Source organism: Dankookia sp. GCM10030260, assembly GCF_042666655.1.
In the GTDB taxonomy this organism is placed as follows: Bacteria; Pseudomonadota; Alphaproteobacteria; order Acetobacterales; family Acetobacteraceae; genus Paracraurococcus.
On the sequence record NZ_JBHTDE010000011.1, the window covers coordinates 1 to 54,373 of the forward strand.

General features: G+C 69.9%; 57 protein-coding genes and 2 pseudogenes (1 of these 59 cut by a window edge). 29 read left to right on the forward strand and 30 right to left on the reverse strand.

Annotated elements, in window-relative coordinates; genetic code table 11:
- The coding region (locus ACFQS7_RS24285; protein WP_380069733.1) for a hypothetical protein at positions 1–379 on the reverse strand (379 nt) is incomplete at its 3' end.
- Between the two features lie 68 nt (positions 380–447).
- On the opposite strand from ACFQS7_RS24285, the gene ACFQS7_RS24290 reads away from it, so the two are divergent.
- Both ACFQS7_RS24290 and ACFQS7_RS24295 read left to right on the forward strand, forming a co-directional pair.
- Positions 448–702 (forward strand): hypothetical protein, encoded by a 255-nt coding sequence (locus ACFQS7_RS24290; protein WP_380069734.1) that lies wholly within the window; start codon positions 448–450, stop codon positions 700–702.
- Positions 703–818: 116 nt separating this feature from the next.
- On the forward strand, positions 819–1,016 hold the full coding sequence (locus ACFQS7_RS24295; RefSeq protein ID WP_380069735.1) for a hypothetical protein: 198 nt from the start codon (positions 819–821) through the stop codon (positions 1,014–1,016).
- 596 nt (positions 1,017–1,612) lie between these two features.
- Here ACFQS7_RS24295 and ACFQS7_RS24300 read toward each other — a convergent pair.
- A complete protein-coding gene (locus ACFQS7_RS24300; RefSeq protein WP_380069736.1) occupies positions 1,613–2,035 on the reverse strand; it encodes a M10 family metallopeptidase C-terminal domain-containing protein in 423 nt (140 codons plus the stop codon).
- Between the two features lie 713 nt (positions 2,036–2,748).
- Here ACFQS7_RS24300 and ACFQS7_RS24305 point away from each other — a divergent pair.
- The 8 genes and pseudogenes from ACFQS7_RS24305 to ACFQS7_RS24340 all read left to right on the forward strand — a co-directional run bounded on the left by ACFQS7_RS24305 (position 2,749) and on the right by ACFQS7_RS24340 (position 10,431).
- The gene (locus ACFQS7_RS24305; RefSeq protein ID WP_380069737.1) at positions 2,749–4,329 is read left to right on the forward strand and encodes a family 16 glycosylhydrolase; all 1,581 of its coding nucleotides are present in this window, start codon (positions 2,749–2,751) and stop codon (positions 4,327–4,329) included.
- Positions 4,330–4,505: 176 nt separating this feature from the next.
- Positions 4,506–4,904, forward strand: a complete 399-nt coding sequence (locus tag ACFQS7_RS24310) for a hypothetical protein (RefSeq protein ID WP_380069738.1) — start codon at positions 4,506–4,508, stop codon at positions 4,902–4,904.
- A 65-nt stretch (positions 4,905–4,969) separates the two neighbouring features.
- Positions 4,970–5,455, forward strand: a pseudogene (locus ACFQS7_RS24315) (integrase core domain-containing protein); the annotation flags it as partial.
- A gap of 250 nt (positions 5,456–5,705) precedes the next feature.
- The gene (locus tag ACFQS7_RS24320; protein WP_380069739.1) at positions 5,706–6,713 is read left to right on the forward strand and encodes a calcium-binding protein; all 1,008 of its coding nucleotides are present in this window, start codon (positions 5,706–5,708) and stop codon (positions 6,711–6,713) included.
- Between the two features lie 385 nt (positions 6,714–7,098).
- A complete protein-coding gene (locus ACFQS7_RS24325; RefSeq protein WP_380069740.1) occupies positions 7,099–8,694 on the forward strand; it encodes a PAS domain S-box protein in 1,596 nt (531 codons plus the stop codon).
- Between the two features lie 176 nt (positions 8,695–8,870).
- Positions 8,871–9,053: a CsbD family protein gene (locus tag ACFQS7_RS24330; protein ID WP_380069741.1), complete on the forward strand. Its 183-nt coding sequence runs from the start codon at positions 8,871–8,873 to the stop codon at positions 9,051–9,053.
- Between the two features lie 201 nt (positions 9,054–9,254).
- Positions 9,255–10,079 (forward strand): hypothetical protein, encoded by an 825-nt coding sequence (locus ACFQS7_RS24335; RefSeq protein ID WP_380069742.1) that lies wholly within the window; start codon positions 9,255–9,257, stop codon positions 10,077–10,079.
- 49 nt (positions 10,080–10,128) lie between these two features.
- Entirely contained in the window at positions 10,129–10,431 is a 303-nt protein-coding gene (locus ACFQS7_RS24340; RefSeq protein ID WP_380069743.1) for a CsbD family protein, read from the forward strand.
- A gap of 28 nt (positions 10,432–10,459) precedes the next feature.
- Here the strand turns inward: ACFQS7_RS24340 and ACFQS7_RS24345 are convergent, their stop codons facing one another.
- The 4 genes from ACFQS7_RS24345 to ACFQS7_RS24360 all read right to left on the reverse strand — a co-directional run bounded on the left by ACFQS7_RS24345 (position 10,460) and on the right by ACFQS7_RS24360 (position 12,583).
- Positions 10,460–10,654 carry a hypothetical protein gene (locus tag ACFQS7_RS24345; protein WP_380069744.1) on the reverse strand — a complete coding sequence of 65 codons (195 nt, stop codon included), beginning with the start codon at positions 10,652–10,654 and terminating at the stop codon, positions 10,460–10,462.
- A gap of 196 nt (positions 10,655–10,850) precedes the next feature.
- The gene (locus ACFQS7_RS24350; RefSeq protein ID WP_380069745.1) at positions 10,851–11,555 is read right to left on the reverse strand and encodes a tripartite tricarboxylate transporter substrate-binding protein; all 705 of its coding nucleotides are present in this window, start codon (positions 11,553–11,555) and stop codon (positions 10,851–10,853) included.
- 6 nt (positions 11,556–11,561) lie between these two features.
- Positions 11,562–11,747 (reverse strand): hypothetical protein, encoded by a 186-nt coding sequence (locus tag ACFQS7_RS24355; protein ID WP_380069746.1) that lies wholly within the window; start codon positions 11,745–11,747, stop codon positions 11,562–11,564.
- Between the two features lie 83 nt (positions 11,748–11,830).
- Positions 11,831–12,583 (reverse strand): TetR/AcrR family transcriptional regulator, encoded by a 753-nt coding sequence (locus tag ACFQS7_RS24360; protein WP_380069747.1) that lies wholly within the window; start codon positions 12,581–12,583, stop codon positions 11,831–11,833.
- 415 nt (positions 12,584–12,998) lie between these two features.
- Here ACFQS7_RS24360 and ACFQS7_RS24365 point away from each other — a divergent pair, with 415 nt between their 5' ends.
- From ACFQS7_RS24365 to ACFQS7_RS24380, 4 genes are all read left to right on the forward strand, one after another.
- Complete coding sequence (locus ACFQS7_RS24365) at positions 12,999–14,009, forward strand: tyrosine-type recombinase/integrase (protein ID WP_380069748.1); 1,011 nt, start codon at positions 12,999–13,001, stop codon at positions 14,007–14,009.
- Positions 14,006–14,650, forward strand: coding sequence for a hypothetical protein (locus tag ACFQS7_RS24370; protein WP_380069749.1), 645 nt, complete (start codon positions 14,006–14,008; stop codon positions 14,648–14,650). The genes ACFQS7_RS24365 and ACFQS7_RS24370 overlap by 4 nt, the downstream gene beginning before the upstream one ends.
- Positions 14,640–15,458: a segregation and condensation protein A gene (locus tag ACFQS7_RS24375; RefSeq protein ID WP_380069750.1), complete on the forward strand. Its 819-nt coding sequence runs from the start codon at positions 14,640–14,642 to the stop codon at positions 15,456–15,458. The genes ACFQS7_RS24370 and ACFQS7_RS24375 overlap by 11 nt, the downstream gene beginning before the upstream one ends.
- Positions 15,459–15,546: 88 nt before the next feature.
- Positions 15,547–15,870, forward strand: coding sequence for a hypothetical protein (locus ACFQS7_RS24380; protein WP_380069751.1), 324 nt, complete (start codon positions 15,547–15,549; stop codon positions 15,868–15,870).
- Positions 15,871–16,895: 1,025 nt separating this feature from the next.
- Here the strand turns inward: ACFQS7_RS24380 and ACFQS7_RS24385 are convergent.
- Positions 16,896–17,228, reverse strand: a complete 333-nt coding sequence (locus tag ACFQS7_RS24385; RefSeq protein WP_380069752.1) for a hypothetical protein — start codon at positions 17,226–17,228, stop codon at positions 16,896–16,898.
- Between the two features lie 360 nt (positions 17,229–17,588).
- On the opposite strand from ACFQS7_RS24385, the gene ACFQS7_RS24390 reads away from it, so the two are divergent.
- Positions 17,589–17,714 carry a hypothetical protein gene (locus tag ACFQS7_RS24390; RefSeq protein ID WP_380069753.1) on the forward strand — a complete coding sequence of 42 codons (126 nt, stop codon included), beginning with the start codon at positions 17,589–17,591 and terminating at the stop codon, positions 17,712–17,714.
- A gap of 111 nt (positions 17,715–17,825) precedes the next feature.
- On the forward strand, positions 17,826–18,299 hold the full coding sequence (locus tag ACFQS7_RS24395; RefSeq protein WP_380069754.1) for a hypothetical protein: 474 nt from the start codon (positions 17,826–17,828) through the stop codon (positions 18,297–18,299).
- A gap of 37 nt (positions 18,300–18,336) precedes the next feature.
- Here the strand turns inward: ACFQS7_RS24395 and ACFQS7_RS24400 are convergent, their stop codons facing one another.
- Complete coding sequence (locus tag ACFQS7_RS24400) at positions 18,337–18,792, reverse strand: VOC family protein (RefSeq protein ID WP_380069755.1); 456 nt, start codon at positions 18,790–18,792, stop codon at positions 18,337–18,339.
- A gap of 504 nt (positions 18,793–19,296) precedes the next feature.
- Between ACFQS7_RS24400 and ACFQS7_RS24405 the strand changes: the two genes are divergently transcribed.
- From ACFQS7_RS24405 to ACFQS7_RS24415, 3 genes are all read left to right on the forward strand, one after another.
- A complete protein-coding gene (locus ACFQS7_RS24405; RefSeq protein WP_380069756.1) occupies positions 19,297–20,037 on the forward strand; it encodes a response regulator transcription factor in 741 nt (246 codons plus the stop codon).
- A gap of 29 nt (positions 20,038–20,066) precedes the next feature.
- The gene (locus tag ACFQS7_RS24410; RefSeq protein ID WP_380069757.1) at positions 20,067–20,480 is read left to right on the forward strand and encodes a hypothetical protein; all 414 of its coding nucleotides are present in this window, start codon (positions 20,067–20,069) and stop codon (positions 20,478–20,480) included.
- A gap of 92 nt (positions 20,481–20,572) precedes the next feature.
- Positions 20,573–21,160 carry a hypothetical protein gene (locus tag ACFQS7_RS24415; RefSeq protein WP_380069758.1) on the forward strand — a complete coding sequence of 196 codons (588 nt, stop codon included), beginning with the start codon at positions 20,573–20,575 and terminating at the stop codon, positions 21,158–21,160.
- 373 nt (positions 21,161–21,533) lie between these two features.
- On the opposite strand, the gene mnhG is transcribed toward ACFQS7_RS24415, so the two are convergent.
- The 7 genes from mnhG to ACFQS7_RS24450 are packed head-to-tail and all read right to left on the reverse strand — an operon-like array spanning position 21,534 to position 28,070.
- The gene (mnhG, locus tag ACFQS7_RS24420) at positions 21,534–21,908 is read right to left on the reverse strand and encodes a monovalent cation/H(+) antiporter subunit G (RefSeq protein WP_380069759.1); all 375 of its coding nucleotides are present in this window, start codon (positions 21,906–21,908) and stop codon (positions 21,534–21,536) included.
- Positions 21,905–22,186, reverse strand: a complete 282-nt coding sequence (locus ACFQS7_RS24425; RefSeq protein ID WP_380069760.1) for a K+/H+ antiporter subunit F — start codon at positions 22,184–22,186, stop codon at positions 21,905–21,907. Before ACFQS7_RS24425 ends, mnhG begins: the two co-directional genes overlap by 4 nt.
- Positions 22,183–22,674: a Na+/H+ antiporter subunit E gene (locus ACFQS7_RS24430; protein WP_380069761.1), complete on the reverse strand. Its 492-nt coding sequence runs from the start codon at positions 22,672–22,674 to the stop codon at positions 22,183–22,185. The genes ACFQS7_RS24425 and ACFQS7_RS24430 overlap by 4 nt, the downstream gene beginning before the upstream one ends.
- Complete coding sequence (locus tag ACFQS7_RS24435; protein ID WP_380069762.1) at positions 22,671–24,275, reverse strand: monovalent cation/H+ antiporter subunit D; 1,605 nt, start codon at positions 24,273–24,275, stop codon at positions 22,671–22,673. The genes ACFQS7_RS24430 and ACFQS7_RS24435 overlap by 4 nt, the downstream gene beginning before the upstream one ends.
- Positions 24,272–24,616 carry a Na+/H+ antiporter subunit C gene (locus ACFQS7_RS24440; protein WP_380069763.1) on the reverse strand — a complete coding sequence of 115 codons (345 nt, stop codon included), beginning with the start codon at positions 24,614–24,616 and terminating at the stop codon, positions 24,272–24,274. The genes ACFQS7_RS24435 and ACFQS7_RS24440 overlap by 4 nt, the downstream gene beginning before the upstream one ends.
- Positions 24,616–27,552 (reverse strand): monovalent cation/H+ antiporter subunit A, encoded by a 2,937-nt coding sequence (locus ACFQS7_RS24445; RefSeq protein ID WP_380069764.1) that lies wholly within the window; start codon positions 27,550–27,552, stop codon positions 24,616–24,618. Before ACFQS7_RS24445 ends, ACFQS7_RS24440 begins: the two co-directional genes overlap by 1 nt.
- Before the next feature lie 56 nt (positions 27,553–27,608).
- A complete protein-coding gene (locus tag ACFQS7_RS24450; protein WP_380069765.1) occupies positions 27,609–28,070 on the reverse strand; it encodes a PTS sugar transporter subunit IIA in 462 nt (153 codons plus the stop codon).
- Between the two features lie 567 nt (positions 28,071–28,637).
- Here ACFQS7_RS24450 and ACFQS7_RS24455 point away from each other — a divergent pair.
- A pseudogene (locus ACFQS7_RS24455) lies at positions 28,638–29,348 on the forward strand (IS6 family transposase).
- Positions 29,349–29,987: 639 nt separating this feature from the next.
- Here ACFQS7_RS24455 and ACFQS7_RS24460 read toward each other — a convergent pair.
- On the reverse strand, positions 29,988–30,275 hold the full coding sequence (locus ACFQS7_RS24460; RefSeq protein ID WP_380069766.1) for a PepSY domain-containing protein: 288 nt from the start codon (positions 30,273–30,275) through the stop codon (positions 29,988–29,990).
- A 127-nt stretch (positions 30,276–30,402) separates the two neighbouring features.
- Here ACFQS7_RS24460 and ACFQS7_RS24465 point away from each other — a divergent pair, with 127 nt between their 5' ends.
- The 4 genes from ACFQS7_RS24465 to ACFQS7_RS24480 all read left to right on the forward strand — a co-directional run bounded on the left by ACFQS7_RS24465 (position 30,403) and on the right by ACFQS7_RS24480 (position 34,127).
- On the forward strand, positions 30,403–30,714 hold the full coding sequence (locus ACFQS7_RS24465; protein WP_380069767.1) for a PepSY domain-containing protein: 312 nt from the start codon (positions 30,403–30,405) through the stop codon (positions 30,712–30,714).
- The gene (locus tag ACFQS7_RS24470; protein ID WP_380069768.1) at positions 30,714–31,385 is read left to right on the forward strand and encodes a response regulator transcription factor; all 672 of its coding nucleotides are present in this window, start codon (positions 30,714–30,716) and stop codon (positions 31,383–31,385) included. The genes ACFQS7_RS24465 and ACFQS7_RS24470 overlap by 1 nt, the downstream gene beginning before the upstream one ends.
- Positions 31,382–32,851 (forward strand): sensor histidine kinase, encoded by a 1,470-nt coding sequence (locus ACFQS7_RS24475; RefSeq protein ID WP_380069769.1) that lies wholly within the window; start codon positions 31,382–31,384, stop codon positions 32,849–32,851. Before ACFQS7_RS24470 ends, ACFQS7_RS24475 begins: the two co-directional genes overlap by 4 nt.
- Positions 32,852–32,958: 107 nt before the next feature.
- Positions 32,959–34,127, forward strand: a protein-coding gene (locus ACFQS7_RS24480; protein ID WP_380069770.1) for an IS3 family transposase whose coding sequence is annotated in 2 segments (ribosomal slippage) — positions 32,959–33,765 and positions 33,768–34,127 — 1,167 coding nt in all. Because the reading frame shifts where the segments join, the coding sequence is not laid out codon by codon here.
- Between the two features lie 284 nt (positions 34,128–34,411).
- Here ACFQS7_RS24480 and ACFQS7_RS24485 read toward each other — a convergent pair.
- The gene (locus ACFQS7_RS24485) at positions 34,412–35,995 is read right to left on the reverse strand and encodes an ABC transporter substrate-binding protein (RefSeq protein ID WP_380069771.1); all 1,584 of its coding nucleotides are present in this window, start codon (positions 35,993–35,995) and stop codon (positions 34,412–34,414) included.
- Between the two features lie 374 nt (positions 35,996–36,369).
- Here ACFQS7_RS24485 and ACFQS7_RS24490 point away from each other — a divergent pair, with 374 nt between their 5' ends.
- Positions 36,370–36,597, forward strand: coding sequence for a hypothetical protein (locus ACFQS7_RS24490; RefSeq protein ID WP_380069772.1), 228 nt, complete (start codon positions 36,370–36,372; stop codon positions 36,595–36,597).
- A gap of 776 nt (positions 36,598–37,373) precedes the next feature.
- On the opposite strand, the gene ACFQS7_RS24495 is transcribed toward ACFQS7_RS24490, so the two are convergent.
- The 10 genes from ACFQS7_RS24495 to ACFQS7_RS24540 form a co-directional block, all read right to left on the reverse strand.
- The gene (locus tag ACFQS7_RS24495; protein ID WP_380069773.1) at positions 37,374–38,357 is read right to left on the reverse strand and encodes a YihY/virulence factor BrkB family protein; all 984 of its coding nucleotides are present in this window, start codon (positions 38,355–38,357) and stop codon (positions 37,374–37,376) included.
- Between the two features lie 168 nt (positions 38,358–38,525).
- On the reverse strand, positions 38,526–40,259 hold the full coding sequence (locus ACFQS7_RS24500; protein WP_380069774.1) for an ABC transporter ATP-binding protein/permease: 1,734 nt from the start codon (positions 40,257–40,259) through the stop codon (positions 38,526–38,528).
- Positions 40,260–40,302: 43 nt separating this feature from the next.
- Positions 40,303–40,752, reverse strand: coding sequence for a DUF1499 domain-containing protein (locus ACFQS7_RS24505; protein WP_380069775.1), 450 nt, complete (start codon positions 40,750–40,752; stop codon positions 40,303–40,305).
- The gene (locus ACFQS7_RS24510; RefSeq protein WP_380069776.1) at positions 40,749–41,021 is read right to left on the reverse strand and encodes a DUF3253 domain-containing protein; all 273 of its coding nucleotides are present in this window, start codon (positions 41,019–41,021) and stop codon (positions 40,749–40,751) included. Before ACFQS7_RS24510 ends, ACFQS7_RS24505 begins: the two co-directional genes overlap by 4 nt.
- A gap of 58 nt (positions 41,022–41,079) precedes the next feature.
- Positions 41,080–42,057 (reverse strand): NAD(P)/FAD-dependent oxidoreductase, encoded by a 978-nt coding sequence (locus tag ACFQS7_RS24515; RefSeq protein ID WP_380069777.1) that lies wholly within the window; start codon positions 42,055–42,057, stop codon positions 41,080–41,082.
- A gap of 31 nt (positions 42,058–42,088) precedes the next feature.
- Positions 42,089–42,949 carry an EAL domain-containing protein gene (locus ACFQS7_RS24520; protein WP_380069778.1) on the reverse strand — a complete coding sequence of 287 codons (861 nt, stop codon included), beginning with the start codon at positions 42,947–42,949 and terminating at the stop codon, positions 42,089–42,091.
- Between the two features lie 183 nt (positions 42,950–43,132).
- Positions 43,133–43,873, reverse strand: a complete 741-nt coding sequence (locus ACFQS7_RS24525) for a DUF1194 domain-containing protein (protein WP_380069779.1) — start codon at positions 43,871–43,873, stop codon at positions 43,133–43,135.
- 220 nt (positions 43,874–44,093) lie between these two features.
- Complete coding sequence (locus tag ACFQS7_RS24530; RefSeq protein ID WP_380069780.1) at positions 44,094–44,672, reverse strand: DUF924 family protein; 579 nt, start codon at positions 44,670–44,672, stop codon at positions 44,094–44,096.
- Positions 44,669–47,584 carry an FAD-binding and (Fe-S)-binding domain-containing protein gene (locus tag ACFQS7_RS24535; protein ID WP_380069781.1) on the reverse strand — a complete coding sequence of 972 codons (2,916 nt, stop codon included), beginning with the start codon at positions 47,582–47,584 and terminating at the stop codon, positions 44,669–44,671. The genes ACFQS7_RS24530 and ACFQS7_RS24535 overlap by 4 nt, the downstream gene beginning before the upstream one ends.
- Positions 47,581–48,570, reverse strand: a complete 990-nt coding sequence (locus ACFQS7_RS24540; RefSeq protein WP_380069782.1) for a quinone oxidoreductase family protein — start codon at positions 48,568–48,570, stop codon at positions 47,581–47,583. Before ACFQS7_RS24540 ends, ACFQS7_RS24535 begins: the two co-directional genes overlap by 4 nt.
- 187 nt (positions 48,571–48,757) lie before the next feature.
- On the opposite strand from ACFQS7_RS24540, the gene ACFQS7_RS24545 reads away from it, so the two are divergent.
- Together ACFQS7_RS24545 and ACFQS7_RS24550 are read left to right on the forward strand one after the other, a co-directional pair.
- Positions 48,758–49,942 (forward strand): pyridoxal-phosphate-dependent aminotransferase family protein, encoded by a 1,185-nt coding sequence (locus ACFQS7_RS24545; protein ID WP_380069783.1) that lies wholly within the window; start codon positions 48,758–48,760, stop codon positions 49,940–49,942.
- A 133-nt stretch (positions 49,943–50,075) separates the two neighbouring features.
- A complete protein-coding gene (locus ACFQS7_RS24550) occupies positions 50,076–50,597 on the forward strand; it encodes a thermonuclease family protein (RefSeq protein WP_380069784.1) in 522 nt (173 codons plus the stop codon).
- Here ACFQS7_RS24550 and ACFQS7_RS24555 read toward each other — a convergent pair.
- Entirely contained in the window at positions 50,594–51,688 is a 1,095-nt protein-coding gene (locus ACFQS7_RS24555; protein ID WP_380069785.1) for a depolymerase, read from the reverse strand. The two genes, ACFQS7_RS24550 and ACFQS7_RS24555, sit on opposite strands and share 4 nt — an antisense overlap.
- A gap of 61 nt (positions 51,689–51,749) precedes the next feature.
- Entirely contained in the window at positions 51,750–52,157 is a 408-nt protein-coding gene (locus ACFQS7_RS24560; RefSeq protein WP_380069786.1) for a hypothetical protein, read from the reverse strand.
- 191 nt (positions 52,158–52,348) lie between these two features.
- On the opposite strand from ACFQS7_RS24560, the gene ACFQS7_RS24565 reads away from it, so the two are divergent.
- Both ACFQS7_RS24565 and ACFQS7_RS24570 read left to right on the forward strand, forming a co-directional pair.
- Positions 52,349–53,083: a glutathione S-transferase family protein gene (locus ACFQS7_RS24565; RefSeq protein WP_380069787.1), complete on the forward strand. Its 735-nt coding sequence runs from the start codon at positions 52,349–52,351 to the stop codon at positions 53,081–53,083.
- A 56-nt stretch (positions 53,084–53,139) separates the two neighbouring features.
- A complete protein-coding gene (locus ACFQS7_RS24570) occupies positions 53,140–53,778 on the forward strand; it encodes a VOC family protein (RefSeq protein ID WP_380069788.1) in 639 nt (212 codons plus the stop codon).
- 132 nt (positions 53,779–53,910) lie between these two features.
- Here ACFQS7_RS24570 and ACFQS7_RS24575 read toward each other — a convergent pair whose 3' ends face one another.
- Positions 53,911–54,373, reverse strand: the 3' portion of a protein-coding gene (locus ACFQS7_RS24575) for a class I SAM-dependent methyltransferase (protein ID WP_380069789.1). Its footprint extends 137 nt past the window's final position; only the last 463 of its 600 coding nucleotides appear in the window; the start codon falls outside the window, past its right edge; the stop codon is at positions 53,911–53,913.

Below are 54,373 nucleotides of genomic sequence, written 5' to 3' on the forward strand. Positions count from 1 at the left end.
AACTCATCTCATCGCCATGCACGCCGCTCACGAGAACGACGCGCTTGCCCGGCCGCACCCCGCGAGCGACCGTCACGGACACATGCCAGTGCTGCCCGGTGGGCGTCGCCACGCCGCGGAAATACAGATGGTACCTTCGGCCAGGCTGCAGGTCATCCACGTCCAGCGCAGTGACGACCCGTTTCCCGTTGATCACATCGCCGGTGTAGGTGGTTCGCGCGGGGAAAGCCGCCGGTGGCGTTGCGCCGCCCTGCGCGCTGGTGGGGCTGGCGCCCAAGACCAGGGCCGCGGAAGTGCTGACCGCCGTGGCCGATGCGATCATGAAATCGCGCCGGGCGACGCCGTCCATGTCAAAATCCTTGCTGACGTCTTCGGGCATGTTCGCGTTCCTTTGCGGCGGATCAGACATACTGGTTGTCGCCGTAGGGCGGCGGAAGGGCAGGGGGCATGCGTGACCCCACCCGGCAAACCGATCGGCTGATGGCCATCCGCCTCCACTATTCCATCAACACCCACCTGGAGGACCAGGGCATCACCGCGCCAACAGCGATCGGAGCGGCGACCGGCTTGCCTGCGGCCGAAGCTGTAAGCCTGCTGACCCGCCGGCAATGGCGCGCCGGCGACGTGACCGCCCTGCAGACCATGGCCGGAGGAGGGGGCGGGGTTCGAGGCGTGGGCCGGGGTGCCCGAGTTGGCAGGTGAAGGTCATGAACCTGCCTCCTGACCAGCCACCGCTGTCGGCACCCGCGAAACCGAAGCTCACACCCGAAGGGCGACGCATTAGACAGGCCGACCGGCTTGTCACGATCTGTCTACACATGCTGATAGGCCGGGAGCTGGAGGAGTGCGGCATCACCACGCCCGCTGCGATCGGCGCCGTCGTCAGCATGCTAGCGGCTGAGGCGGCCAGCCTGTTCACCCGGCATCAAGGGCGTGAGGGCGACGTGGCACAGCACCAAGCCGCCGCGGTGCGGCTGGGGTTGCTCGTATCAGGCATGGCCGGGAAGGCCGAGTAGGGCCGCGTTCCGGGGCAAACCGCTCGCTTTTATTTCGGTGTGAATGCCAGTCTTCGATTCAGGAATGTCGTCACACCAAAGCAGGTTGATATGGGAGACAGCAGACTGGGTGATGCAGCAATCCCCACCTTACAGGCGCACGTGGCGGCTGACCGTCGGACGCTGCTGCTTCACCGCAGGCATTGTCGAAAGACGCACACCTACGCCGCCGAGGGCGTGGTGTTGGATGGGACGGGCAAGCCCGTGCATCGACCGGCAGCCTGCACCCGCGAGGACAGCCCCTACCAACAGACCGGTGTCATGGTGCGGGTGATCGGCTGATCAGCCGTTGCCGCCGGGCTGGCCAAGCTGCTCAGCAGTCATTGGCGGCGCGGAGGCGATGGCGCAGGGCTGCAGGCGTTGGCACAGTTAAACATGGCGAGACTTGCGATGACCCTTGTCCAAGGTGAGCCAAGCGGCGATTGCCTGCCCTGGCCGATGCCCCGAAAACCGGTGCGCCGCGGTGCAACGGCGCCGAGAAGGCCGCCGGATACGTCGGGCGTTAAGGAAGTCTCGCTGCCAGGACCCTCGTGCTCGGTTTCCCGAGGGTCACTCGGTTAGCTGAAGATGAAGTCACTCAGCCCGAGGGTAGCGACGCCGGCGACGAAGATTTCGCCGTGGTTCGAGGCTTGGCCGCTGATCCCGCCGTACCGGACGCTGACGCCGCCATCAACTGCGGCGAAGCTGACTTCCCTAATGGAGATGAAGCGAAGTTCCAGGTGATCGACACCTCGGACGAAATCCGTGACTTCGTCGTATCCGTCAGCCCTGTAGAACACAAAGGTATCCGCGCCATCTCCGCCAGAAAGCGTATCGTTTCCAAGCCCGCCGCGCAGACGATCGTTACCCGCATCGCCGAACAGAAAATCGTTGCCGCTGCCTCCATTCAGCGTGTCATTGCCGGCGTTTCCATGCATGACATCACTGGAGCTTGTGCCCAGCAGGCCGTTGTTCGATGCGGTTCCAGAAATAACAGCCATTATAAAAACTCATAAGTTGTTTGCTCTGTCCTTATTACGCGCAATCTGTGAGTTCAGATAACACAGATACGAGATTTTATCCTTGCAACTAATGCTTTTTCGCATCTGCGGGAACTTCCTGCTCAAGCCCGAGATTCGAATCGAGGCAGTGCAAGCGATCCGAGCCTCCGCGGTGCAGTGTCCTGTTCACGACCAAGGCCAGTGATGGAGCGGAGTACCTTGCTGCTTCGCTGAGCCCTGCGGCCTCCAACCGCCAAGCGTGGAACTGCGGCTGGCTCCCCAATACCCGGATCGGCTGCTGCGGCCAGGCATGAATCCACAAGGGAAGCATATCCGGCCTCTGCTCGGCCTGCAGCCATGCGACGCCGCGTGAGCAGAATGGACGGTCCGAGCTGGCCGAGGCGCCAGCGGCGCGTGCAGCGACGATCTGCAAGAAGTGGTTTGGCCTTCAAACGCACAATAAAAATGTGAATGCTGAATCACATATCAGTGATTGCACGCATAGGTTGAGTTCGGCATACAGGGCGCAGTAACGCAGATCACTTTCTCGTGCTTCACAAAAAAGTGGGAAGCGGGCTAGTTCCTGGTGCGGCCTCAGGCCAGTCGTGTCTTGATACTCAACCTATGGTTGTTTATTGGGGTGATGTCACCCTCAAGGCGCGATTTCCAGCGATCATGGCTCGCACGTCCCATGCCACAGAGGACGCTTGACCATGGCCGCCGCCCTTGACCTGACCCAGTTCAGCACCGTCTGGAACGAAAGCTTCGACAACGGCGGGACGGGGATGCTCACCCGCGCCTGGGGGCCGGGGATCGACACCAGCGTGGCCGGGCAGATCACCATCAGCAGCACGCCCGACAACCAGGACAGCGGCATCATGGTACCGCCGATCGGGACCTCCGCGGGATACGGCTACGGCCTGTTCAGCTTCACCCTCTCCTTGGGCCAAGGCGATGCGCCGGGCCCCTACGCCCTGCTCTGGCCCGGCACCGACATCTGGCCGGGGCCGGAACTCGACCTGCTCGAGATCCAACCGGGCGGCCAGGCCTATTCGACCATCCACTGGAAGGGCGCCGACGGATCCAACCAGTTCAAGTCCTACAACCTCGACAACGTCGACGTTACGCAGACCCACACCTACTCGCTCGACTGGCAGGCCGGTCGGCTCAGCATGTATGTCGACGGCGTCCAGAAGTGGACGACAACGGAACACGTCCCGGCCGACGCCGCACATGGCGGCGAGAACGAGGCGCCGGGCATCGGCATGCAGACCTGGTGGTCGACGAATGCCCAGCACGGCAGCGGCTACGACAACACCATCACCCTGTACGACCTGAACTACCGCACCGCCAATGCCAGCTACAATGGCGGCACGAGCAATAATGGTGACGGCAGCAACGGCAGCGGCATTACCACGCCCGGCGACACCGCGCCGGCGGCGAAGTTCGGCTTCGTCGGCAGCTATGCGAAGACGGCCTGGGAAGGCCACATTCCCTTCGGTGGCGCCGACTACCACACCTTCGGCGCCACCGGCGCCTGGAACAACACCCCGGCGGTGCTGATGGCGCCCAAGGCCTGGAATGCCGCCTTCGCCAGCAAGCTGGCCTTCGACAACTTCGTGCAGGCCAATATCGACCTGCATGCCGCCGGCACCCAGGCGCTCGACGTCATGCTGGTCAGCGCCAAGCGCGGCGCGGTGACGCTGGCCGACGGCAATGACCACCTGACCTGGGTGGCGCACAGCAACGGCACCGGTGCTGCCGCCAACACCATGACCATCAAGACCGGCGCCGGGGACGACGTGGTCACGGTGACCGCGGCCGGGCTCTCCTCGCTGGCCGACTACGACCGCGTCGACAATGGCAGCCTCTACAACGGTGCCTATGACGGCCGCTACTCGATCGCCGACGTCACCTTCGGCTCGGGCAGGGACAGCGTCACGGTCGAGGGCATGGCGAAGCTGGTGCTGCATGCCGGCAGCGGCGCGGCGACCGCGGTCGGCGGCGGCGGCAACGACCTGTTCGACGCCGGCACCGGCACCGGCAACTTCACCGGCGGCGCGGGCAAGGACATCTTCGCCTTCAACGCGCGTGACGGCCATGCGGTGATCCAGGACTTCACCGCCGGTGCCGACAAGCTGAAGTTCACCGGCCTGACCAGCGCCGACATCCACACCAAGGCGGCAACCGAGGGCGGCGTCTCCGGCCTGCTGGTCACCTATGACTCCGCCGGCGACAGCGTCTTCCTGGCGCATGTCACCAAGCTGGCCGCGGCGGACATGATGTTCGCCTGATGCCGAGTTCCTGCCGGGCCTGCGCGCCCGGCAGCCCATGAGGGGCGTCCCCGCGAGGGGACGCCTTCGTTCGGTCAGTGCCGACCGGTTGGATTCAGCGAAAGCCCCAGCTGTCGGTGCTCAGCCGGAGCCTCTTCGCAAACATCGAATCATCTTCTCGGGATCGGACTCCGACCATGGCTGATATCCTACTTTTCCCTACCGGACGAGCCTTGGGTGCGGCGCATCATCCTGATGTGCCTCAATTCCAGGCCGTGACACACGCAGCCGTTCCTGACACCGAGGCGGACGACGCGGGAGACACTGGCGACCTCGAGGCAGTGGCCAGTCTGGCCGCCGCCCCGTCACAGTCACTCGCCAGCCTTGCAACCAAGCTAGAGATTTTGGTCGCCCGCCTTGCACCGGACGACGATCCTGATGCTGGCCTGTGTATGGCGGAGGCGAGCCTACTGCGGTCCGTGCTGCGCGATCTGCGCATCTTTGTCGCGGACGCCGTCTGTGCTGCCCAGGGTGCCGATCTATGGGCACCGGTCTCGACCGGCGCCAATCCTATGCAGCGAACCGGCGTAGGCTGATGCGCCAGGGCCGGGTCGGATGCCCAAGGTCTCATCGAGGTCAGATCTCGTACATCTGGTTCGCGGTGTGGTCGATGGACTTCGTCTCGGACGCACTCTTTGACGGGCGGCCGATCCGGATCCTGGCGGTGATCGACGTCCACACGCGAGAGGCGCTCTCGATAGCGCCGAGAGTGAGTTTCCGGGCCTTCGACGTGGTCCAGGAACTCGACGGGCTGGCTCGCCAGCGCGGGCGGCCGAAGAGGCTGAAGGTGGACAACGGCCCGGAGTTCGCGGGCCGCCTGCTGGATCAGTGGGCCTACCTGAACGGCGTGGAGATCGACTTCTCCCGCCCGGGCAAACCCACGGACAATGCCCACATCGAGGCGTTCAACAGCCGCCTGCGGGCGGAGTGCCTGAATGCCTCCTGGTTCCTGTCGCTGGCCGATGCGCGGGAGCGGCTCAAGGTTTGGAGGAGAGAGTACAACGAAGAACGGCCACATGGGTCACTGCGGAACTTGACCCCGCGGGCGTTCGCCGAGCAGGCTCAACAAGCCCGACGAGTTGCGTAGCCCCCGGACCAGAGCAGGGGGCGGGACCATCGCGGTGGTCCACTAAAAATCGCTCCGGACCACTCGATGGGGGCTGGTCACGCAGCAACCGGCGCGTACAAGCGCTGACATCCGCATCCCGGACCAGGCATTGCAGGGTCAGGAACGTCCCATGAATCCGCGCGGCCACAGTCGTCCCCCTTGCCGCGCCTTGACCCAGATCTAAGGAAAGTACGACGATTTATGCAGGGGAACAGGGAGAAGCGCTGCCATGACGACGAGTACAAGTCTGGGCAGCGATACGCTCTCGGGCACAAGTGCCCGCGACACTCTATATGCGGATGTGCTCGGCCCAGGCGGTGTGCTGAGTGCGGGTGTCGGCGGACACGACCGGCTTAACGGTCTCGCCGGCGATGATTTCCTTTTCGGCGAGACGAACCGCCTGGACGGTACTGCCATTGGCGGAAACGACACTTTGTCAGGAGGTGTGGGTAACGATCAGCTTTATGGTGACGCGTCGTCCATGAGCGACAGCGCCCGTGGCGGTGACGACCTGCTCGGCGGTGGAGCGGGAAATGACGGTTTGTACGGCGATGGCGTGCGGGTCTCGCTTACCGCGCAGCCCGGGAGCGATTGGCTGAACGGTGGGACGGGCAACGACACCCTGAACGGCGACTCATCCTTTGATTTGGGCGGCGCGATCCATGGCGGGAACGACGTCTTGTACGGCGGAGCCGGGACGGACATCGTCATCGGCGACGCTGGTGCCATCGTGGGGACTGCCCGTGGCGGTAATGACATCGTCCTAGGCGGCGCCGGGGACGACCGCGTCACGGGCGATGCTTTTTTCATGGCGGACGGAGCGGGCGGCGGCAACGATTACATCGACGGCGGCGCAGGGAACGACCAGCTCAACGGTGATGCCGACAATGCCTCGTCGAATGGTGGGCGCGATGTGTTTGGCTTTGTTCAGCGGTTCGGCAACGACCGTGCCCTCGATTTTCGTTCCGGCGAGGACCAACTCAGGTTCTTCGTCGCCGGAGTGAACGACACGGGCGACTTGGCCGTGGCGCAAACCAGCGAGGGCACGGTCATCACCGTGGCCAGAGGAAGCACGACTTTCGGTACGGTGACGCTGGTCGGCCACTTCGGGCCACTCGGGGTCGGGGATTTCGCGTTCGGGTTCGGCGGCGGTGGTGAAATCGGCTTCGATTTAACCGGGGAAGCGGCGCGGCGCGGCTTAGCAGATGCCTCGGCGGAGGACTTTATGTTCGTCTGACAGCCCGGTAGTGAAACCTGCGGTTCGGGCCGATTTTGCCCGCAAACTATGCTGGTGCCGACCGCAGATAGGCGACGCCTGCACCTTGAAGATGTGTTTCCACCCTTAGCGGCGCCGCACTATCTCTGGCGCGCGGTGGACTAGCATGAAGTGGTGTTCGATATCTGCCTTTTCCGCCTGTTACGCGAGGCTGCCGCAGGCGACCATTCACGCCCGGTAACTGGCAAGAACGCGTGTGAGGGCAGAATGAGGCAGCGGCCGCTTACCTCTGATAAGACCCGCTTCGGCATCTGCTCGATCTGCCACAACCTCTCTGAAATGCACCCTAGGTGCTGGCGAAGCCTTGCCGGACGGGAGTGCCGCTCCGTTCAGGAAACGTTCGGCAGTGTCCGGCGCTGTTCACGGTTCAACCGTGCGGGCCGGGCCGGCGGGGTGCAAAGGGGTTCCGCGCATGAACGACGGCGAAGAAACGCTGTTTCCTGCCCAGCACCAGGCGGATCATCGCCAGCTCCAGCAACTCGTCACGGCCCTGACCGAGGGCGTCATCCTCGTCAACCCTGATGAATCCATTGCCTGGGCCAATCCGCGCAGCCTCGAGATGCACGGGGTGCGCAACGCCGACCAGCTCGGCCGAACGGTCTCGGAGTACCGTGAGCGCTTCGAACTGCGCTATCGCAACCAACATCGGCTGCCTGCCGGAACCTATCCTATGGAGCGCGTCCTTGCCGGCGAGGCCTTCGACGAAGTGGTGGTGCAGGTCGCCCTGGCGGGCGAGGCCGAGCCGCGGTGGACCCACCGCATCCGCAGCCTCGCCTTGACAGACCAGGACGGGAGGCCGGACTGCCTCGCTGTGATCCTGAGCGACGAGACCGAGCGTTACGATGCCGAGGAGCGGTTCGAGCGGACCTTCAACGCCAATCCCGCGCCGGCGGTGATTCTGCGCCTCGCCGACCTGCGCTATGTCAAGGTGAACCAGGGCTTCCTGGAACTCACCGGACATGCCCGCGAGGCCGTCGTCGGCCGTTCGCTCTACGAGCTCGACGTGCTCGAGGGGGCGGACCGACGGGAGCTCGCGGTGGAGCGCCTCGGCGAGGGCCGCACCGTCCCGCAGATGGAGGCGTCGCTTCGCCTGGCCGATGGCAGCGCCAAGTTGGTCATCGTCGCGGGGCAGCCGATCGAGGTCGGCGACGCCGCCTGCATGCTCTTCACCTTTGCCGATCTTGAGCCGCGGCGGCGGGCGGAGGGCCTGCTGCGGCAGAGCGAGGAGCGCTTCGCCAAGGCCTTCCGCCTGGCCCCCGTGCCGATGGCCGTCGCCGAGGCGGGCGCCCCGGGGCTGCGGTTCGTGCTGGTGAACGACGCCTTCCGGCAGGTGCTCGGCCATGGCGAGGCGGACATCGTCGGACGCAACCCGGCCGAGCACCGCTTGTGGGAGGATCAGGCGGCCCGGCGCGAATTCGACCGGCGTCTGGCCGAGGCGGGCAGCGTCCACAACCATCCGGCACGCCTCTGCCCGAAGGAGGGCGGCGCGCTGGATTGCCTCGTCTCGGCCGAGACGGTGGACATCAACGACCGGCTGCATGTCCTCCTCGCCATCCGCGACGTCACCGAACAGCGGCGGACCGAGGCGGATATCGTCGTGGCGCTCGAGGCGGTGATGCGGGACACGTCCTGGTTCAGCCGCACCGTGCTGGAAGCCTTGGCTCGCCTGCGCCGGCCCGGCCGCACCGACGGCAGGCCGGACACGATCCTCGCCGACATCGCCGGGCGCCGCCGCGAGGTGCTCGGCCTGGTCTGCGAAGGGCTGGACAATCCCGCCATTGCCAAGCGCCTTGGTCTCTCGCTCGCCACCGTGCGTAACCACGTCAACGCACTCTATGCGCATACCGACGTGCATAGCCGCGCCGCCCTCGTCGTCTGGGCACGCGAGCGCGGCTTCACGGGCATGTCACTCGCCGAGGGCGGGCGACAACGGGCGCTTTGATGCAGCTGATCCATCCGGACTGATGCATCCGGCTCTGTGGATCGCGCAGCGTCCCACCAAGTTCTCCCCGTGTCGGAGGGAACCACGCGAGTTCGAGTGGGTTTTGCACCGGCCCCGGACCAAGCCTGCTGTTCCGCAACGGAATGGTCGGTCCGGCAACAGAGAGGAGAGTGCATATGGACAAGGATCGCATCGCCGGAGCCGCAAAGCAGATCAAGGGTGCCGTCAAGGAGACGCTCGGCAAGGTCACGGGCGACACCTCGACCCAGGCCGAGGGCGCGGCCGAGAAGGCAGCGGGCAAGGTTCAGAGCAGCGTGGGCGGGGCCAAGGACGCGGTCCGCGACGCCACCGGACGTTAAGCCGAACGGCATCGGGCGCGGCCCCGGCCGCGCCCGACCTGCTTCCGGCCCAGCCGCCTCGACCTGTGCGGCGGCCCCTACCGATAGGACTCTCATTCGATGTCAGCCACCAGTTCCGGCCGCATGGCCGGACCGAACCTTGGCGCGCGCCCGACTTGGATAGGCGACGCGCCATCCCTACGCCGAATCTCCTGGGGTGCCGTGCTCGCGGGCGTCGTCATCGCGCTTGCGGTCGGCCTCACCCTGAACCTGCTTGGCCTCGGCATCGGCGCCACTACCGTCGACGCGGCGGCCCACGACACGCCGAGTGCCACCACCGTCGGGATCGGCGCTGCTGCCTGGGTCCTGGTCGCAAACCTGATCGCGCTCGGCGTCGGCGGTTATGTTGCCGCGAGGCTCTCCGGTGCTGTGGACGGCACGGATGGCTCCCTGCACGGTCTGGCCGTTTGGAGCGCCTGTGCCTTGGTCTCGGTGGCGTTGCTCGGCAATGTCGCGGTGGGCCTGGCGTCCTCGGCGGCACGGGGCGCCTCGGACATCGTCGGCGGCCTAGCGGGCGGCGTCGGGTCGCTGGCCACCGCGGCGGGCCGCGAGACGGCTGGGCGGACCGATACCGCCGCGCTGCAGGGAACGGCACAGTCCGCGCTCCAGCGGATCCAGGACGCGCTGAACGGCGGCGGCGACCCGGCGCGGATGACCTCCGACCAGCGCAAGGCCGAGATCGGCAGCCTGCTTGCTCGACGGGTTGCCGAGCAGGAGTTCGGCCAAGCCGAGCGCGATCGGCTGACGCAGCTTGTCGCGGCGGAGTTTGGCCTCGACCAGCAGGCGGCGGAGGCACGCATCCGGCAGGTGGAGCAGCAGACGCAGCAGACGCTGAAGGATGCCGAGGACCGCGCGCGGCGCGCGGCCGATGCATCGGCGAAGGGCGCTTCGGTCGCGGCCTTCACCGGCTTCCTGGCGTTGCTGCTGGGTGCCGGCACCGCGGTGCTCGGCGCGCGGCGCGGCACCCGCACCCCGGTCGCGGCCTGACGCACGAGCCCGACCGGCAGCACACGACACATCGCAACGGAGAACAGACATGAACAGCGAAAATCTCGAAGGCGCGGCACGCGGCATCGTCGGCAAGGCGCAGGAAAGCTTCGGCGAGGTCACCGGCGATGCCGGGCACCGCGCCGAGGGCGTGGCCCGTCAGGTCGCCGGGCGCGCCCAGGAAGCCTATGGCGACGTCAAGCAGGCGGCAGACCAGGCCGCGCACCAAGTCGGGCGTGCCGTCAAGGACCAGCCCGTGGTGTCGCTGCTCGTCGCCGGGGTCATCGGCTACGCGCTTGGCCTCCTCACGATGGGAACCCTGGGCGGCGGGTCGCGGCATCGCTACTGGTAAGAGGATCAGCTTGGGCCGCGGGGGCACTTCACCCGCGGCCGCAAGCGGCAAGATGGCCGACCGACACACCCGGGGCGGGCGGCCGTGGCAGAAGGACCTCGCGGCCAGAGGCATCGGAGGCGATGATCATCGCGCCCTTCTGGTCAGCCAGCCACTTGGCGGCTGCCATGCCGATGCCCGCGGTATCGGGATCGCTAAGCTTGGCGGAATCGCAGTGTTTCATCCTCCCTGCGATCATCTAGGTGCTCTAGATTTCCCGCGATAAGGCCCGCTTCCCCTGGCTCCAGAAGGATAGCCGACGTTATTCGCTCAGGCTCCATAACCGCCCTTCCCGGGTATTGGAGAAGAGCGCCACAATGGCAGGAAGCCGTGGGTTTTCCGCACTGCTTCCGCTTCAGGCGCCCTGACAGTCCCAGCACCTACTCCGCGGCGAACCCGGTAGCCTTGACCACGCCGGCCCACCGCTCGAGGTCGGAGCGGCCGAGGCGATCCAACGCCTCGGGGGTCGACGCCTCGGGGTCAATCGTCAGCGCGGTGCGCCACTGCTCGCCGAAGCGCGCATTGCGGAAGGCGGCCTGGATTGTCTCCGATAGCCTGGCTGCGAGGCCGGGCGGAGCGCCGGCGGGCAGGTACAGGCCGTACCAGTCGAGCCAGTCGAGGCCAGGCACGCCTTGCTCCGCGAAGGTCCGCGTGTCAGGCATGCGCGACCAGCGCGCCGTGCCAGTGATCCCCAGGATGCGCAGGCGCGGGTCGCCGGCCAGCCGTAGCATGTCCGCACTCGCCCGGCTCATCGCCGCGATCTGCCCGCCGAGGACTTCGGGCACCGGGTCGTTGCGGCCTGCCACATGCGTGCAGTCGAACTGCAGCGCGAGCTTCATCATCTCGCCCACGAAATGCGGCGGCGAGCCGGCGGCTACGCTGGCGTAGGATGCCTTGGCCGGATTGGCACGGCACCATTCCGCGAAGTCGTGCACCGTCTGCACCGACCCTGCCACCATTGGGCCGACGCAGAAGCTGAAGGCGGCGCGGCCGAGCAGACTGACCGGTTGCAGGTCCTCGAACGGCCTGTAGGCCAGGGTCTTGAAGGTATGCGGCGCAAGCGTAAGCACCCCCGACGGGGTCACGAGGATCTAGCTGCCGTCCCGCGGGCCCTGCAGCACCGCATCAACGGCCAGTCGCGCAGCAGCTCCCACGCGGTTTTCCACCACCACGGAGGGTGCGACGCGGCCCGCGAGGTAGGACGCCATGGTCCGGGCGATGATATCCGGCAGGCTGCCCGGCGGCAGGCCCACGATCAGCTTGACGAGGTCCGGCATGCGCTGCTGCGCATGCGACGGCGCGGGGAGGGCCGTGGCGGCAATGGCTGCCAGGGCAGAACGGCGGTTGAACTCTACTCGCTTCACTTTCGTCGCCTCCGCGCAGCAGGTTTGCGGGGCACTCCGGGCGCTGCGCTCGCCGGGCCCGCATCCGCCCCGGCAAGCTTCAGCAGGAGCTTCGCCGCCGTGTCGCCCTGCGTGGGCAGCGCCAGCTCGGCGGAGTCGAGGAAGACGATGTGGCGGCCCGCGAGGATCCAGTTCAGCAACAAGCCGATCTCGGTTGGATGCTCAGCCCCGGGGTACTCGGCGAGGACCATCTGCCGCGCGGCGTCGATGCGGAGGGCATCGACCCGGCGGACGGCGCACAGGGCCCGCGGATTGTTCTGCGCCCAGATGCGCATGGCGAGTTCCAGCTCGGAACCGGACTGCCCGGTCCACCGGCCGGCCCGGCGCTCGGCGGCGTCCTGCAGGATGCCAGAGAGAGAGAAACGGCCGGTGCGCCGCAGGTGGTCGTGGACCCAATCGACTTGAGTGAGTTTCCGCCGCAACCAGTCCTCAACCATGGCGTCGAGCAACGCCTCACGATTGGGGAAATGGCTGTAGAAGCTGCCCGGGGTACGGTCGCTGCGTCGCGCAAGATCCTCGATGCGAACGGCCTCGATGCCGCCGCGCGCCAGCGCGAGCAGAGCGAACTCGACCCAGTGTTGCTGCTTCCAGCGCTTGAGCGCGGCGAGCTCCAGCTCACTCGGCAGCACCAGCGGGAAGGGCGGTCCATCCTTGGCGCCACTCCCGGCATCGAGCGTCGACGCTTCGGTGGCTGTGCTGCGTCCAGACATTGAACCTCGAAGAATAGGAATCCCTATGAAAATAGGCCAACCAAGCTTCATAGGGATTCCTATGTTTTTTTCTTCGATCTTAGAGGGACTGTGAAGCCGTCAGGCCGTGGTTGAGCGGCTCGGCTGAGATGTCGCGTTGCCAGACACCGATCTCCTGTTGAACGCGGCACAGGCTAGGCAGTCGACCCAGCGATGCCGGTGAGCCGTTGCTGACTATCACCAGGCTGGGGCGATGCTCATGGCCCTGGATAGCCTTTCGGCTAGGCCTCTGCGCTCAGGGCCATTTCCAAAGTTCAGCGCTGTCCAAGCACTTTCCTAACACGCGATAAGTCCCGCTTACCGCGCCTTAGTCGGGGCTTGCCGCAATCGCGGCAAGCCGCCAGACTCCGGGTCCACGGCGGGGCGCGGCAGGGACATGAACGAGGAGGCGGAGGGTACGATCGTGCCGGCGGCCGGGACCGCTACTGCCAACGCCAACGCCAACGCCAACGCCAACGCCTTCGCCGCGGTCGCCGCCGCCCGCGCCTATGCCGCCGATGCCCTCGCCCCCGCCACGCTGCGGGCCTACGCCGCCGACTGGCGGCATTTTAGTGGGTGGTGCGCCGAGGCTGGCTGCGCGCCGCTGCCGGCGCCGCCCACCGCGGTTGTCGCCTACCTCGCCTCGCTGGCCGGGCTGTACTCCCGCGCCGCGCTCGACCGCCGTCTCGCCGCGATCGGCCAGCAGCACCGGCTGCGCGGCCTGGCCTGGGCGGCCGGCGACCCGGCGATCCGCACCACCCTGCAGGGCATCGCCCGCCAGCACGGCAGCCGTCGCCGCCAGGCCGCGGCGCTGACATCGACCGAATTGAAGAAGCTGGTCGCGGTATGCGGAGGTGACACCACCGGGCTGCGCGACCGCGCCCTGCTGCTGGTCGGCTTTGCCGGGGCGCTGCGGCGGTCCGAGCTGGTCGGCATCGACCGCGAGCATCTGCGCTTCACCGAGGCCGGACTGCGGATCCTGCTGCCCTCATCCAAGACCGACCAGGAAGGCAAGGGCGTCGAGCTCGGCCTCGGCCGCGGCAAGCGGCGGGAAACCTGCCCGGTGCGCGCGCTGGAAGCCTGGCTGGAGGCCTCTAGCTGCCAGTATGGCCCGGTGTTCCGCAAGATCGACCGCTGGGGCACGATCGAGCACGCCCGGCTCGGCGGCGATGCGGTGCGCGACATCCTGCGGCGACGCGCGGCCGAAGCGAAGCTGACGGTGCACGGCTCGGAGCGGCTCTCGCCGCACGGACTGCGGGCGGGCTTTGTCACCGAGGCCTACCTGGCCGGGGCCCGCGACGAGCAGGTGATGGACCACACCCGGCACCGCGACCTGAAGACCATGCGCGGCTATGTCCGCCGGGCGAAGCTGGTGACCGACAGCGCCACCAAGCTGCTCGACCTGTGACGCGTGGGACGGCGGCGCAGGCCGAGACAGAACCAGGGGAGGGGACGCCGGCGCCCGAGGTGCTGGCGTTGCCGCACACGGACTGGCTCTACCACCACCTGCGCGTCACCGGAGCGCCGGCCGAGGTGGCGGCCGTCCGTGCCGCAGCGGCCGGCGCCGGGGTGATCCCCTGGCAGCACGACCTCGGCCCGGCGGCGGAGGACTGGTTCCACCTCCTGGCGGTGCCGCCGGCGCCGCAGCGGCGCAGCCTCAGCCTGGAGGGATGCCGCATCCTCGCCGGCCAGCTGCGCGATGCCGCCGAGGCGCGCCAGCGTCGGGTCGCCGAGCGGGCGGCAGCCAGCCGGGCCTGCCCGCTCGACCTGCACCGGCTGTTGCCCGTTCCCAACCGCCTGCTGCGGCTCGGGCCGGAGGCGGCGGAGACCCGCGCCTGGCTGTGGGAGCACTGGGGCACCACCCAGGCGCTGCGCGGCGTGGTGGAGCTGCCGGTTCCCAGGCCGGGCCAGCCGAGGCACGGGGATCCTGGGTTGGTCTGGCTGGGCTTCTGGTCGGCCGACTGGACGCCCTGGCCGGCCATCCTGGCGCTGCGCGCCCGCTGGCCGGCACTGCGGCTCGACGTCCGGCCGCTTTACGATGACCCCTGAGCCGGATAGCGCCGAGGCCTTCGTCGCGGGCGCGCCGGCCGCGGTCGGCAATGCCGGGGCGCCGGCGCTGCGGCTCGGCGCCTGGGAGGGCCCGCTTGACCTGCTGTTGGAACTGGCGCGGGCGCAGCGGGTCGACTTGGCGCAACTCTCCATTGCCGCCCTGGCGGAGCAGTTCGCCGCCGCGGTGGACGCCGCCATCGACCACCGGCAGGTACCTCTGGCGCGGGTGGCCGAGTGGCACATCATGGCGGCCTGGCTGACGCTGCTGCGCACCCGCCTGCTGCCGGAGCTGTCCGACAATGCGGCGCAGGCCGAGGCGGCCGGGCTGCGGCAGCGCCTGGCCGACCGGGACGCGGCGCGGCGCCTCGCCGACTGGCTGGAGCGGCGGCCGCAACTCGGATGGGAGATGTTCGCGCGGGGCGAGCCGGAGCCTGCCGCCGACGCGCCGCCGGCGGCTGACCTGACCGCGCTGCTGCGCGCCTGCCTGACCCTGCTGGAGTTACCGGCGCGCGAGCGGGTCTACCGGCCGCGGCTGCCAGCACTCTGGCGGGTGCCGGAGGCGCTGGCGCGGATCCGTGCCTTGCTGCCCCGTCTGTCCGCGGACGTGGCGCTGAATGACCTGTTGCCGCCCACGCCGGTGACGGAGGAGGCGTCGCTGTGGCGGCGCAGCGCGCTGGCCAGTACCCTGCTCGCCGGGCTCGAGCTCAGCCGCGAAGGTGCGGCCAGGCTCGAACAGGATCAGGCCTTCGAGGCAATCCGGGTGAGCCCAGGCGCGTCAGCGGCGCCCGGCTGCGGCGGCACGCAATGAATGCGCCGCGCGGCATCCTTGCACCCTGCCGACGATTCTGTCGCAGCGGCTGCCTCACCGGCGAGAACCCGGCGGCGCTGCTCCGCCCATGACATATCCGGTGACTCCAGATGGTCGATATCTCGCCGTGCGCGGACGGCTTTGGCGCTGCTCAAATCCAAGTTTGGGCGATGAGCGACGCGCTGAATTGGTGACGGCGCTGATGGCGGCCCGACGTGCGAAACAGCAAGCCATGCGCGCTGGCGATGACGCCGCTCGTGAAGCGGCGCGTTTGCAAGTGGAGGTAGCGAAGGTTGCGTTGGGTGAGCGCGGTCCGGTCTGGTGGGATGACGGCACGCCTGATTTCAACCGGTACCTCGCCCGCTCGACACCTTACGCCGAATGGTTTGCAAAAATCCCAATTGGTCCGTGAATGGCGTTCCCTGCGGGTCAGGTGAAACGCACCAAAGTCTCCGTTGGCCGCAGCTTTGCGGTGCTCGGCACGGAGCCCGCGCTGCGTGGCAAACAGCGTTGGGTCGTCCAAATCTAAGGCGCGACGCGGCGCGCCTGTGCGGGCGGGCGCGTTGTCAGGGCGCTGGCTCGCAACCAGCCTGTCCGCCCGTCCGGCGCGCGCGTCAGTCGGTAAAAGCCGCACTCTCGAAGAATCACGACCGGCAACGGCTTCTCCAGCGTGAACAGCTCCGCCTCGTCACTTTTGGGTCCGGCACGGAAGGTGGCCGCACGACGGGTGTAGATGGAACGTGGCGTCGGCAAGCCGGTCTGAGCGCCGAGACGGGGATCCTGCCGCAACACCCGCCCGTCTTCGTCACGGCAGACTGCCGCCTCCGGTGCACTGCGCGATACTGGAGGCTCGGGCGGCACGGGGGAGGCGCAGGCGACGAGCAGCAAAGGCAGGAGCCACAGGCGCATTGGAGCCTCTCAGGATAGGCCGTGATTAGGTTGGATCAGTGCGGCGGCCAAGGGGGGCTCAAGCTGTGCAGGTGCCCGGATCAGCTCCAGCAATGTGAGTTGGGCAGTTTCCGTTGCTGGTTCGGCACCGATGGCCAAGCCCAACACGTGGGCGAGCAGTTGTTCTTCGCCCTGCAGGGCGACCGACCTGCCACACCGCATGGACGCGTCGGGCCAAAGCTTGCCGTGACACAGGTTGCATTCATCCGGTCGACCTCGCTCACAGCGCGGCGGGACTGTCGCAGGGTCGGGACCGCGCCGCAGCGCCATTTGCGGACCACTGTGTTCAAATCCAATACGAACTTCTGCTCAAGGATGCCGCTTAGCCTGCTTGAGGTCGCCGCCGTCTTGAAAGACTGCGGCCAGACAAACAGGGCACTTCCCACAACCAAGGTCTATGCAGGATCATATATGTCTATCCCGAATCAGGGCCCAAACGCTCCCGCGGTCGAATCTGTGCTCGGGGCTCTGGAACGACTTGCCAGCGACTTACGTCGTCGCACAGAGCAAGCCGAGCACCGCGCCGACGACGCAGAAAGGCGTATCGAACTGGAGCGTGAAGCGCGCCAGGATGCTGAAATTCGCGCTGCCGTCGCAGAGCAGAAGGCGAGAGATGCGCTCGGCCGAGCGGACGTCATCGAGACTGCTGCACGAGAGAGCGTCGAACAGTTGCGACAGGAGTTGCTCGTCGCAATCCGCGAAGCGGTCGACGTCACACGAGCCACGGCGGCGACAATCGAAGCAGCAATTGAGCCGCATGGCTCCACCGAAGAACACCAGGCGGTCCCGCACCGTGTAGCGCAGGACCGAATCCTGCCTCATATCCAGACACCTGCCGTCGGCAGAATTCCAACATCATCCGAACCGACACCTCGCCGGTGGGGACGAGAGGAGCGGGGATATGCGTGGGTAGAGGATGAACCTGGGCCTCCCTGGTGGCGCAGGATGATCGGTCGACATTATTAGGTTGCATTGAGTGGCACGCTGGCCCCGTGCCGAGCAGCGACGGACCCTTTGTATCAGAAGTCCGTATATCGGCCTTGCCTCAATCTCGGTGCAGCTCGGCGTCGAGATCGGCAACATCCGGGCCCTTAGCAGATCGGTGCCGGCGCCGTCGCACATGGCGAGCTTCAGCATCTTCAACCGAATGATCTCGTCTTCCGTCTACCCGTTGCTTCAGGGTTGGCCCGGGCGCAGCTGTCCATCGCCACCCTGGCCGAGCAGTTCGCCGCCGCGGTCGATGCGGCGATCGCGCGGCGGCAGGTGCCGCTGGCCCGGCTGGCCGAGTGGCACATCCTGGTTGCCTGACTGACCCTCCTGCGCACACGCCTGCTCCCGCCGGAACTGCCCGACGACAGTGCTCAGGCCGAGGCAGTCGGCTTGCGGCAGCGCCTCGCCGACCGCGACGCGGCGAGGCGCTTGGAGGACCGGCTGGAGCGGCGGCCGCAGCTTGGGCGGGAGGTCTTTGCCCGCGGTGAACCGCAACCCGCGGCCGACGCGCAACCGGCGGCTGACGTCACCTCTCTGCTGCGGGCCTGCCTGACCCTGCTGGAGTTGCCGGCGTGGGAGCGGGTCTACCGGCCCAACCCGCCGCCGCTCTGGCGGGTGCCAGAGGCGCTGTTGCAGATGCGGCGGCTGCTGGCCGGCCTGTCGCAGGGTGCAGCCTTGGAGGCCTTCCTGCCGGCGGCGGTTGGGGAGGGGATCACCGTGCGGTTGCAGCGGCGGGCGGCGCTGGCCAGTACGCTTGTCGCCGGCCTCGAGCTCTGCCGGGAGGGTGCGGTCGTGCTCGACCAGGGCGCCGCCTTCGACGGAATTTTCGTCCGTCCAGGTGTCGGTGATGGCGCACCCGCCGTGCGGGACGCAACCGCATGGCGAAAACCAGAAATGGGCTGAGCCAAGCCGTCAAAATGTGTGACGGATGGGGGCACCTCTACTCGGCCGCAAGCGGTCTTCGGTTGGCGGCACGGCAGCGGCATTGGTCGACCTGGTGCATCTCGAGCATGTTGCCGTTCGGGTCGCGCAGAAAAAGCTGCTGGGCCTGCGGACCGTTGACGCCCACCGTAACCCAGTAGTCGACACCCAGCCGATCAAGCTCGGCACGCGCCTCCACGACATCCTGGACGGCTAGCGCCACGTGCGGACCCGCAGGATCCTTGTCGGGCCCTTCCTTGGCCAGCGGCGAGGGTTGCGCTCCGCCGATGAGGTGAAGTTGCCCGACCTCGCCAACATTGATCCAGAGACCAGGAATTCCCGGCAATGTCGGTCGCTTGGGGTCGGTGGTGAGACCAAGTACCCCCTCGTAGAAGGTGCGGTTGGCGGCCAAGCCGGGTTCGCTGCCATCGATGCGCAGCGCAGGGTGGTGGATCTCGACAATCTTGAGCGCCATAGCCGTGTTCCTCCGTTCGGCCGTGGGCGGACGACCTTTGCCTGAAATGCTAGATTCTGTTGGAAGGCAGACGCAACCGGAGATTCCCGGCCGAGCGGTTTCGCAAAGAACCCGTAGGCAGGGAAGGGTGAGGATCCCTGGCTCATTGTCGACCGGCTGCCCGCACTGCCCTGGCGCCTTCCATAGCCCGCCCGGACGCCAACCAGGCTTCCGGCTACTTTCCCTGCCAAGCCAGATCGGTGGGGCCCGGCGGACAGGCTGTTTGCCACCTGTGCCACTCAGCATCCTCGACTGTTTGCCAATCATCAAAAATCAATCTTTGGTTGTGTTCGTGCGAGAAGCACACGCGTTCATTGCAACACGGCATCGTGCTGGCTGGCCCTGATTCTGGCGTTGATAAAGGCGATCCAACTTCCGTATTTAAACCCCTAAGTTGAACATTGGATCAGATTTGAGACACCAATGTGCAGCGATGGCGTACTCACTCGGCTCAGGATCCCCCTCATGACCCCGCGTCCCATCCTCATTATCGAAGACGATGCCACGCTGCGCGCTACCCTCGCCGAGCAGATCTCGATGGACGGCAGCTTCTTTGCGGTGGCGGCGGAGAGCGCCTCCGAGGCGACCGCCAAGCTGGCCGAGGCGGAAGTCCGCTACGATGCCATCCTGATGGATGTTGGCCTGCCGGACGCAGATGGGCGGGACTTCTGCGCCCAGCTCCGACGCGACGGCAACAACACGCCGATCATCATGCTGACCGGCGCGGATGCGGAAGCCGACGTGGTCCGTGGCCTTGATGCCGGTGCCAATGACTACGTCGCCAAGCCCTTCCGCTTGCCGGAGTTGCTGGCCCGAGTCCGCGCCCAACTGCGCACCTTCGACAACTCGGAAGCCGCGGTCTTCAGCATCGGACCCTACCAGTTCCGCCCGAGCGCCAAGCTGCTGCTGGACCCCGGCAAGAACCGCAAGGTGCGACTGACCGATAAGGAATGCCGGATCCTGAAGTACCTGCTGCGGGCAAATGGCGCGGCCGTGGACCGCACGACGCTGCTGGCCGATGTCTGGGGCTTCAACAGCGGCGTCACCACCCACACGCTGGAGACCCACATCTACCGCCTGCGGCAGAAGATGGAAGCCGATCCGTCGAGCCCGCGGCTCCTGCTGACCGATCGTGGCGCCTACCGGTTGGATGCTGCCGCACCTTCGGCCGTCGGTGCTGAGCGCGAACTGCTCCGCACCCACTGAATCAGTGTCCTCAGTGTTGGATGCTGACCATGGCTGACATCCTGCTCTTTCCTGCCAGCCGAGTTGCGGTTGCGGCGCATCGCCCTGATGCGCCGCAGCTGCAGGCCGCAGCACGTGCAGCGGTTCCCGAAACTGAAGCATGGCTGGAGGACGGCCCGGGAGACAATGGCGACCTCGTGATGGTGGCGAGCCTGGCTGCCATGCCGTCACACTCGCTCGCTGCCCTGGTGACCAAAATGGAAGTGTTGGTCGCCCGTCTTGCTCCCGACGACGGGACTGATGCTGGACTGTGTGTTGCCGAGGCGAACCTCCTGCGGTCTGTGCAGCGAGATCTGCGCACGTTTGCCATGGACGCCGTCTTTGCTGCCCAAGGTGCCGACCTGTGGGCACCGTCAACCGCGCCGGGTTTGCCGGAGGCTATTTGGTGTGAGTCAGGCCGCTAGCGTGTGTCAGCACGGTGTTGGATCGGAAGAGGTCTTCCGCGACGCGGGGCTGATGTGATCCAAGATTGCCGCTGGGTAGGAAGCCAGCGGCAATGGCCCGGCCGCTTTCCCTGGACTTGCGCTGGCGCGTCGCCGCTCCGCTGACGGCCGGTGCGACCGTCCGAGAGGCGGCGGCCCGCTTCGAGGTTGCGGTGACCGCATCGGCCGCCTTCAGCAGCATGAGCGGACGTCGGCTGTCGCGCCTTTTGGCCGCAAGGCCCTGCTCGGCGCGGACGAGCTGGCCAATCCGCACCGCACTGGTCACCACTCGGCTGGCATCGAAAGCGGACGGGACGGTGCGCGCCCTGGCTGCCGACCTGCGGGTGGCGGGTATTGCGGTGGCGCCCGACACCGTCTGGCGCTTCCTGCGCCGCCGGGGCCTCAGCTTCAAAAAGACGCTGCTGACCAGCGAGACGGATCGGCCGGACCTGGCGCGCCGGCGGACCCGCTGGCGGACGCATCAGCACCGGTCTGATCCCGCCCGCCTGGTCTTCGTCGATGGTTCAAGGCAAAGCCTTGAATGGGGCCAAGACCAACATGACGCGCACCCGCGGCTGGAGCCCGCGCGGCACGCCGCTGCTGGCCAGGGTACCGCACGGCCACTGGAAGACGCTCACCTTCCTCGCCGGCCTGCGCCATGACCGCATCGTCGCGCCCTGCGTCATCGACGGGCTGATCAACGGCCTCTCCTTCACCGCCTGGGTCAGCCAATCCCTCGTGCAACTCTCAGCCCTGGCGACATCGTGGTCGCCGGCAACCTCGGCAGCCACAAAGGCCGGCAAGTCCGCGCCGCCCTCCGGGCGGTCGGCGCCAGTCGCGCCATACCCGGCTGCTATCTTGCCGTGAGCGTTCCAAAAAGCTGCAACAGAACCCACCTCAGCGTGCCCCGCCCGTCCCGGCGCGACCCAAGGCCTCTCCGCATGGCGAAGCCGATCGGGCGCGACGGGATACGGCCGCGGTTGACGAGGGCGGTGATGCCCGCCAGGCCCCGCAAGGGCGACGAAGCGAGCCCAGTCAGCGCTCCTCGCCGCCTTCCCACCGGACCCCTGGCGGCGGCGGCACCGACCCGTTCCTCTCGACCCGGTCGCGATAGAGCGCGGCGCGGGCTAGCAGCATCAGCGTGACCGGCGTGGTGATGACCATCAGCACCGCGATCAGGATCTCATGCAGGACCAGGCGCGTCTGCAACAGCGAGAAGAACAGCATCGAGGCCGCCAGCACGCTGCAGATCCCGAGCGTCGTGCCGAGGGTCGGCGCATGGACGCGTTCGTAGAAGCCCCGCAGGCGCAACAGGCCGAAGGAGCCGACGAGCGCCAGCCCGGCACCCAGCAGCAGCAGCACGGCAATGATCAGCGCCGCCCAGAGGGGCAGGTCGGCAGCATGGGTCATTCGATCACCTCGCCGCGCATGAGGAATTTCGCGAGCGCTGCCGTCGTGACGAAGCCGAGCAGCGTGATGAGCAGCGCCGCCTCGAAGTAGTGCGGACTGCCGGTGCGGATGCCGAAGACCAGCAGCAGCATCGTCGCGTTGACGTTGAGCGTGTCAAGCGCGAGCACCCGGTCCTGCGCCCGCGGCCCGAGCAGCAGGCGGAGCACCGCGCAGCCCATCGCCGCCAGCAGCAGCAGCTGCACCAGCAGGACGGCCCAGGCGAGCAGCGCGACGCTCATTCGAAGATCTCCATCAGGCGCCGTTCCCACTTCTCCTTGACGATGCGAACCCACTCCGCTTCGTCGATCAGGTCGAGGACATGCAGCAGCATGGTACCTTCGGTGGAATCGTACTCCACCCAGACCGTACCGGGCGTCGCGGTGAGGATGCAGGCCAGCGCCGCCAGACCTTGGGGCGAGCGCATGTCGAGCGGGATGTGGACGAAGCCGGACCGCCGCGTCCCTTCGACCGCCGGGCCGAGGATGATCCGCGCCACCGCGTTGTTCGAGCGCACCACCTCCACCAGGACGTCGCGCAGGAGGCCGGGCAGCACCGCAAGACGGCGCAGCCGCGCCCGGGGCGGCGCCAGCGACGCCAGCGCCCAGGAACCGGCGAACGCGATGATGCTGCCGAGCAGGATGGTGCCGGGCGAGGCGCTCCCGGCCAGCACCAGCCAGGACAGCAGCAGCGCGAGCGCGATCAGCGGATGTGGCAGGACGCGCCTCATCGCAGGTTTGCCGCTGCTGGCAGCACCGCGCGCAGGTAGCCGGTCGGATCGTGCAGTGCCTGCGCCGCCGCGGCGGCGTAGTCGAAGGCCGGGCCGGCGGTCATCGTCAGCAGGGCGCAGAGCATGAGCAGCAGCGCCACGGGCAGGAACTCCACAACGCTGACCCGGACCGGGATCACGGCCGGAGAGACCCAGAAGGCATCCATCCCTGCGCGCACCATGGCCACCACCGTCGTGAGCCCCGAGAGGATCAGCGCGGCCGTCACCACCCAGGCCATCGCCGGCGGTGGGCCCCCGTTCGGCGCCAGCAGCGGCGACAGCATGGCGAACTTGGCGAGGAAGCCGGAGAAGGGCGGCAGGCCGGCCAGCAGCAGCGCGCAGGCCAGGAAGGAGACGCCGAGGGTCGCTACCGCGGCGGGGATCGGCACGCCGACCGCATCCCGCTCCCCGGGCTCGCCATCCTCCTGGTCCTCGCCGGTGCCGAAGGCCTCGCGCGTCACAGCCAGCACGTCGGCGCCGATGTCGCGGCCGCGCTCGACGAGCTCGATCAGCAGGAAGAAGGCGCCGATCGCCAGCACCGAACCGACGAGGTAGAGCAGCGCGCCGGCGGTGACGGCCGCCTTGCCCAGGCCGATCGCCGTCAGCAGCGTCCCGGAGGAGACGAGCACGCTCGCCCCGGCCAGGCGCGCGAGGTTCTGGCTCGCCAGCACCGCGACCGAGCCGAAGCCGAGCGTGAGCAGGCCGCCGAGGGTCAGCCAGGTGCCGCCGAAGCCCGCGGAGTCGCCCGCGCCGTCGCCGAACAGCAGCAGCCAGACGCGCAGCACCGCATAGATGCCGACCTTGCTGAGGATGGAGAGGATCGCCGCGGCCGGGGCGCTGGCTGCGGCATAGGTGCCCGGCAGCCAGAAGCCGAGCGGCCACATCGCGGCCTTGACCAGGAAGGCGATGCCGAGCACGGCGAGCCCGGCCTCCAGCAGCGCCCGGTCCGCGGCCGCTATGCCGCGCAGGCGGATCGCCAAGTCGGCCATGCTGAGCGTGCCGGCGATGCCGTAGACGACGCTGACGCCGACCAGGAAGAGCAGCGACGCCACGAGGTTGATGACGATGTAGTGCAGCCCGGCCCGGACCCGCGCGGTACCGGAGCCGTGCAACGCCAAACCATAGGAGGCGGCGAGCATGACCTCGAAGAAGACAAACAGGTTGAACAGGTCGCCGGTCAGGAAGGCGCCGTTCAGCCCCATGAGCTGGAACTGGAACAGCGGGTGGAATTGCACCCCCGCGCGGTGCCAGCGGGCCAGCGAGAAGACGAAGGCGGCGAAGCCGAGAACGGAGGTCAGCGCCACCATCATCGCCGAGAGCCGGTCCAGCACCAGCACGATGCCGAAGGAGGCCGGCCAGTCGCCCAGCCGGTAGACCCGCACCTCCGGCGCATCCGCCAGTACCAGCAGGGCGGCCGAGAGTGCCAGCAGCGCGATCGTGGAGGCGAGGCCAAGCCCGGCGGCCAGCCCACGCCAACGGTTGCCCGCAAGGATCATCACGGCGCCCGCCAGCATCGGTACGACGATCGGGGCGATCACAAGGTGGTCGGTCCAGCCGGTCACCGCTCCCGCTCCCGCCCGTCGACGTGGTCGGACCCGGTCAGCCCGCGTGCCGCGAGCAGCACGACCAGCAGCAGCGCCGTGGTGGCGAAGCCGATGACGATCGCGGTCAGCACCAGCGCCTGTGGCACCGGGTCGGCGTAGCCGGCCAGGCTCCCTACCTCGCCGGGTTCCAGGACGGCCTCGGCGCCGGTGCGCAGCCCGCCGGTCGAGAAGATGAAGAGATTCACCGCGTAGGACAGCAGTGCGAGGCCGATGGTGACCTGGAAGGTGCGCGCCCGCAGCAGCAGCCAGACGCCGGAGCCGGCCAGCAGGCCGATCGCCAGAGAGACGACGAGCTGCATCAGTCCTCCCCCACCGTGGCCGGCATCCGCGCCACGGGCGCCGACGGCGCCGCGCGGCGGCCGCGCACGGACTGGTGCGCCAGGGCGACCAGCATCAGCAGGGTCGCGCCCACCACCAGGGCGAAGACGCCGATGTCGAAGACCAGGGCGCTGGCGGCGGGAACCTTGCCGATCACCGGCAGGTCGAGATAGCGGAAATAGGAGGTGAGGAAGGGCCGGCCGAAAGCCCAGGCGGCCACCCCGGTGCCGGCGGATAGCAGCAGCCCCGCGCCGATCCACGCGCGCGGCCGCAGCCAGCTCAGCCGGTCCTCGGTCCACTCCGTGCCGCCGATCATGTACTGCAGGATCACCGCGATCGCCACGACCATGCCGGCCGAGAAGCCGCCGCCCGGCAGGTCGTGCCCGCGCAGCAGCAGGAAGGCGGCGACCAGCAGCATGGCCGGGAAGAGCAGCCGCGTGAGGACGGCGGGCACCAGCAGCCAGTCGGCCATCGGCCGCGCCTCGCCCGGGACCGTTGCCGTCGCCGGCAGGGCATGCTGGTGCAGCTGCTGCATCGGCGCATCGAGGCTGTCCGGCGCGGGGCGGAAGCGGCGCAGCAGCGCGTAGGTAGCGAGCGCGACCGTGGCGACCACGAAGATCTCGCCCAGCGTGTCGAAGCCGCGGAAATCCAGCAGCGTGACGTTGACGACGTTGGTGCCGCCGCCCTCGGTATAGGCGCGGGCAAGGAAGTCGAGCGCCAGCAGGTCGGGCGGAGTGCGCGTCATCACGGCATAAGACAGCGTCGCCAATCCGCCGCCGGCACCGACCGCGATGCCGAGATCGCGCAGCCTTCGGGTGAAGGTCAGCACCTCCGGACCGCGCTCGCCGGGGATGCGCCGGCGCTGCGGCAGCCAGCGCAGGCCGAGCAGCAGCAGCACGGTGGTGACGACCTCGACCGTGAGCTGCGTCAGCGCCAGGTCCGGCGCGGAGAACCAGACGAAGGTCAGGACCACCGCGAGGCCGACGCCGCTCACCAGGATCAGCGCCGCCAGGCGGTGGAACTTCGCCAGCATGGCCGCGCCGAGGGCGCAGGTCCCGCCTGCCGCCCAGATCAGCGCGAGGATCGGGTCGACCGGCGAGGCGGGCAGGTTGCCGGGCCCGAAGCCGCGCTGCCAGACCGCCGCGCCCCCGGCCAGGAAGGCGACGAAGAGGATCAGCCGCAGCTGCGGCTGCAGCCGGCGGGTGCCGGCGATCCCCTCCACCCGGCGCGCCAGCCTCCAGGAGAGGAACACCATGGTCCGCTCGAAAATGCGCTGCCCCTCAAGGTGATGCAGCAGCGGTTCGCCCTCGACGTCGCTGCGCAGCCGCCGCTGCAGCAGCAAGTAGAGCCCGACGCCGCCAGCCAAGGCGACGATGCTCATCAGCAGCGGCAGGTTCAGCCCGTGCCAGACCGACAGGCTGTAGTCCGGCACGTCGTCGCCCAGCACGGACCGCACGGCGATGGCGAGGAAAGGCCCAACTGTCGCGGCCGGCAGGAGGCCGACCATGATGCAGGTCAGCACGAGGATCTCGACCGGGAAGCGCATCCAGGTCGCCGGCTCGTGCGGCGCGCGCGGCAGGTCCACCGGATCGGGGCCGAAGAACGCGCCGTGGATGAAGCGGAGCGAGTAGGCGACGCTGAAGGCACTGCCCAGTAACGCGGCGAAGGGCAGGATGTTCAGCAGCCCGGGCAGCGGGGCTTCGACCGAGAGCGCTTCGGCGAAGAACATCTCCTTGGAGATGAAGCCGTTGAGCAGCGGCACGCCCGCCATCGCCGCGGCCGCGACCAGGGCGAGCCGCGCCGTGAAGGGCATGGACCGGTTCAGCCCCGACAGCCGGCGGATGTCGCGTGTGCCCGTCTCGTGGTCGATGATGCCCGCCGCCATGAAAAGCGACGCCTTAAAAGCCGCGTGGTTCAGCACGTGGAACACCGCCGCGACCAGGGCGAGCTCGCTGTTCAGGCCGAGCAGCAAGGTGATCAGCCCGAGATGGCTGATGGTCGAATAGGCCAGCAACCCCTTCAGGTCGTTCTGGAAGATGGCGACATAGGCGCCGAGTAGCATGGTCACTAGGCCGGCGGTGCCGACGATCAGGAACCAGGCCTCGGTGCCCGCCAGCACCGGCCAGAGGCGCGCCATGAGGAAGATGCCGGCCTTCACCAGCGTTGCCGAATGGAGGTAGGCCGAGACCGGCGTCGGCGCCGCCATGGCGTTCGGCAGCCAGAAATGGAAGGGGAACTGCGCGCTCTTGGTCATCGCGCCGAGCAGGATCAGCACCAGCGCGGTCGCATACAGGGGATGCTCCCGGATACGGTCGCCCGCGGCGAGCACCGCATCGAGCTCGTAACTGCCGACGATGTGGCCCAGCACCAGCACGCCGGCGAAGAGGGCGAGCCCGCCCGTGGCGGTGACGGTCAGCGCCATCCGGGCGCCGTCGCGCGCCGAGGCGGTATGGTGCCAGTAGCCGATCAGGAGGAAGGAGAAGAGGCTCGTCAGCTCCCAGAAGAAAGCGAGTTGCACCAGGTTGCCCGACACCACCACCCCCGTCATCGCGCCCATGAAGGCGAGCAGGAAGGCGAAGAAGCGCGGCACCGGATCGGCCTCGGCCATGTAGTAGCGGGCATAAAGCACCACGAGCGCGCCGATGCCCGTCACGAGCCCGGCGAAGAGCCAGGCGAGGCCGTCGAGGCGCAGCGTGAGGTTGAGCCCGAGCGCCGGCATCCAGGCAAACTTCGCCTGCACCACGCCGCCGGCCGCGACGGTTGGGTAGGCAACCCACACCATCAGCAGGCCTACGAGTGCGACGCTGCCCGCCATGGCCGCCGCCGTGTTCCGGGCATGGGTCGGCAGCAGCCCGGCCGCGATGGCTCCGACGAAAGGCAGGACCACCAGAGTGAGGAGCAGCAGCGTATCGGGCATCGCGGTGTGTCAGGTTCCGGTTCGCGGGGCGTGCGTCGGATCGCCGCCTTGCGGCGTCACGTCGCCGCCAAGGGCGGGCCGGCCAGGAGCGCCACCACGTCTTCCGCCACCTTGGCCGAGCGCAAATGCCGGAGCACCTGAGGTTCCCGGAGCGAGCGGCAGGTGTCCGACAGGGTCGGCAGGAAGCCTTCGGGCGACGCCTGGGGCCACAGGACAAGGATGACTAGATCCACCGGCTCCTCGTCCCGCGCCTCGAAGTCGATCGGGCGCCGCAGCCGCGCGAACAAAGCGAGCGGCGGAGGATTTCCCTCAAGGCGCGCATGCGGCAGGGCGACGCCCCGGCCAAGCGCCGTAGACCCCAGCCGTTCGCGCGCGCGAAGGGCGTCCAGGATTTCGGTTTCGTCACGCTCCGACCGGCGAGCCGCTTCGCTCGCCAGACGCTGCAGGACGTCCCGCTTGCTCGTGGCGTCGAGGTCGAGAATGACGTCGGCCACGGCAAGATGGTCTGTGATCCCCATCGCTATCTCCATCCGCAGTGCGGTGGCCTTGGGCTGCGCCCGGCGCGAATAAGCCGATGCCCGCCACAGTCAGGGAGCGCGACAGGTACGCGCGAGCGAAGCCAGGATTTTCTGCGCGGAATGCAGGGGTAGCCCACACGTCACACATCAATGAACACGGACCGCCTACCAAGCGGATTACAGGATGGCAACCAGCGGATCGGCTTTACGAAGCTTCTGGAGGAAGCGTGATCTCGCCGTGCGACCTAGTTCGGGCGATCATGAATTTTCCTTTCAAAACTCCATATCAAGCCGGGGCATTTCCCGATCTTCAGCCTTTGGCAGGTCAGACTTGCAGGCCCAAGTTAAATCGTATCTGGCGTTCCATGGATTGAGCGCAGCCCAGCCCCATTTCTACAGCCCGACCCGGGCGGCCGGGCTCGCGCTGATGAGCTTGGCGCGCCGGACATTGCCACGCATCATACTGAGGTCGCGGTGGCGGCTCGAAGCGGCAGCCGCTGGCGTCCAGTGGCATTGTCAACTTCGCAGTCTCTGGCCGAAACAAAGCGGCTTGGGCAGGCTGGCGGGATGACGTCCGAGCCCGCCACCTATCCCGGATACCGCTTCCCGGCCGCCATCATCCGCCACACAGTCTGGTTGTACCACATCTTCAGCCTGAGCTTCCGGGACGTTGAACTGCTCCTGGCCGAACGGGGCATCACGGTCACCCACGAGAGCATACGGCAGTGGTGCCTCAAGTTCGGCGCCGATTTCGCTAGCAAGCTCCGCAGACGCCGGCCGAAGCCAGGCGACACTTGGTACCTCGATGAGGTGTTCCTGGAAATCAATAGCAAGGTGCATTATCTCTGGCGCGCGGTGGACCAGCACGGTGTCGTCCTCGACATGCTGGTTCAGGACCGCAGGAACGCCACGGCAGCCAAGCGCTTCTTCAAGTGCCTGCTCGCTGGGCTATGATACGAGGCAAAGCGCCTCGTCACTGACGGCCTTCGCAGCTACGGCGTTGCGCACCGTGATATCCTGCCCGAGGTGAAGCACCCGACCAGTCGCTACCTGAACAACCGCGCCGAGACCTCGCACCGGACGACGCGGCGCCGAGAGTGGCAGATGCAGCGGCTCAAGTCGCCGGAGCAAGCGCAGCGCTGCCTGTCATCCCCCGCGATGATCCATGGCCATTTCCGTCCGCCGCGGCATCTGATGACCGCTGCTGAGTACCGTGATGCCCGCGCCACGGCTTTTCGGATCCGGCGGCGGGAGACGTGCGTCCAGATGGCGGCGTAAGCACGACGGATGTCGTGTCGCGCGGTCAAGCGCGTCCATCGAACCAACGACTTGGCAATGCCTCCGCACGACATCGACCACGCGCCATGGTCACCGCAAGGCCACGACAGGCTTACGCTTACGGTTCGAGCTCAGCGGCAAGACGTTTTTCCAAGTCCGGCGGGACTGACGGGCGTACGGGAGCGAGCAGGGGCGGCTTGCCCGAGGCGTCCAGGATGCCGGGAATCCGGCCGGGGCCGTGGAAGCGCTCAACCCACCGGTGCGCTTGCGCCGGCGCCCAAGGCGCGCACCAACCTGCGACAGCCCTTCCGGCACCGGCAGGGCCGCGCGCTTCTCGACCCCTTGCGCCACGGCCGCCGTGGCGCTCCCGCCGCATCCGTCGCCAGCGCGGACCAGCCACGCGCCATTCCTCCACTCGCCCCCCCGTCACCGGGGCCAGCCCGCGCGCTTCGGTGATGCCTGCAGCGCCAAGGGTTGTGTGGGCCGGCGACGGGCGGGGGTCGGCACCGTGCCGGACAGCGTGCCCGGACGCGAGTGCCGCGAAAGCGGGCGCCGCGCCGAGCAGCAAGAGAAAGAGCGCCAGCAGGGCGAGCGCCGGGTCGTGATGGAGGAGCATCGCCGCAGGACCTCCTAAGCCCGTCACCGGTCCGCGTCGCGGCGCGCGCGCTCTTCCTGCCGCAGTACCTGCCCAGTGGCCGCATCCACCAGCAGCTTCACCCGCCGGCCGCCGCGGTCGGTGGCCTTCACCTCGATGCCGCTCCACTCCCGGTCCATCTCCTCGATCTGGAAACCCTGGCTCTCCAGTCGGGCGGCGACGTCCGAGAAGCGTAGGCCGCCACCGGGCTGGGTCGGGGCGGGCTGGGCGGCTGCGACGCCGCCGGTCACGACGGCCGCGGCGAGGGCGGCGGTGAGCATGGTCTTCCTCATGTGGCGGACTCCGTCAGTGGGCGCCGCGCCGTGCGGCGGGCTTAGCCGGTTGGTAGCAGCCTCCCCCTGACGCCCCGCCGAGCACCGCCGTCAGCGGGGCGTCAGCGGCCGTGGTATAGTGGTGCGCATGCCGTGCCGCCGCGCCCTGTTCTGTCTGACCCTGCTCGCTGCCCCGGTCGTCGACGCGCGCGCCGACGACCGACGCCGGCGCGAGGAGCAGCAGCGGGCACGCCGGGCGCTCGCCGAGGGACGCATCCGCCCGCTCGCCGAGATCCTCGCCCTGGTGCAGCCGCAGCTCGGCGGCGAGGTGATCGGGGTGGAGCTGGACGAGGAGGACGGGACCTTCGTCTACGAGATCAAGGTGCTGACCCCGCGCGGGCGCCGGCTGGAGTACGAGGTGGACGCTGCGACGGGCCACATCCTGAAGGTGGACGATTGATGCGCCTGCTGCTGGCTGAGGACGACCCGCGCATCGCCGCGCACGTGCGCCGCGCGCTGGAGGCGGCGGGCTACCTGGTGGACCTGGCCGCCGACGGCGAGGAGGCGCTGTTCCGCGGCGAGACTGAGGATTACGCGCTTGTCGTGCTCGACCTCGGCTTGCCGCGCATGGATGGGCTCGCGGTGCTCAAGCGGTGGCGGGCGGAGGGGCGGCACGTGCCGGTGCTGGTGCTGACCGCACGCGGCGCCTGGTCCGAGCGGGTGGAGGGGATCGACGCGGGCGCCGACGACTACCTGCCCAAGCCCTTCCGCGTTGAGGAGCTGCTGGCCCGGGTGCGCGCGCTGCTCCGCCGCTCGGCTGGGCTGGGCTCGCCCGTCATCGAGGCGGGGCGCCTCGCGCTCGACACACGGCTGAAGGAGGTCCGGCTGGACGGCGTGCCGGTCGCGCTCTCGGCACTGGAGTGGCGCCTCCTCAGCATACTCGCCCATCGCCGTGGCGAGGCCTTGCCCGTGGGCGAGATCGTCGAGCAGCTCTACGGTGACGACGACGCGCGCGACGCGAATGCCGTTGAGGCGCTGGTGCTGCGGCTGCGCCGCAAGCTCGGCCCCGACGCGATCGAGACGCGCCGGGGCCTCGGCTACGCGCTGCCCGCGACGGCCCCGCCGGCTTGACGCGGCCGCGTTCCCTCCGCCTCCGGCTGTTCCTCGCCGGGCTCGCCTCCGTCGTGGTCGCCCTCGCCGCGGCGATGGCGGGGCTGTCGCTGCTGTTCGAGCGCCACGCCGAGCGCCAGCTCGCGCGCGAGCTGGCGGCGGTGACTGAAGGGCTGGCCGCGCAGCTCGACCTTGCCAGTCCGGGCGGCGCCTGGGTGCTCGCGGCCCCCCCGGGCGACCCGCGCTACGACCGGCCGCTATCGGGCTTCTACTGGCAGGTCTCGCGCCTGGAGGACGCTGCGCCGGTGCTGCAGTCGCGCTCGCTCTGGGATGCGACCCTTGCCCTCCCGCCTGCGGCGGGCACGGAGGGCGCGCTGGTGCAGCTCGTGGACCCGGGCGGGGCGCTGCTGCTGGCAGTGCGCCGCGACGTCATCATGCCTGCGCGGCTCGGGGACGAGCGGCTCGTCATCCTGGCCGCCCGCGATGCCGCGGAGTTGGCCGAGGCCGGCGCGGGCTTCCGGCGCGACCTCCTGCCGTTCCTCACCGTCATCGCGGCGCTATTGCTCGCCGCCTTCGCGACGCAACTCGCCGTGGGCCTGGCGCCGCTCGGCGCCGTGCGGCAGCGCCTCGCGGCGATCCGGTCGGGGCGCGAGGCGCGGCTTGGCGAGGCGGGCTTCCCGACCGAGATCCTGCCGCTGGCGCGCGAACTGGACGAGCTGCTCGCGCACCGCGAGCGCGACATCACCGCGGCGCGCGCCCGCGCTGGGGACCTCGCCCATGGCCTGAAAACGCCGATCCAAGTCCTGCTCGCCGAGGCCGGGCGCCTGGAGATAGCGGGGCAGGTGGAGGCGGCCGCGGCGGTCGGAGACGCGGCGGAGGCGATGCGCCGCCACGTCGAGCGTGAGCTCGCCCGGGCCCGCCGCGCGGGCCGCGCTCCGGGCGAGCGCGCCGAGCCGCGGCGTGTCGCGGAGCGCCTTGTCACCGTCCTCTCCCGTACGGCAGTGGGCGCGCGGCTCCGCTGGGAGGTCGGCGGCCCGCCTGGGGCTGCCGCGGCGATTCACGAGGACGACCTGGCCGAGGCGCTCGGCGCGCTGATGGAGAATGCCGCCCGCTTCGCCGCGTCCGCGGTGCGGGTGGAGGTGTGGGAAGAAGGCGCCGCGGTTGCGGTCGCCGTAATGGACGACGGCCCGGGGCTTGCCGCCACCGACCACGCGGAGGCGCTGCGGCGCGGCGGGCGGCTCGACGAGGCCGGCCCCGGCACGGGCCTCGGCCTGCCGATCGCGCGCGAGATCGTCGAGGGGGCAGGCGGGTCGCTGCGCCTCGGACCGACAGTTCCCGGCGCGATGACGGTCGCGCTGGTTCTGCCCGTCGCCATCATCCGGGTTGCGGGAAGCGGGCGCGTTGACGGGACGCTGACGCCGGACGCGGGGCGCGCGTCAGCAGTGGCCGGGCAGGATCGGCGAACGCAACAGGGTACCCCGCCATGACGACCGACAACCGCCACGACGCGCCGACGCTCCAGCTGCACTGAGGTTGTCCCGGGATTTCGGACAGGCGGGTCGGCTCGGTTCGCCTGCGAGAAGGATGGACCGGGGTGACGGGCAAGCGGACGCGGTATTCGGCGGAGGCCAAGGCCAAGGCCAAGGCCAAGGCCAAGGCGAAACTGGTGCTGGAGGCGCTGCGGGGTAAGCTGACGACGGCGCAGCTGGCGGCCAAGCGCGGCATTCACCAGACGATGGTGGGCGAGTGGACGCGGCAGGCCATGGAGGGCTTGGCGGCCGTGTTTTCCGGCAAGGCGGCGGCGCAGGAGAGCGCCAAGGCGGCCGAGGCGGATACCGAGAAGCTGCAGGCGAAGATCGGGCAGCTGCTGGTGGATCGGGATTTTTTTGGCGAAAGCCTCCGGTCGATGAGCCTAAAGCGGCGCCGCCAGATGATCGAGCCGGAGCCACCGCAGTTGTCGGTGGTGCGGCAGTGCGAGTTGGTCTCGATCAGCCTGTCGGGGGTCTACCACCGACCGGCAGGCGAGACGGCGCTGAACCTCGAGTTGATGCGGCTGATCGACGCGCAGTTCCTGGAGACGCCCTGGTGCGGCTCGCGGCAGGTGGCGCGGCATCTGCGGCGCCAGGGCTACGTGGTCGGTCGCAAGCGCATCCGGCGACTGATGGCGAAGAATGGGCTGGCACCGATCTACCAAAGGCCACGGACGACGGTGCCGAACCCCGAACACCGCGTGTTTCCCTACCAGCTGCGGGATCTGGTGATTGACCGCCCCAGCCAGGTCTGGTGCACCGACATTAGCTACCTGCCGATGCGGCGCGACGTCCGCTACCTAGTCGCGGTGATGGACTGGGCGCCGCGCAAGGTACTGGCCTGGCGGATGTCGAACATTATGGAGAGGGAGTTTTCTGCCTGAAGGTGCCGGAGGAGGCCTTGGCGCGGTTCGGGCGGCCGGAGATCTTCAATACCGACCAGGGCAGCCAGTTCACCTCGCCGCGGTTCCCGGGCTTGCTGCAGCAGGCCGGGGTGCGCATCTCGATGGACGGCCGCGGCCGCTGGATGGACAACGTGTTCATTGAGCGGCTGTGGCGCAGCCTGAAGTACGAGTGCGTCTGCCTGCATGCCTTCGAGACCGGCCCGGAACTGCGGACCGGGCTGTCGAAGTGGATCGGCTACTACGATGCCGGACGCTCACACAGCGCTCGCCCGCTTCGATGGCGCATCCCGCCCCAGGAGGCGGAACCCGAAACGCGAAAAGCCCCATGAACTCGGGGTGAGATCATGAGGCTCTTGCCCGCCCTCCGGTTGCGAGGAGGAGGCCAGTCCGGCGTGTCGCCGCTCTCTGCCTCCGCCGCGGCCTCGATATCGGCGGCCGTGTGCGCGGCGATGGTCAGGCTGATGCCCTCCCTGGCCAAGGCGGCGGCGCAAGCCTTGCCGAGGCCCTTGCTCGCGGCGCAAACGTCGCGTGCCGGCCGGCTATGCCGAGATCCATCCTGGTGCCTCCCTGGTCGGAAATGGTCCGGATCGCCCGGCCGCCGCGCGTTTCGCCATCATGCGTCCCGCCGCACGTTGAGCGGCAGCGCGAGGCCGCGCCGCTCGACCCGCAGGCCTCGCCGATAGGCGCTGTCCACCTGATAGAGGCCGAGCGGCCAATAGGGCAGGTCGGCAAAGAACTGGGCCTGGATCCGCCGGCCGGTGCGCTCCTGCGCCGCCGGATCGGGCTCTTCCAGCCAGGTGTCGCGCAAGGCTTCCAGCGCCGGGCTGGACGGCCAGCCGAACCAGGCATCGCCACCGTTCGCCCGCAGCAGCGGATGGCCGCCTGGGTTGAGCAAGTCCTCCGCGCCGAACAGCACCACCACGGCATTCCAGCCGCCCTGCGCCGGCGGGTCCTTCCTTGCCCGGCGCTGCAGCATGGTGCCCCAGTCGGAGGTCGCGTCCTCCGGCGCGAAGCCGATCTTCTTCAGCAGATCGTCCGCCACCATGGTGAGCGCGCTGTTGGTCTGCTGGTCGGCCGGGTGCAGCATCACCACGCGGGCGCCGGCCTTGCCCGTCGCCGCCAGCGCCGCCCGGGCACGTCCGATGTCGCGCGGCGACGTCAGCACTGCCATCCCCTCGTCGGAGGCGAGCGTGCTGCCCGGCGGGAAGCAGCCGACGCCGTCGCGCCAGTTGTCGCGGTTGTCGCCGAACAGGACCGCCATGAAATCGGCCTGCGCCAGCGCCGGCAGCACGGCGCGGCGGACCGCCGGGTCGTCGAAGGGTGGGTGCAGATGGTTCGGCCGCAGCATGGCGACGGTGCCGAGCGTCTCGATCCGGTCGATCACCACGTCGCGCCGCCGTGCCAGCAGCGGCCGCAGGTCAGGGGTGATGCGCTCCCACCAGTCGACCTCGCCCGCCTGCAGCGCCGCCGCGGCGGTCGCGGCATCGGGAATGATGCGCCATTCCAGCCGTTCGAAGCCGGCGATCTTTGGCCCGGCGGTGACGCCGGGGGCGCCGACCGGGGTCGGGACGTAGCCGTCGTGGCGGCGGTAGACCACCTGTGCGCCGGCCCGGCGCTCCTCCGCCACGAAGCGGTAGGGGCCGGAGCCGACGATCTCGGTCAGGGGCGTCGTCGCGGGCAGCGCGGCGAACCGTTCCGGCATGACGAAGCAGGGATAGGAGGACGACTTGCCGAGCGCGTCCAGCATGACGCCGAAGGGCCGCCGGAGGCGCAATTCGAAGCGCCGGTCGTCGAGCGCGTGGATTTCCTCGAGCCGCGCCGCGAGCGTCTGGCCGTGCGTGTCGCGCGCCATCCAGCGGCGGATGGAGGCGACGGCGTCAGCGGCACGGATCGGCTCCCCGTCATGGAAGCGCGGGCCCTGCCGCAGGGTAAAGGTCCAGCGGCGGCCATCGTCCTCGACGACGTGGCCCTCGGCGAGCTGCGGCTGCGGGCGGAACCCGGTGTCGAGCCCGTAGAGCGTGTCCCAGCAGAGATGCGCATGGTTGCGCACCGCGTAGGAGGTGGTGGCGAGCGGATCGAGCACCGTGACATCGGCCTGCGGGACCATGCGAAGCGTGCGCGCCGCGTCCCCCTGGGCAAGAGCGGGGGCGGCGAGGAGGCCGGCGGCGCCGGCGAGAAGACTGCGGCGGTGAGGCATGGCGGCAGGGTGCCCTGGATCCGCTGGCCTGCCAACGCCGGATGAAGGCCAGGGTGAAGACGCTGAGTGAATGCCTGGAAACGCGAAAAGCCCCATGACCTCGGGCCGAGATCATGGGGCTGTTGCGTGCCCTCGGGTCGGGAGGACAGAGGATGGCGGCTACGCCGGCATGTCGCCGGCGCGGGCCCGCTCCTGGCGGCGGTGCTCGAACACGGCGCCCTGGAAGGCGCGGAACTCGGGCATCCGCAGGAAGCGGACGAGATAGCCACCGTGGGTCGGCTCGGCATGGCAGTCCGCGCAGACCAGCCAGCCATTTCAGGCCGCGATGGAAGAAGTGGTCGTACTCGGCGCCGCGCACTGGCCGGCCGCGCTTGGTGAGGACGCGCGCCTGGCCGCAGCAGGGGCGCTGGCCCTCGAAGGGCTCGCCCGTCACCACCTCGAGGATGATGCCGCGGCTCAGCTTGGTGAACTCCAGCCGTTTGCCCAGCATCACCTCCTGCCAGCTCTCGGTGCCCTACCTGGCGCGCATCGCCCGCCTCGCGCCGGCCGAGCGGGTGGAGGCGCCGATGGCCGACACCTGCACCCTGCCGGCGGCGCCGTGACCAGCCTCGCCGCCGCGCCCGCGGCCGATCGCGTCAGCCTCACCGGGCTGCTCGGCCCGCGCACCATGCGTTATGCGGCGGCGGCGCCCAACGGACTGCCCATCGCCGGCCTGCAGGTCGAGGCGATGGGCCACGCCGAGCGTCCCGGCTCGCACGCGTCCACCGGCCCCTACGGCTTCGTCGCCCTGCCGCCCTGCGCTTGCCGGTCATTGATCCGCAGCGCCGCGTCCTGTCGGCTGCCTTCGCCGCCACGGTGCCCGACCGCCCGCCGATCCGCCGGGCGAGGCCGATGCCATCGACCCGGATGCCGCCGTCGCGCCCTTCGCCCGGCGCGGCTGCGCGCTGCGGGCCGCCGACGGTACGCCATCGCGCATCCGAACGCGGCACCGCCGGGCGGGAAGAACCGCATGATCACCCGCGGCAGGGGCATGCGGAGCCTGTTGGCCGAGGCGCTGCGCGCGGCGCCGGTGCAGCTCACGCTGCGCGATGGGAGTGTGGTGACGTGCGGCAGCCTGGCCGAGCTCGCAGCCCGTGCGCCCGGCGCGCGGTCGCAGCCGGCCTGTCACGGTTCGGCGTCCGCGCCGGCCCTCTTCGCCGCCCCGAGCGAGCGCTACGCCATGGGCCAGGAGCAGCGCGAGCACAGCGCCGTCGAGGGCGTGGCGCCGAACCCCCCCTGGCGCCGCATCGAGGCTCCCTGGGCTCGGGCGGATGGGGCGAAAGGCATCGGCGGGCGGACACAGCGGCGCCGCGCCGGGACCGCGATGCGGGCGCCGCGGCTACCTCCGCCGCTTCCACAGGGTCAGCGCCACCGCCGTCAGGGCCGCGGCGCCCACCGCCGGCACGGCGCTCTTGCGCTCGCGTTCGGCATGCGGCCGGTGCAGCCGGGGGTTCACCGGCTCGGCCGCCAGTGCCTCCTGCGCCTCGGCATTGCCCTGCATGCCGGCCCAGACCTTGGTGAATTCGGCGCCCAGCAGGAAGATCTGCGCGGAGTAGTAGATCCACAGCAGCACCGCCATCAGCGCGCCGGCCGCGCCATAGGTGCTGGCGATGCCGGTGGTGCCGATATAGAAGCCGATCAGCCACTTGCCGATGGTGAAGAGCAGCGCGGTCACCAGCGCGCCGACGCCGACGTCGCGCCAGCCGATATGCCGGTTGGGCAGCGCCTTGTAGACGATGGCGAAGATGCCCGCGGTGGTGACGAAGCTGACCGCGAAATTGATCTCCGATACCAGGGTATCGCTCTGCGGCACCAGTTCGGTCGCCCAGCTCGTCACCGCCGCCATCACCGCGGTCGCCACCAGGGAGGCCAGCAGCAGCACCCCGGTGCCGAGCACGAAGGCGATGCTGAGCAGCTTGTTGCGGGCCAGGTGGATCCAGTTGTCGCGTTCCGGCGGCGGGGCGCGCCAGATGACGTTCAGCGCCGTCTGGACCTCGGTGAAGACGCTGCTGGCGGTGAACAGCAGCACGGCGACGCCGATGCCGGCGGCGATCCGGCCGGATTGCTGGTCGGCGGCGCTGCGGATCAGGCCTTCCACCACCTGGGCGCCGGTCGGGCCCATCAGCACCTGCAGGTGGTGCGACACCGCGCCCTCGACCGCCTGGGCGCCGAAGAAGGCGCCGGCGATGGCGATGGCGATGACCAGCAGCGGGGCGACCGAGAAGAAGGAATAATAGGCGATGGCGGCGCCACGGCTCATCGCGTCGTCGGCGATGTAGCCTTCGACGCTGTGGCGGACCAGGAGCCATAGCCTCTGCAGCATGCGTATCTTGCTCCTCAGCCGGTGGGCCGCACGCGGCGGTGAACGGGCCGCACCGCGTCCTGGTTCCGCTCCGGCGGCTGGCGTCCGAGAATGAACGCGGCACCGCCGCAGCACGCTGTTTTCAGGACGGGTCCGCGCCTCCGGGCGCGTGCCCTCCCGCGATCCGCCCTAGATGGCGCCCGCCACCAAGCTCCCATCCACCACCCGCAGGGCCCGCTGGTGGTATTGCGCCACCCCCGGGCGATGCGCGATCGAGACCAGCGTGGTGCCCGGCAGCCTTTCCTGCAGCAGGGAATAGAAGCGCGCCTCGGCCTCCGGGTCGAGGCTGGCGGTGGCCTCGTCCAGGAACAGCCAGTCGGGCTTCAGCAGCAGGGCGCGGGCCAGCGCCACCCGCTGCTGCTCGCCGCCGGAGAGGCGGCGGTCCCAGGCATCCTCCTCGTCCAGCCGCCCGACCAGTTGGCCGAGCCCGGCATCCGCCAGCGCCGCCCGCACCGCGGCCTCGGGGAAGTCGGCCGCGTCGCGCGGGTAGCAGACCGCGCGGCGCAGCGTGCCGAGCGGGAGGTAGGGCCGCTGCGGCAGGAACAGCACCTCGGCATCGGCCGGCACCCGCACCCGGCCGGCGCCGAAGGGCCAGATGCCGGCGATGGCGCGGAACAGGGTGGACTTGCCCGAACCCGAAGGGCCGGCGATCAGCACCGCCTCGCCCGGGGCGATCCGCGCCGTGGCGCCTTCCAGCAGCACGCGGCCGTCGGGCAGGGCCAGGGTGACGCCGTCCAGCGCCAGGTCCGGCCGCGCCTCGGACGCGGCCTGGACGCCGGCGCCGCTCGCGCCGCCCGCCGCGTCGACGGCATCGAGGAAGCCGGTGATGCGCGCCACCGTGGCGCGCCATTCGGTCAGCTCGCTGTAATTGTCGACGAACCAGGACAGCGCCCCCTGCACCTGGCCGAAGGAGCTCGCGGTCTGGGTCAGCGCGCCGAGCGGGATGCCGCCGGCGAAATAGGCCGGCGCGGCGACGATGTAGGGGAACACCACCGCAACCTGGGCATAGAGGTTGGAGAACAGGGTCAGCTGCTTGTTGGCGACCATGATGGCCCACCAATTGTGGATCACCGCATCGAAGCGGGACAGCAGGCCGCGCTTCTCGCCGGCCTCGCCGCCATAGAGGGCGATGCCCTCGGCATTCTCCCGGAAGCGGATCAGCGCGTAGCGGAAATCGGCCTCGACCCGCTGGCGGCCGAAATTCAGCGGGATCAGCGCCCGGGCGATCCAGTGCGCCAGCGCGGTGCCGACCACCGCATAGACCAGCGCCACCCAGACCAGGTAGCCGGGGATCTCGATGCCGAACAGCGTCGCCGGACCCGACAGCCCCCACAGCACCAGGATGAAGCTGCCCAGCGTGACCACCGAGCGCATCAGCCCGAGCCCGAGCCCCAGCGTCGCCGTGACGAAGATGCGCAGGTCGTCGGCGATGCGCTGGTCCGGGTTGTCGGTGCCGGCATCGGTCAGCGCGATGCGGTAATAGGCCCGGCCCGCCATCCAGCGGTCGAGCGCCTGCCGGGTCAGCCAGGACCGCCAGCGGATCTCGAGGGCCTGGCGCAAGTAGAGCGCGTAGGCGGCGATCAGGATATAGACCGCGGCGACGAAGACGAAGCCGGGCATCGGCCCGCTCTCGGTGTCGCGCCACCACAGCAGCAGGGCCCAGAAGGCCTCGCCGTTCTTCTCCTGCAGGCTGTTGAAGAACTCGCGGCTCCAATAGCTGAGCACCACGTTCATGCCGACCAGCGACAGGTTGAGCGCGACCACCACGCCGAGCAGCAGCCGGGCGCGCCAGCGCTCCTCGCTGCGCCAGAAGGGGCCGGCGATGCGCCAGGCATCGGCGAGGAAGGAGTTCAGGCGCCGCATCGGCCTTCTCCGCAGGTCAGGGGGCGGGACGAGGAGAGGCGGCTCAGCCGCGGCGCAGCGCGGCGTCGAGGGCGGCCAGCCAGGCCTCGACCCGCTTGCGGTTGACGCCCATGTCGGACCAGCCGAACAGGCTGCGGGAATAGAGGAAGAGCCCGGCGCCCTGCGCCCCCGGCACGAGCTCGGCGACGATGATGTCCGGGTAGTTCATCAGCGCGGAGCGGGCGACCCATTGCGCCTGGCGCCTGGCCGGGAATTCGCCGTAGCGGGCGACGCGGTCCATCCCGTCCCCCAAGGCCCGCAGCACCGGCCAGGCGGTGGCAGCATCGACCGGCAGGGGCGGCGTGGTGACCTGGGCCTGCGGGTGGGCGCCGGCGGGGGCGGCCAGGCAGGCATTGGGCGAGGCGGGCAGCCGCAAGGTGGCGAAGTCGAGCGGCGTGGCCGGCGGCAGCCCACCTGCGCCGGAGCCGAATAGGGAGGCGATGGGGGCGCTCATGCCTCGGTCTCCGGGACCCGGAGGCGGATGACGCCGCGCACCGCTTCGACCGGCACCGGCTTGCCCTTGCGCAGGATCTCCAGCCGGCCTTCGCCGACCAGGGTGATGGCAGCCTGCCGCACCTTGCCCATCAGCGGCCGCCAGGCGGCCTCGTTGCCGCCGGCCAGGGCCCGGGCAACCTCGCTGGGGCAGATCGACTTGTCGGCGCCGCGGGCGCTGGCCTGGCGGAGGATTTCGGATGCGATGGCATCGGGTTCGGGATTCGTCATGGTGCGGCGAAGATAGGCCGGGCCGGCCCCGGCACCAGCCATGTTTCGTAACCCCGGATCACGCTGGCAGCGCGGCGGCCAGGGCGATGCCGCTGTCGAAGGCCGCCTCGGCCCGGCCGGCCAGGCACCAGTCGCCGGCCAGGCCGAGGCCCCGCGCCGGATCGACGAGGCAGGGCCGGCCGAGCGGCACCTCCACCAGCGAGTAGCGCCAGCGATGCGCCGCGGCATGGATCGGCGCCGGCAGCGTGGCCCCGGCCAGGCCGCCCAGCGCCGCGAGCAGCGCCGGCAGCACCGCCGCGGGCGTCGCTTCCAGGTGGGCGCGGGACCAGGCCGGGCTGCCCTGGACCACCCAGCATTCGGCGCCCCGCGGCCGGCCCGGCTTGGAACTGTCCCGCGCGGCCCAGCCGATCGGCCCTCCATCTTCTGGCCGCACCCCGTCCGGCAGCGGCAGCGGCGTGGCGAAGGCGGCCATCACGGTCCAGCAGGGCGCCAGCCGCACCGCCGCCAGCAAGGCGGGCCAAGCCGGCGCATGCGGCGCGACCAGCGGCGCCGCCTGGTCGGGCGGCAGGGCGAGGGCAAGGGCATCGAAGGGGCCGTCCCGGTCCGGCGGCATGCCGGGCGGCGGCCGGCCGGGGCGGACCAGCGCGGCGTCGAGATGGCACAGCGTCCAGGCGCCCGGACCGCCCTCGATCGCCGTCACATGCCGCGCCGTGGCCAGGTCGAGCCCGCCGGCCAGCGACCGCGGCAGGGCGGACATCCCGGGCGCGCCGACGAGCCGGCCCGGCCCACCCCAGGGCGCTGCGCCATGTTCCGCCAGCAGCGCGGCGAAGCCCTCGCCCCGCGCGGTCAGGTATTGCGCGCCATGGTCGAATTGCAGCGCCCGGCCGCCGGCCTCCGCCCGCCTCGTGGCCAGCCGGCCGCCGGCGCGCTGTCCCTTGTCGAAGAGGCGGACCGTGGCGCCGCGCGCGACAAGGGCGCGGGCGCAGGTGAGACCGGCGAGGCCGGCGCCGATGACGGCGATGCGGGGCTTGGACATGCAGCGGCGACTATCGGGCGGCGCGGCCCGGCTACAAGGGGGCCAGCGTGGACGGGGCGCCGGCGGGTGGCGCGAGGCGGACCGGGGCCGGGTCCGCGGCCAGCAGCGCCTCCAGGGGCATCGGCGCGCCGAACAGGTAGCCTTGTGCCTCGTCGAAGCCGAGATCGGCGACCGCGTCATGCTGCGCCGGCGTCTCCACCCCCTCCGCCACCAGGCGGAGCCGCAGCGCCCGGCCCAGGTCGCGGATCGCCAGCAGGATCGCCAGGTCGGCGGCATGCCCCGGCGCCGGCCCGGCCAGTGGCGCCAGCAGGCTGGTGTCGAGCTTCAGCGCGCTGAAGGGCAGCCGCCGCAGCCGCGCGAAGGAGGCGTAGCCGGCGCCGAAATCGTCCAGCGCGAGGCCGATGCCGCGGTCGCGCAGCCGCCGCAGCACGCCGGCCGCCCGCGGCTCCGCCTCCAGCGGCAGGGTCTCGGTCAGCTCCAGCTCAAGCCGTTCCGGTGCCAGGCCGCTCTCGGCCAGGGCGCGGTCCACCTGACCGGGCAGCCTGCCGGCGGCGAGCTGGCGGACGGAGACATTGACCGAGACGCGGCCGAGTTCGGGATGCCGGGCGGCATCGGCCGCTGCCCGGCGCAGCGCCCAGCCGCCGATCTCGACGATCAGGTCGCTGCCCTCGGCGACGGGGATGAAGGTGGCCGGGGGCACCGCGCCGCGCCCGGCATGGTGCCAGCGCAGCAGGGCCTCCGCCCCGCAGCGGCGGCCGTCGGCCAGCCGGATGCTGGGCTGGTAGTGCAACGTCAGCTCGCCGCGGCCGAGCGCGCCGCGCAGGTCGGTGGCCAGCCGGCGGCGCAGGGCGCGGTCGAGCAGGCCGGTGGCGACCGCCAAGGGACGGTCCATCGAAGCTGGCGGCATCCTGCCCGTCCTCTGTGCCACGGCAGTAGCCACGCTCGAGGTGAACCGACCGCTAATGGCCTTCCCGCTGCGCACCACGTGTCGGCGAAAAGGACATCACAATGCCGAGTTGCGGAGGATTGAGATATATCAACTCCTTCTTGATGGCTCCGATCCGGCCGCCGCAGGTCAGGCGAAGCGTTCGACCTGTGCGCCCGGGGCCGGGACGGCGGCGATCTCGCGGATGATCTTACGGCGGACCGCGGCCTCGAAGGCCGGGAAGCCTTCGGCCACCACCAGGAAGGCGCCGGGGCCGCCGATCACCTCGTCGCGGTAGTAGGTATCGAGCGGCGGCAGGCCGGCGGTCTGGGCGAAGGGGCTCGGCTGCTTGTCCAGCACGGCGAGGCCGTTCAGCACGATGCCCTGGGCCAGCGCCTCCTCCCGCGCCTCGGCGACCGGGCGGCCGGAATTGTTCACCCCGTCGCCGGAGATGTCGACCACCTTGCGGGTGCCCTCGAAGCCCTGGCCGAACTGCCGGGCGGCGAAATCCATGGCGCCAGAGATCGAGGTATAGAGCCAGGTGCGGCGTGGCGCCGCGGCGATGGCATCGGCGAAGCCATGGGCCGCGGCGGGGCTGTCCAGCTTGGTCCAGGGGACGACAATGGTCTGGATGTGCCAGTCGGACCAGGTGAACATCTGGCAGGCGATGGCGCCGACCGGGCCGCCCATGATGCCCTCGATCAGCCTGCGGTCGCGGAAGGCGGCCTCGTAGCCGGCGAATTGCAGCTCCTGCTCCTCAGGGTCGACCGAGCGGCTGACATCGACCGCCAGGATCAACTCGACATCCACCGGCGTATTGGCGCGGGCACGGGCAGACAGCAGAAGGGCAGGCGTGGCAAGCGCGGCACTGAGCAGCGAACGACGGAGCATATGACCCCCTTGGTGCCGGTGCCCGTGCCGCGGATGCGGGACGGTGCGGTCCGGCATGGACCTGAAGGCGGGCCGTGGGCCGGGCTACTCCCTGTTCTTGCGGTCAGACTAGAAGGCGCTTTGCTGCACTGCAAGATATTGTTGCGGTGCACAACGCGCGCGATGTGACCAGGTTGCCGACAACATGGAGTAAAGTGATGGCTATTTTCTTGGCAGGGTTTCAGAAGCCGGCGCCCGGCTGGGCGAGGTAGGCGGCCTCCGCCGGGGTCGTCGCCCGGCCGAGCGCGGCATTGCGGTGCGGGAAGCGGCCGAAACGGCGAATCACCGCCCGATGCGCCCAGGCATAGGCGATGCTGGCGGCCGGCGCGGCATGCACCGGGTCGTCGCGCAGCCCCTCGAACAGCGCCACCGAGAGATCCTGGCAGCCGAGGTCCTCGGCATGTTCGAAGGGGAGGTAGAGGAAGCAGCGCGCGCTGGCCGGCAGGCCGAGGTCCATGCGGTCCCGCAGCACCGCCTGGCGGGCGATGGCGCGGGCATGGTGGTCGCTGGCGAAGGCCAGGGGGGTGCCCCGATGCAGGTTGCGGGGGAATTGGTCGAGCACCAGCAGCAAAGCGAGGGCGCCATGCGGCGTCGCGGCCCAGCCATCCAGCGCGCCGTCCCGCGCCGGGGCCAGCAGGTCGCCGAAGCGGTCGCGGCAGGCGCCGTCGAAGGCCGGGTCCGGCCGGAACCAGCGCTGGAGCTGCCAGGGCGCCAGGTCGGGGCCGAACCAGAAGTCAAGAATGTCGGCGGGTGCGGTCATGCGAGGGCCCTCTCCAGCACGCGGACGCTGTGCAGCGCCTGCCGCCCCGCCAGGTCGGCGATCTGGTGGCGGCAGGAGGTGCCGTCGGCGACGATCAGGTGGTCGGCGGGAGCGGCGCGGACCGCCGGCAGCAGGGCGAGCTCCGCCATGGCCTTCGAGACCTCGAGATGCTCGGCCTCGTAGCCGAAGGCGCCGGCCATGCCGCAGCAGGACGACGTGATAGGCGTCACCTTCAGCCCGGGGACCAGGGTCAGCATGGCGACCGCGGCGGGGAAGGCGCCAAAGCTCTTCTGGTGGCAATGGCCATGGATATGCGCGGCCGCCGCGGCGATCGGCTTCAACGCGAGCTTCGGCTTCTCCCGGGCCAGGAATTCCGACAGCAGCAGGGCGCGTTCGGCCAGCGCCCGGGCTGGCTCGCCCGGCAGCAGGGAGGGGAACTCGTCGCGCAGTGTCAGCAGCGAGGAAGGCTCGATGCCGACGACCGGGGAGGCGAAGGGGGCAAGCGCCGCCAGCGTCCGCCGTGCCTCGGCCCGCGCCTCCTCGACCAGCCCGGCGGCGAGCAGGGTGCGGCCCTCGTCCAATGGCCGGGCACCCCTGGCCGGCCGGGCGACGGCGACGCGATAGCCGGCGGCCGCCAGCACGCGGGCGGCGGCGCGCAGGTTCTCTGGCTCGAAGTACCGGTTGAAGACGTCGGGGAAGAGGATGACCTCGCCCTCCCGCCCATCGGGGGCCGGCAGCTCGGCATCGTGGAAGGCATCGCGCCGGAAGCGCGGCAGGGTCCGGCCGGCGGCGAAGCCGAGCAGGCGTTCCGACAGGCCGGCCAGGCCCGGAATGCTGTCCCGGGCATTCGCCAGGAAGGGCACCAGGCTGGCGAAGGGCGCCCAGCGCGGCATGGTGGCGATCAGCCGGTCCTTTGCACTGACGCCATGCGTGCGGGCGTGGGCCGCCAAGGCCTCGATCTTCATCTTCGCCATGTCGACGCCGGTCGGACATTCCCGCCGGCAGCCCTTGCAGGAGACGCAGAGCTTGAGGGCGGCGTGGACCTCGTCCGAGGCCAGCGCATCCGGGCCGAGCTGGCCGGTCAGTGCCAGGCGCAGCGTGTTGGCGCGGCCGCGGGTCAGGTGCTGCTCGTCGCGCGTGGCGCGGAAGCTAGGGCACATCACGCCGGCGTCGAATTTCCGGCAGGTGCCGTTGTTGTTGCACATCTCGACCGCGCCGAGCAGGCCGCCTTGCGGCCCCGGCCAGGCGGACCAGTCGAGCGCCGGCGTCACCTTGGCATCGGCCTGATAATCCGGGCCGTAGCGGAACAGCGTCCGGTCATCCATCCGCGGCGGGCGGACGACGCGGCCGGGGTTGAGCAGGCCGGCCGGGTCGAAGGCGTCCTTCACCGCCTCGAAGGCGCGGGCGATGCGGGGGCCGAACATCGGCTCGTTGAACTCGGACCGGACGATGCCGTCGCCATGCTCGCCGCTGTGGCTGCCCTTGTACTCGCGGACCAGGGCGAAGCATTCCTCGGCGATCGCGCGCATCTTCCGCACGTCCTCGCCGTCCTTCATGTTCAGCACCGGCCGGACATGCAGGCAGCCGACGCTGGCATGGGCATACCAGGTGCCCTTGGTGCCGTGCCTGGCGAACACGTCGTTCAGCCGTTCGGTGTAGTCGGCGAGGTCGGGCAGCCCGACGGCGCAATCCTCGATGAAGGAGACCGGCTTCCCGTCGCCCTTCATGCTCATCATGATATTCAGCCCGGCCTCGCGCACCTCGGCGACGGCCGCCTGGAAGCCGGGGTCGATGCAGCGGACCACGGCGCCGGGATAGCCGAGATCGGCCATCATCGCGTCAAGCGCATCCAGCCGCCGGGCGAGCGGGCCGTCCTCCTCGCCGTGGAATTCGACGATCAGCAGGCTGTCCGGCTCGCCCATGACAATTCTGTCGATGGTCGCGCGGTAGATCGGGATCGACCGGCCGAGGTCGATCATGGTGCGGTCGACCAGCTCCACCGCCTCCGGGTCCAGGGTCACCAGGTGCTGGGAGGCCGCCATGGCGGCGCGGAAGGTCGGGAACTGGCAGATGCCGAGCGCCTTGCGCGGCTTGATCGGCCAGAGCTTCAGGTCGAGCGCGGCGGAGAAGGCCAAGGTGCCTTCGCTGCCCACCAGCAGCCGCGCCAGGCTGCCGCGGCCGGCGGCGCGCCCGGCCGGGGTCAGCGCATCGAGGTTGTAGCCGCCGACGCGGCGGAGCTGGTCGGGGAAGCGGGCGGCGATCTCCTCGGCCTCCCGTGCGCCGAGCGCCCGCAGCCGCTGGATCAGGTCGGCGATGCCGGCGGGCACCTCGGCGCCGAGGTTGTCCGGCAGCTCGCCGAAGCGGAACCGCGCGCCATCGGCCAGCAGGGCGTCGATGCCCAGCACGTTGTCGGCCATCAGCCCGTAGCGGATCGACTTGCTGCCGCAGGAATTGTTGCCCGCCATGCCGCCGATGGTGCAGCGCGCCCAGGTCGAGGGATCGACCGGGAAGAACAGCCCGTGCCGCTTCAGCTGGTCGTTCAGCGCGCCGAGCGCGATGCCCGGCTGCACCGTGGCGGTACGCCCCGCCGGATCGACCGCGACCACCTCCCGCAGGTACTTGGTGCAGTCGATCACCAGCGCCCGGTTCACCGTCTGGCCGCATTGCGACGTGCCGCCGCCGCGCGGCAGGACGGGGATGCCTTCTTCCCGGCAGAGCGCCATGGCGGCCTCGACATCGGCGATGCTGCGGGGGACCAGCACGCCGATCGGCTCGATCTGGTAGATGCTGGCATCCGTCGCATAGCGGCCGCGGTCGGCGGCGGTCCAGCGCACCTCGCCTTGGGTCTCGCGGCGCAGCCTCTCGGCGATGCGGCTGTCGCCGATGCGGGCTTCGGTGGTCACGACATTCATGCGGTGGAGTCCTGCGGCAGCAGGATGAGGGGGGCCTCGGCCTGCCGCGATTCGAGAAGGTCGTGCGCCCGCGCGGCCTCCGCCAGCGGCAGGGCCTGGCCCGGCTCCGCCCGCAGGGCGCCGCTGGCAAGTGCCGCGAAGAGCGAGGCCGCCATCGCCTCCAGCGCCGGGCGCTCGGCGGCGTAGTGGAAGACCATGGGCCGGGTCAGGCTGTTGGACCTGACCGCCAGCCGGGTGATGGCGAAGGGCGGGATCGGCCCGGAGGACTGGCCGAAATTCACCAGGTGGCCGCGGAGCGCGAGGCATTCGAGCGAGCCGTCGAAGGTGTCGCGGCCGACCGAATCATAGGCCGCATCGACGCCGCGGCCGCCGGTGATCGCCTTCACCCGGGCGACGAAATCCTCCTCCCGGTACAGGATGACGTGGTGGCAGCCGGCGGCGCGGGCGACCTCGGCCTTGGCCGCGGAGCCCACCGTGCCGATCACCGTGGCGCCGAGATGGGCGGCCCATTGGCAGAGCAGCCGGCCGACGCCGCCGGCCGCGGCCTGCACCAGCAGGGTCTGCCCGGGCTCGACGCGGTGCACCTGGCGCAGCAGCATCTCCGCCGTCAGCCCCTTCAGCAGGACGCTGGCGGCGAGCGCGTCGCTCATCCCTTCCGGCAGCTTGAGCGCCAGCGCCGCCGGCAGCAGCCGGTGCGAGGCATAGCCGCCATAGCCGGCGGTGACATAGCCGATCCGGTCGCCGGCGGCGAAGCCGCCGACGCCGGCGCCCACCGCCTCGACCACGCCGGCGGCCTCGATCCCCGGGATGCCGGGCAGGCCCAAGGTGCGGTAGAGCCCGGAGCGGACGTAGCAGTCGTGGAAATTGACCCCGATGGCGGTCTGCCGGATGCGCAATTCGCCGGGGCCGGGGTCGCCGACCTCGATGGCCTCGGGGCGCAGCACGGCCGGTCCGCCATGCTCGCGGAGGATGATCGCCTCGGCCATGTGTCGCGTCCTCTTCCCCAGTCTTGCCCAGGCAGTCCTGCCCGAGATGCCTGCCTTGGATGGGGGCAAGCTAGCGGTGGAGCAACCCGCTGTCCGATCTATAATGCTCATCAATCCAAGAAGGGCTTCTCATTGGCGCCCTTGGATGGATGCGGCGCATAAGCGCCCCGACACGAGGGAACGACCCATGGCCTATTTCCAGTCCAAGCCGACCTCCGGCCGGCATTTCCTGCAGATCCCCGGGCCGTCCAACACGCCGGACCGCGTGCTGCGGGCGATGGACTACCCGACCATGGACCATCGCGGCCCGGATTTCGGCAAGTTCGGCAAGCAGCTGCTGGAAAAGCTGCGCGCGGTCTTCAAGACCAGCCAGCCGGTCATCGTCTTCCCGGCCTCGGGCACCGGCGCCTGGGAAGCGGCGCTGGCCAATACGCTGTCGCCCAGCGACCGCGTGCTGATGTGCGAGACCGGCTGGTTCGCCCACCTTTGGCAGGAGCTGGCCGGCAAGCTCGGCCTGAAGCCCGAGCTGATCGAGACCGACTGGCGCCGCGGCGCCGATGTCGCGGCGATCGAGGCGGCGCTGCGCGACGACAAGGCGCATGGCATCAAGGCGGTCTGCGTGGTGCACAACGAGACCAGCACCGGCGCCACCTCGCGCATCGCCGCGGTCCGCAAGGCCATCGACGCCGCCGGGCATCCGGCGCTGCTGCTGGTGGATACCATCAGCGGCCTGGCCTCGATCGACTACCGGCACGACGAATGGGGCGTCGACGTCACCATCGCCGGCAGCCAGAAGGGGCTGATGCTGCCGCCCGGCCTGTCCTTCAACGCGATCTCGGCCAAGGCGCTGAAGGCGGCGGAAGGCGCCAGGATTCCCCGCAGCTACTGGGACTGGCGGCCGATGCTGGCGGCCAATGCCCAGGGGTTCTTCCCCTCCACCCCGGCGACCAACCTGCTCTATGGGCTGGATGCCGCCATCGACATGCTGATGGAGGAGGGGCTCGACAACGTCTTCGCCCGGCACGACCGCTTCGCCGAGGCGACCCGCCGCGCGGTGCGCGCCTGGGGCCTCGAGGTCCAGGTCGAGGTGCCGGGCGAATATTCCTCGGTGCTCACCGCGGTGCGGCTGCCGGAGGGCCACAGCGCCAACGCCCTGCGCGCGGCGATCCTCGACAAGTTCAACATGAGCCTCGGCAACGGGCTCGGCCGGCTGAACGACCGGGTGTTCCGGATCGGCCACCTCGGCGATTTCGGCCCGCTGCAGCTGGTCGGCACCTTGGGCGGGGTCGAGATGGGGCTGGGTGCCGCCGGGGTGCCGCACAAGGCGGGCGGCGTGCAGGCGGCGATGGCCTACCTGAACGGCAACGCCTGACGCGGCGGTTGCCAGCCCAAAGATTTGGCTGGGGGTCCGGGGGAGAATAGCGTCTCCCGCGGCCTTCCGGACGCTTAGCATTCGATCTCCAAAGTGGCATAACGATTAGCCTTGCCACATTGGAGTATCGCGCGTGCGCCGCCTGGCCGCTTTGGCCCTTCTCGCCTGCCTGCATGCCGCACCCGCCTGGGCCGCCCCCGATCTCCTCGGCCAGGTCGTCGGCATCAGCGACGGCGACACCCTGACCCTGCTGACCCCCGACCGCCGCCAGACCAAGGTGCGCCTGGCCGAGATCGACACGCCGGAGCGCCGCCAGCCCTATGGCAGCCGGGCGCGGGAGGCGCTGGCCGACCTCGCCTTCCAGCGCCAGGTGCGGGTGGTGGTGGAGGATACCGATCGCTACGGCCGCACCATCGGGCGTGTCTATGCCGGCAGGCGCGACGTGAATGCCGAGATGGTCCGCCGCGGCGCCGCATGGGTCTATGACCGCTACAACCGCGACCCGAAGCTGCCGGCGCTGGAGGCCGAGGCCCGCGCCGCCCGGCGGGGCCTCTGGGCGCTGCCGGAGGCGGCGCGCATGCCGCCCTGGGAATGGCGCCGGCGGGCCAAGGCGGAGCGCGATGCCGATCCGGCGCCGCGCCGCGTGCCGGGTTAGTCCTGCAGCCCGGCCACCCGTTCCACCATCCGCCAGATCGCGCTGACCTGGACGCCGTCCTTGAACAGATAGCGCCTGTCGTAGCCGTAGCCCCACCAGTTCCAGCAGCCTTCCGGGTTGATGGCGCTGGCGTCCGAGATACCGGGCGGGTCGAAGGCGGTGGTGCTGACGGTCCGCGCCTGCGGGTACAGCACCACGATGCGGTTGGTGTCGGCCCATTCGTTGACGCCGATGTTTCGGTAGAAGCGATCGCCCAGCGCCTGTACCGACTGCTTGCAGCCATGCAGCACCACGTGCAGCCGGCAGGGCGCCGCATCCGCCGCTGCGCAGGCGGCCGGGACATAGAGCATGCCGCTGTCCCACAGCCCGTGCCGCGGCCCGTTGCCGCCCGGGGTGAATTGCTTCTGGTCGAAGGCGACGTAGCGGCCGGATGGCGCCGCCGCCGCCGGGGCCAGCTTGCCGTAGATCGTCTCCAGCAGGTGCCGCGCCTGGTCGTAGCCGCAGTCGTTGATGAAGGGCGCCTTGTTGGCGGCGCAGGCGACGCCGTAGGCCTGGGTGACCCAGGCATGCCCGGCATTCACAGCCGCATTGCTGAAGCTGGTGGCCACCGTCGGCAGGCCGAGCAGCCCATAGACCGCGACCGCCCGCCGCACCGTCTCCGGGTTCACCACCGCATCCGCGCGGCCGGTGAAGGCATAGAGCCGGCTGCGGCCGAGGTTCTCGACCGGGTCGATCCAGCCGAGCGCGGCGAATTGCCGGATGCGGCCGGCATAGGTCGTGGCCGGCTGCAGCAGGCTCGGCGCGGTCATGCAGGGGCCCAGCGCCAGGGCGGCCAGCGGCTGCACCCCGGTCCCGGTCGCGTCGTACACCGCGCAGCCATGGAGCCCGCCGGCGACCAGCCCGGCGCCCATCAGCCTGGCGGAATGCGCGACATGCAGCTGGTTCGCCATGAAGGCGCCGGAGGAAATGCCGGAGACCGAGATCTGCCCCGGGTCGATCGGCAGGGTGCCGAGCCGGTCGGCGGCACGCGCGCCGCCGCCGCCGAGCGCGACGGCCAGCGCCAGGGCAAGCGGGAGGAATCGGGGTCGCATCGCGGCATCTCCGTCGGGTCGGGCTGGTGGAGCCGGCGCGGCAGACCGGAGCCTGCCGGCCTCAGGCCTTGGTGGGCAGCGCCAGCAGCAGCGCCGCCTTCATCTCGTCGAGCGAGGCGAGGAAGCGGGTCTGCAGGATGCTGGCGACGCCGGCGCCGGCCTGGCCCGCCAGCTCATTGAGGAGGTTGGCCTGCGCCTGGCCTTCGAGGATCGCCGACTTGATCGAATCGAAGGGCTTGGCGACCGCGGCGCGTGGATCGGTGCCCAGCGGCAGGCCGGCGGGCCGGCTCGCGGCACCCTGCAGCCGGGTGGCCAGCATCGCCTGCTGCTGCCTGGCCAGGGTGCCGATGCCCTCCACCGCGGCCTGCCGCGCCGCGGCCAGGGCTTCCAGGTTCTTCACCTGGATCGCCAGCAGCGCGGCAAGCACCGCCCCGGTCGGCATCGGCCGGGCAAGGGGTGATTCGGACATCGTGACCTCTCCGGCTCCGGTGACGCCAGCATGCGCGCCGGTGGCCCGCATGACTGTGCCGCGCCGCACGATGGACCCGGACATTGCGGGTCGCGGTGGCCTCTCCCGGCCCGCGGCGGCGCCGCCGATGGCGGTTGTGCCCGACCCGCGGCCGGCCGCATGCTCCGGCCAGGCGGGAGAGGAGACGCAGCATGGTGGGCCCCATCGTCGCGCCGGCGGCGCGCAGCCCCATCCAGGTCTGGACCTGGCCGACGCCGAACGGCCACAAGGTCCACATCATGCTGGAGGAACTTGGCCTGCCGTATGAGGTCGTTCCGGTGGCGATCGGCAAGGGCGAGCAATTCCGGCCGGAATTCCTGGCCATCACCCCGAACCACCGCATCCCGGCGATCGTCGACCCCGAAGGCCCCGACGGCGGCCGCTTCACCCTGTTCGAGAGCGCGGCGATCCTGGTCTACCTGGCAGAGAAGACCGGCTCCGCCCTGCTGCCGAAAGCCGGGGAGGCGCGCTACCGCGCTCTCGAATGGACCATGTTCCAGATGGGCGGGGTCGGGCCGATGTTCGGCCAGTACAACCATTTCACCAATTACGCGCCGGAGAAGATCCCCTACGCGATCGAGCGCTACACCAACGAGGTCGCCCGGCTGCACCGGGTGCTCGACAAGAGGCTGGCCGCCAGCGCCTATCTCGCCGGGCCGGACTACTCGATCGCCGATATCTGCACCTTCCCGTGGATCCGGAATGCGGATCGCCGTGGAATTGATCTGGCGCATTACCCGCATCTGCGGCGTTGGCATGATGCCGTCGCCGCGCGTCCCGCGGTGCAGCGTGGCGTCCAGGTCCTGGCCGAGAACCAGCGCCGGGGCGCCATGACCGATGCGGAACGCGAGGTGATGTTCGGCAAGACGCAGTTCGCGGTGCGCTGACCGCGGAAGAACGCCGCGACGGTCATCCGGCCGTCGTCACGGCAAGGGGAATCAGGATGGCCGAAATCGACCACATCGTGCTGGGCGCCCGGACGCTCGCCGAAGGCGCCGCCTTCATCGAACAGCATCTGGGGGTGAAGCCGCGCGCCGGCGGCAAGCATGAGGGCTTCGGCACGCACAACATGCTGCTCGGCCTGGGCAAGGGGACCTATCTGGAAATCATCGCCCCCGACCCGGACCAGCCGCAACCGCCGCATGGCCGCATGTTCGACCTCGACGACCCGGCGGTGAAGGTGATGCTGGAAGCCGAGCCGCGGCTGATCGCCTGGGTGGCCCGCACCCCGGTGATGGATGCCGTGGTGGCACGCCTGGGCCACCGCGCCGGGGAGGTGCGGGCGATGAGCCGCGGCGACCTGCAGTGGCGCATGGCCTTCCCGCCGCAACGCCAGGACATGGACAACCTGATCCCGGCGCTGATCGAATGGACGGGGGAGGGCGCTTCCTCCCGGATTCCCGACAGCCATGTCCGCCTGCTGCACCTGGAGGCCGAGCACCCCGAGGCCGAGGCGGTGAAGGCGGCGCTGGCCGAGCGCGGGCTGGAGGAGGCGCTGAAGGTGCGCCGCAGTCCGCACGCCCGGCTGGTTGCCCGGCTGCGCCGGGCGGATGGACAAGAAGTCACGCTCAGCAGCGGCTGACGCGGCGAAGCCGCGAAATAGATGGTCTCACCCGCCTTCAACCGGGCTTTGCGCCCGTGCTACAGGAGAGCGGGACCGGTCGGCATGGGACCGCCGGCCGGAACCACCCTTCGGGCGAGGCGCATGGGGGCATCAACGCCGAGGCTGATACCGCCAGACACTGGCAGGCGGGAGGTTGAGCGGCGTCCAGGCCTCGCGCCTGGCGTGCAGCCCCAGCTTGCCATGCGGCAACGGCGAGGTGATGCAATAGCTGTACAGCAGGAACCCCTTGCCCGGGGCCACTGCCTCGACCGCCGCCACGAAGCGCCGCTGCTGTTCCAGCGGCAGCAGCACCAGCGGGATGCCGCAGATCGCGGTGCCGACCTTGCCATGCAGCCGCTCCGGCAGGTCGCGTGCCAGCTCGAAGGCATCGCCGCAGACCACGTTCACGCCCGGAAGGACCGCCCGCAGGTGCCCCGCCATTTCAGGCACGATCTCGACCACCGCCAGCTTCCCGGCCGGCACGCCGGCGGCGAGCAGGGCGCGGGAGACGACACCCGTGCCGGCGCCGAGCTCCAGCACCACCTCGTCCGGCGCCCGCTCCACCAGGGCGGCG

Coding starts and splice junctions, on each gene's coding strand:
- ACFQS7_RS24290 (WP_380069734.1), top strand. CDS start 448: ATGCGTGACCCCACCCGGCAAACCGATCGGCTGATGGCCATCCGCCTC.
- ACFQS7_RS24295 (WP_380069735.1), top strand. CDS start 819: ATGCTGATAGGCCGGGAGCTGGAGGAGTGCGGCATCACCACGCCCGCT.
- ACFQS7_RS24300 (WP_380069736.1), bottom strand. CDS start 2,035: ATGGCTGTTATTTCTGGAACCGCATCGAACAACGGCCTGCTGGGCACA.
- ACFQS7_RS24305 (WP_380069737.1), top strand. CDS start 2,749: ATGGCCGCCGCCCTTGACCTGACCCAGTTCAGCACCGTCTGGAACGAA.
- ACFQS7_RS24310 (WP_380069738.1), top strand. CDS start 4,506: ATGGCTGATATCCTACTTTTCCCTACCGGACGAGCCTTGGGTGCGGCG.
- ACFQS7_RS24320 (WP_380069739.1), top strand. CDS start 5,706: ATGACGACGAGTACAAGTCTGGGCAGCGATACGCTCTCGGGCACAAGT.
- ACFQS7_RS24330 (WP_380069741.1), top strand. CDS start 8,871: ATGGACAAGGATCGCATCGCCGGAGCCGCAAAGCAGATCAAGGGTGCC.
- ACFQS7_RS24340 (WP_380069743.1), top strand. CDS start 10,129: ATGAACAGCGAAAATCTCGAAGGCGCGGCACGCGGCATCGTCGGCAAG.
- ACFQS7_RS24345 (WP_380069744.1), bottom strand. CDS start 10,654: ATGAAACACTGCGATTCCGCCAAGCTTAGCGATCCCGATACCGCGGGC.
- ACFQS7_RS24355 (WP_380069746.1), bottom strand. CDS start 11,747: ATGCCGGACCTCGTCAAGCTGATCGTGGGCCTGCCGCCGGGCAGCCTG.
- ACFQS7_RS24360 (WP_380069747.1), bottom strand. CDS start 12,583: ATGTCTGGACGCAGCACAGCCACCGAAGCGTCGACGCTCGATGCCGGG.
- ACFQS7_RS24365 (WP_380069748.1), top strand. CDS start 12,999: ATGAACGAGGAGGCGGAGGGTACGATCGTGCCGGCGGCCGGGACCGCT.
- ACFQS7_RS24375 (WP_380069750.1), top strand. CDS start 14,640: ATGACCCCTGAGCCGGATAGCGCCGAGGCCTTCGTCGCGGGCGCGCCG.
- ACFQS7_RS24380 (WP_380069751.1), top strand. CDS start 15,547: ATGACATATCCGGTGACTCCAGATGGTCGATATCTCGCCGTGCGCGGA.
- ACFQS7_RS24385 (WP_380069752.1), bottom strand. CDS start 17,228: ATGAGGCAGGATTCGGTCCTGCGCTACACGGTGCGGGACCGCCTGGTG.
- ACFQS7_RS24400 (WP_380069755.1), bottom strand. CDS start 18,792: ATGGCGCTCAAGATTGTCGAGATCCACCACCCTGCGCTGCGCATCGAT.
- ACFQS7_RS24405 (WP_380069756.1), top strand. CDS start 19,297: ATGACCCCGCGTCCCATCCTCATTATCGAAGACGATGCCACGCTGCGC.
- ACFQS7_RS24410 (WP_380069757.1), top strand. CDS start 20,067: ATGGCTGACATCCTGCTCTTTCCTGCCAGCCGAGTTGCGGTTGCGGCG.
- ACFQS7_RS24415 (WP_380069758.1), top strand. CDS start 20,573: ATGGCCCGGCCGCTTTCCCTGGACTTGCGCTGGCGCGTCGCCGCTCCG.
- mnhG (WP_380069759.1), bottom strand. CDS start 21,908: ATGACCCATGCTGCCGACCTGCCCCTCTGGGCGGCGCTGATCATTGCC.
- ACFQS7_RS24425 (WP_380069760.1), bottom strand. CDS start 22,186: ATGAGCGTCGCGCTGCTCGCCTGGGCCGTCCTGCTGGTGCAGCTGCTG.
- ACFQS7_RS24430 (WP_380069761.1), bottom strand. CDS start 22,674: ATGAGGCGCGTCCTGCCACATCCGCTGATCGCGCTCGCGCTGCTGCTG.
- ACFQS7_RS24440 (WP_380069763.1), bottom strand. CDS start 24,616: ATGCAGCTCGTCGTCTCTCTGGCGATCGGCCTGCTGGCCGGCTCCGGC.
- ACFQS7_RS24445 (WP_380069764.1), bottom strand. CDS start 27,552: ATGCCCGATACGCTGCTGCTCCTCACTCTGGTGGTCCTGCCTTTCGTC.
- ACFQS7_RS24450 (WP_380069765.1), bottom strand. CDS start 28,070: ATGGGGATCACAGACCATCTTGCCGTGGCCGACGTCATTCTCGACCTC.
- ACFQS7_RS24460 (WP_380069766.1), bottom strand. CDS start 30,275: ATGAGGAAGACCATGCTCACCGCCGCCCTCGCCGCGGCCGTCGTGACC.
- ACFQS7_RS24465 (WP_380069767.1), top strand. CDS start 30,403: ATGCCGTGCCGCCGCGCCCTGTTCTGTCTGACCCTGCTCGCTGCCCCG.
- ACFQS7_RS24470 (WP_380069768.1), top strand. CDS start 30,714: ATGCGCCTGCTGCTGGCTGAGGACGACCCGCGCATCGCCGCGCACGTG.
- ACFQS7_RS24485 (WP_380069771.1), bottom strand. CDS start 35,995: ATGCCTCACCGCCGCAGTCTTCTCGCCGGCGCCGCCGGCCTCCTCGCC.
- ACFQS7_RS24495 (WP_380069773.1), bottom strand. CDS start 38,357: ATGCTGCAGAGGCTATGGCTCCTGGTCCGCCACAGCGTCGAAGGCTAC.
- ACFQS7_RS24500 (WP_380069774.1), bottom strand. CDS start 40,259: ATGCGGCGCCTGAACTCCTTCCTCGCCGATGCCTGGCGCATCGCCGGC.
- ACFQS7_RS24505 (WP_380069775.1), bottom strand. CDS start 40,752: ATGAGCGCCCCCATCGCCTCCCTATTCGGCTCCGGCGCAGGTGGGCTG.
- ACFQS7_RS24510 (WP_380069776.1), bottom strand. CDS start 41,021: ATGACGAATCCCGAACCCGATGCCATCGCATCCGAAATCCTCCGCCAG.
- ACFQS7_RS24515 (WP_380069777.1), bottom strand. CDS start 42,057: ATGTCCAAGCCCCGCATCGCCGTCATCGGCGCCGGCCTCGCCGGTCTC.
- ACFQS7_RS24520 (WP_380069778.1), bottom strand. CDS start 42,949: ATGGACCGTCCCTTGGCGGTCGCCACCGGCCTGCTCGACCGCGCCCTG.
- ACFQS7_RS24525 (WP_380069779.1), bottom strand. CDS start 43,873: ATGCTCCGTCGTTCGCTGCTCAGTGCCGCGCTTGCCACGCCTGCCCTT.
- ACFQS7_RS24530 (WP_380069780.1), bottom strand. CDS start 44,672: ATGACCGCACCCGCCGACATTCTTGACTTCTGGTTCGGCCCCGACCTG.
- ACFQS7_RS24535 (WP_380069781.1), bottom strand. CDS start 47,584: ATGAATGTCGTGACCACCGAAGCCCGCATCGGCGACAGCCGCATCGCC.
- ACFQS7_RS24540 (WP_380069782.1), bottom strand. CDS start 48,570: ATGGCCGAGGCGATCATCCTCCGCGAGCATGGCGGACCGGCCGTGCTG.
- ACFQS7_RS24545 (WP_380069783.1), top strand. CDS start 48,758: ATGGCCTATTTCCAGTCCAAGCCGACCTCCGGCCGGCATTTCCTGCAG.
- ACFQS7_RS24555 (WP_380069785.1), bottom strand. CDS start 51,688: ATGCGACCCCGATTCCTCCCGCTTGCCCTGGCGCTGGCCGTCGCGCTC.
- ACFQS7_RS24560 (WP_380069786.1), bottom strand. CDS start 52,157: ATGTCCGAATCACCCCTTGCCCGGCCGATGCCGACCGGGGCGGTGCTT.
- ACFQS7_RS24565 (WP_380069787.1), top strand. CDS start 52,349: ATGGTGGGCCCCATCGTCGCGCCGGCGGCGCGCAGCCCCATCCAGGTC.
- ACFQS7_RS24570 (WP_380069788.1), top strand. CDS start 53,140: ATGGCCGAAATCGACCACATCGTGCTGGGCGCCCGGACGCTCGCCGAA.